Source organism: Pantanalinema rosaneae CENA516 (genome assembly GCF_050753385.1).
Lineage (GTDB): Bacteria > Cyanobacteriota > Cyanobacteriia > Leptolyngbyales > Leptolyngbyaceae > Pantanalinema > Pantanalinema rosaneae.
In genome coordinates this window covers 1-57671 of sequence record NZ_JBLZFZ010000016.1, presented here as the reverse complement: position 1 = coordinate 57671, position 57671 = coordinate 1, and the positions used below count along the sequence as shown (strand labels likewise).

The 57671-nt window shown below is 50.6% G+C and carries 47 protein-coding genes (1 of these 47 running past the window's edge); 27 read left to right on the top strand and 20 right to left on the bottom strand.

Annotated elements, in window-relative coordinates:
- The 4 genes from ACN4EK_RS11670 to ACN4EK_RS11655 all read left to right on the top strand — a co-directional run.
- A protein-coding gene (locus ACN4EK_RS11670) for a hypothetical protein (RefSeq protein WP_431658050.1) crosses the window boundary here: on the top strand, positions 1-21 show its 3' end. 141 nt of this gene lie to the left of the window's left edge; only the last 21 of its 162 coding nucleotides appear in the window; the start codon falls outside the window, past its left edge; it ends in the stop codon at positions 19-21.
- 181 nt (positions 22-202) lie between these two features.
- Positions 203-862 (top strand): sigma-70 family RNA polymerase sigma factor, encoded by a 660-nt coding sequence (locus tag ACN4EK_RS11665; RefSeq protein ID WP_431658049.1) that lies wholly within the window; start codon positions 203-205, stop codon positions 860-862.
- A gap of 176 nt (positions 863-1038) precedes the next feature.
- Positions 1039-1620, top strand: a complete 582-nt coding sequence (locus ACN4EK_RS11660; protein WP_431658048.1) for an anti-sigma factor family protein — start codon at positions 1039-1041, stop codon at positions 1618-1620.
- A gap of 329 nt (positions 1621-1949) precedes the next feature.
- Positions 1950-2225 carry a hypothetical protein gene (locus ACN4EK_RS11655; protein WP_431658047.1) on the top strand — a complete coding sequence of 92 codons (276 nt, stop codon included), beginning with the start codon at positions 1950-1952 and terminating at the stop codon, positions 2223-2225.
- A gap of 25 nt (positions 2226-2250) precedes the next feature.
- Here the strand turns inward: ACN4EK_RS11655 and ACN4EK_RS11650 are convergent, their stop codons facing one another.
- Entirely contained in the window at positions 2251-2709 is a 459-nt protein-coding gene (locus tag ACN4EK_RS11650) for a gamma-glutamylcyclotransferase family protein (RefSeq protein ID WP_431658046.1), read from the bottom strand.
- Between the two features lie 142 nt (positions 2710-2851).
- Between ACN4EK_RS11650 and ACN4EK_RS11645 the strand changes: the two genes are divergently transcribed.
- The 8 genes from ACN4EK_RS11645 (at position 2852) to proB (ending at position 11084) form a co-directional block, all read left to right on the top strand.
- Positions 2852-3787: an NAD-dependent epimerase/dehydratase family protein gene (locus tag ACN4EK_RS11645; RefSeq protein ID WP_431658045.1), complete on the top strand. Its 936-nt coding sequence runs from the start codon at positions 2852-2854 to the stop codon at positions 3785-3787.
- Positions 3788-3796: 9 nt separating this feature from the next.
- A complete protein-coding gene (locus ACN4EK_RS11640) occupies positions 3797-4960 on the top strand; it encodes a F420-0:Gamma-glutamyl ligase (protein ID WP_431658044.1) in 1164 nt (387 codons plus the stop codon).
- A gap of 155 nt (positions 4961-5115) precedes the next feature.
- Positions 5116-6471 (top strand): N-acetyltransferase, encoded by a 1356-nt coding sequence (locus ACN4EK_RS11635; RefSeq protein WP_431658042.1) that lies wholly within the window; start codon positions 5116-5118, stop codon positions 6469-6471.
- Between the two features lie 5 nt (positions 6472-6476).
- Positions 6477-6950 carry a Holliday junction resolvase RuvX gene (ruvX, locus tag ACN4EK_RS11630; protein WP_431658041.1) on the top strand — a complete coding sequence of 158 codons (474 nt, stop codon included), beginning with the start codon at positions 6477-6479 and terminating at the stop codon, positions 6948-6950.
- A 120-nt stretch (positions 6951-7070) separates the two neighbouring features.
- Positions 7071-7640, top strand: coding sequence for a DUF3727 domain-containing protein (locus ACN4EK_RS11625; protein ID WP_431658039.1), 570 nt, complete (start codon positions 7071-7073; stop codon positions 7638-7640).
- A gap of 19 nt (positions 7641-7659) precedes the next feature.
- Positions 7660-8739: an endolytic transglycosylase MltG gene (gene mltG, locus ACN4EK_RS11620; RefSeq protein WP_431658038.1), complete on the top strand. Its 1080-nt coding sequence runs from the start codon at positions 7660-7662 to the stop codon at positions 8737-8739.
- Positions 8740-9096: 357 nt separating this feature from the next.
- The gene (locus ACN4EK_RS11615) at positions 9097-9618 is read left to right on the top strand and encodes a YqeG family HAD IIIA-type phosphatase (protein ID WP_431658037.1); all 522 of its coding nucleotides are present in this window, start codon (positions 9097-9099) and stop codon (positions 9616-9618) included.
- Between the two features lie 353 nt (positions 9619-9971).
- Positions 9972-11084 (top strand): glutamate 5-kinase, encoded by a 1113-nt coding sequence (gene proB / locus ACN4EK_RS11610; protein WP_431658036.1) that lies wholly within the window; start codon positions 9972-9974, stop codon positions 11082-11084.
- Here the strand turns inward: proB and ACN4EK_RS11605 are convergent.
- Positions 11075-11860, bottom strand: a complete 786-nt coding sequence (locus ACN4EK_RS11605; protein WP_431658035.1) for a response regulator transcription factor — start codon at positions 11858-11860, stop codon at positions 11075-11077. The two genes, proB and ACN4EK_RS11605, sit on opposite strands and share 10 nt — an antisense overlap.
- 279 nt (positions 11861-12139) lie before the next feature.
- Here ACN4EK_RS11605 and ACN4EK_RS11600 point away from each other — a divergent pair, with 279 nt between their 5' ends.
- Complete coding sequence (locus ACN4EK_RS11600) at positions 12140-12388, top strand: DUF6761 family protein (protein WP_431658034.1); 249 nt, start codon at positions 12140-12142, stop codon at positions 12386-12388.
- 127 nt (positions 12389-12515) lie between these two features.
- Here ACN4EK_RS11600 and grxD read toward each other — a convergent pair whose 3' ends face one another.
- From grxD to ACN4EK_RS11585, 3 genes are all read right to left on the bottom strand, one after another.
- Positions 12516-12839 carry a Grx4 family monothiol glutaredoxin gene (grxD, locus tag ACN4EK_RS11595; RefSeq protein ID WP_431658033.1) on the bottom strand — a complete coding sequence of 108 codons (324 nt, stop codon included), beginning with the start codon at positions 12837-12839 and terminating at the stop codon, positions 12516-12518.
- A gap of 67 nt (positions 12840-12906) precedes the next feature.
- Entirely contained in the window at positions 12907-13164 is a 258-nt protein-coding gene (locus ACN4EK_RS11590) for a BolA family protein (protein ID WP_431658032.1), read from the bottom strand.
- 200 nt (positions 13165-13364) lie between these two features.
- Positions 13365-13955, bottom strand: a complete 591-nt coding sequence (locus ACN4EK_RS11585) for a hypothetical protein (RefSeq protein WP_431658031.1) — start codon at positions 13953-13955, stop codon at positions 13365-13367.
- A gap of 269 nt (positions 13956-14224) precedes the next feature.
- On the opposite strand from ACN4EK_RS11585, the gene ACN4EK_RS11580 reads away from it, so the two are divergent.
- On the top strand, positions 14225-16309 hold the full coding sequence (locus tag ACN4EK_RS11580) for a S8 family serine peptidase (protein WP_431658030.1): 2085 nt from the start codon (positions 14225-14227) through the stop codon (positions 16307-16309).
- Between the two features lie 48 nt (positions 16310-16357).
- Here the strand turns inward: ACN4EK_RS11580 and ACN4EK_RS11575 are convergent, their stop codons facing one another.
- The 5 genes from ACN4EK_RS11575 to ACN4EK_RS11555 form a co-directional block, all read right to left on the bottom strand.
- A complete protein-coding gene (locus tag ACN4EK_RS11575) occupies positions 16358-17164 on the bottom strand; it encodes a lysophospholipid acyltransferase family protein (protein ID WP_431658029.1) in 807 nt (268 codons plus the stop codon).
- Positions 17165-17297: 133 nt separating this feature from the next.
- Positions 17298-17822: a tRNA adenosine(34) deaminase TadA gene (tadA, locus tag ACN4EK_RS11570; protein ID WP_431658028.1), complete on the bottom strand. Its 525-nt coding sequence runs from the start codon at positions 17820-17822 to the stop codon at positions 17298-17300.
- 31 nt (positions 17823-17853) lie between these two features.
- Positions 17854-18186: a glutaredoxin 3 gene (gene grxC / locus ACN4EK_RS11565; RefSeq protein ID WP_431658027.1), complete on the bottom strand. Its 333-nt coding sequence runs from the start codon at positions 18184-18186 to the stop codon at positions 17854-17856.
- Positions 18186-18737: an NUDIX domain-containing protein gene (locus tag ACN4EK_RS11560; RefSeq protein WP_431658026.1), complete on the bottom strand. Its 552-nt coding sequence runs from the start codon at positions 18735-18737 to the stop codon at positions 18186-18188. Before ACN4EK_RS11560 ends, grxC begins: the two co-directional genes overlap by 1 nt.
- The gene (locus ACN4EK_RS11555) at positions 18709-18984 is read right to left on the bottom strand and encodes a hypothetical protein (RefSeq protein ID WP_431658025.1); all 276 of its coding nucleotides are present in this window, start codon (positions 18982-18984) and stop codon (positions 18709-18711) included. The genes ACN4EK_RS11560 and ACN4EK_RS11555 overlap by 29 nt, the downstream gene beginning before the upstream one ends.
- Before the next feature lie 185 nt (positions 18985-19169).
- Here ACN4EK_RS11555 and glpX point away from each other — a divergent pair, with 185 nt between their 5' ends.
- The gene (glpX, locus tag ACN4EK_RS11550) at positions 19170-20210 is read left to right on the top strand and encodes a class II fructose-bisphosphatase (RefSeq protein WP_431658024.1); all 1041 of its coding nucleotides are present in this window, start codon (positions 19170-19172) and stop codon (positions 20208-20210) included.
- Between the two features lie 174 nt (positions 20211-20384).
- Positions 20385-21680 (top strand): glutamyl-tRNA reductase, encoded by a 1296-nt coding sequence (locus ACN4EK_RS11545; RefSeq protein WP_431658023.1) that lies wholly within the window; start codon positions 20385-20387, stop codon positions 21678-21680.
- 76 nt (positions 21681-21756) lie between these two features.
- Here ACN4EK_RS11545 and ACN4EK_RS11540 read toward each other — a convergent pair whose 3' ends face one another.
- A complete protein-coding gene (locus tag ACN4EK_RS11540) occupies positions 21757-22311 on the bottom strand; it encodes a cell division protein SepF (RefSeq protein WP_431658022.1) in 555 nt (184 codons plus the stop codon).
- Between the two features lie 281 nt (positions 22312-22592).
- On the opposite strand from ACN4EK_RS11540, the gene ispG reads away from it, so the two are divergent.
- Both ispG and ctpC read left to right on the top strand, forming a co-directional pair.
- Positions 22593-23816 (top strand): (E)-4-hydroxy-3-methylbut-2-enyl-diphosphate synthase, encoded by a 1224-nt coding sequence (gene ispG / locus ACN4EK_RS11535; RefSeq protein ID WP_431658021.1) that lies wholly within the window; start codon positions 22593-22595, stop codon positions 23814-23816.
- Positions 23817-23998: 182 nt separating this feature from the next.
- Positions 23999-25390: a carboxyl-terminal processing protease CtpC gene (gene ctpC, locus ACN4EK_RS11530; protein WP_431658019.1), complete on the top strand. Its 1392-nt coding sequence runs from the start codon at positions 23999-24001 to the stop codon at positions 25388-25390.
- Positions 25391-25418: 28 nt separating this feature from the next.
- Here the strand turns inward: ctpC and ACN4EK_RS11525 are convergent, their stop codons facing one another.
- The gene (locus ACN4EK_RS11525) at positions 25419-25607 is read right to left on the bottom strand and encodes a hypothetical protein (protein WP_431658018.1); all 189 of its coding nucleotides are present in this window, start codon (positions 25605-25607) and stop codon (positions 25419-25421) included.
- 311 nt (positions 25608-25918) lie between these two features.
- On the opposite strand from ACN4EK_RS11525, the gene ACN4EK_RS11520 reads away from it, so the two are divergent.
- The 6 genes from ACN4EK_RS11520 to ACN4EK_RS11495 all read left to right on the top strand — a co-directional run bounded on the left by ACN4EK_RS11520 (position 25919) and on the right by ACN4EK_RS11495 (position 32718).
- The gene (locus ACN4EK_RS11520; RefSeq protein WP_431658017.1) at positions 25919-27319 is read left to right on the top strand and encodes a type IV pilus twitching motility protein PilT; all 1401 of its coding nucleotides are present in this window, start codon (positions 25919-25921) and stop codon (positions 27317-27319) included.
- 20 nt (positions 27320-27339) lie between these two features.
- The gene (locus ACN4EK_RS11515; protein WP_431658015.1) at positions 27340-28113 is read left to right on the top strand and encodes a circadian clock KaiB family protein; all 774 of its coding nucleotides are present in this window, start codon (positions 27340-27342) and stop codon (positions 28111-28113) included.
- Positions 28103-29248, top strand: coding sequence for a 7,8-didemethyl-8-hydroxy-5-deazariboflavin synthase subunit CofH (gene cofH, locus ACN4EK_RS11510; protein WP_431658014.1), 1146 nt, complete (start codon positions 28103-28105; stop codon positions 29246-29248). The genes ACN4EK_RS11515 and cofH overlap by 11 nt, the downstream gene beginning before the upstream one ends.
- A gap of 142 nt (positions 29249-29390) precedes the next feature.
- Positions 29391-31127 (top strand): DUF3352 domain-containing protein, encoded by a 1737-nt coding sequence (locus ACN4EK_RS11505; protein WP_431658013.1) that lies wholly within the window; start codon positions 29391-29393, stop codon positions 31125-31127.
- A 121-nt stretch (positions 31128-31248) separates the two neighbouring features.
- Complete coding sequence (gene ccsB / locus ACN4EK_RS11500; RefSeq protein ID WP_431658012.1) at positions 31249-32274, top strand: c-type cytochrome biogenesis protein CcsB; 1026 nt, start codon at positions 31249-31251, stop codon at positions 32272-32274.
- Positions 32275-32289: 15 nt separating this feature from the next.
- Positions 32290-32718 carry a KGK domain-containing protein gene (locus tag ACN4EK_RS11495; RefSeq protein WP_431658011.1) on the top strand — a complete coding sequence of 143 codons (429 nt, stop codon included), beginning with the start codon at positions 32290-32292 and terminating at the stop codon, positions 32716-32718.
- A gap of 51 nt (positions 32719-32769) precedes the next feature.
- Here the strand turns inward: ACN4EK_RS11495 and ACN4EK_RS11490 are convergent, their stop codons facing one another.
- Positions 32770-33180 carry a type II toxin-antitoxin system VapC family toxin gene (locus tag ACN4EK_RS11490; RefSeq protein WP_431658010.1) on the bottom strand — a complete coding sequence of 137 codons (411 nt, stop codon included), beginning with the start codon at positions 33178-33180 and terminating at the stop codon, positions 32770-32772.
- Complete coding sequence (locus ACN4EK_RS11485; RefSeq protein WP_431658009.1) at positions 33177-33455, bottom strand: hypothetical protein; 279 nt, start codon at positions 33453-33455, stop codon at positions 33177-33179. Before ACN4EK_RS11485 ends, ACN4EK_RS11490 begins: the two co-directional genes overlap by 4 nt.
- Before the next feature lie 154 nt (positions 33456-33609).
- Between ACN4EK_RS11485 and ACN4EK_RS11480 the strand changes: the two genes are divergently transcribed.
- Entirely contained in the window at positions 33610-34755 is a 1146-nt protein-coding gene (locus ACN4EK_RS11480) for an SEFIR domain-containing protein (protein WP_431658008.1), read from the top strand.
- 117 nt (positions 34756-34872) lie between these two features.
- On the opposite strand, the gene ACN4EK_RS11475 is transcribed toward ACN4EK_RS11480, so the two are convergent.
- Positions 34873-35910 (bottom strand): IS5 family transposase, encoded by a 1038-nt coding sequence (locus ACN4EK_RS11475; RefSeq protein ID WP_431655305.1) that lies wholly within the window; start codon positions 35908-35910, stop codon positions 34873-34875.
- A 58-nt stretch (positions 35911-35968) separates the two neighbouring features.
- Here ACN4EK_RS11475 and ACN4EK_RS11470 point away from each other — a divergent pair, with 58 nt between their 5' ends.
- Both ACN4EK_RS11470 and ACN4EK_RS11465 read left to right on the top strand, forming a co-directional pair.
- Positions 35969-36559, top strand: coding sequence for a GUN4 domain-containing protein (locus ACN4EK_RS11470; protein WP_431658103.1), 591 nt, complete (start codon positions 35969-35971; stop codon positions 36557-36559).
- 178 nt (positions 36560-36737) lie between these two features.
- Positions 36738-38108: an SUMF1/EgtB/PvdO family nonheme iron enzyme gene (locus ACN4EK_RS11465; RefSeq protein ID WP_431658007.1), complete on the top strand. Its 1371-nt coding sequence runs from the start codon at positions 36738-36740 to the stop codon at positions 38106-38108.
- A 462-nt stretch (positions 38109-38570) separates the two neighbouring features.
- Here ACN4EK_RS11465 and ACN4EK_RS11460 read toward each other — a convergent pair whose 3' ends face one another.
- The 5 genes from ACN4EK_RS11460 to ACN4EK_RS11440 form a co-directional block, all read right to left on the bottom strand.
- Positions 38571-39041 (bottom strand): hypothetical protein, encoded by a 471-nt coding sequence (locus ACN4EK_RS11460; protein WP_431658006.1) that lies wholly within the window; start codon positions 39039-39041, stop codon positions 38571-38573.
- Positions 39042-39180: 139 nt separating this feature from the next.
- Complete coding sequence (locus ACN4EK_RS11455; RefSeq protein ID WP_431658005.1) at positions 39181-39711, bottom strand: RpnC/YadD family protein; 531 nt, start codon at positions 39709-39711, stop codon at positions 39181-39183.
- Positions 39712-39750: 39 nt separating this feature from the next.
- Positions 39751-41352: an Lpg1974 family pore-forming outer membrane protein gene (locus tag ACN4EK_RS11450; protein ID WP_431658004.1), complete on the bottom strand. Its 1602-nt coding sequence runs from the start codon at positions 41350-41352 to the stop codon at positions 39751-39753.
- Positions 41353-41497: 145 nt separating this feature from the next.
- Positions 41498-56461, bottom strand: coding sequence for a DUF4347 domain-containing protein (locus ACN4EK_RS11445; RefSeq protein WP_431658003.1), 14964 nt, complete (start codon positions 56459-56461; stop codon positions 41498-41500).
- A 184-nt stretch (positions 56462-56645) separates the two neighbouring features.
- Complete coding sequence (locus tag ACN4EK_RS11440) at positions 56646-57458, bottom strand: peptidyl-prolyl cis-trans isomerase (RefSeq protein ID WP_431658002.1); 813 nt, start codon at positions 57456-57458, stop codon at positions 56646-56648.
- Positions 57459-57671 lie beyond the last annotated feature (213 nt).

Below are 57671 nucleotides of genomic sequence, written 5' to 3'. Positions count from 1 at the left end.
AAACACTTAGCCGATCGCTAAAGTCAACCCAGGTTTCCCCACGTCATGCCATAGGTAGTGCGTCATCAGCAATGACTACAAACTATTGCAACTACCTACTGACATAGGTCATTCATTCGCAGAAAGGTCTACCATAGTCACGGGAACATTTACGGATTGAGCGGAGTCACTAAACCAGGAATGTTTAGAGCAAATTCCGCCCATGAGCTACTCTCTTCCTGTATCCTGGTCAACGGTTGAAGCGACAGCCGCCCAAGTGCCAGTGCAAGCCGAAAAACTCTCTAACTACGATCTGATTTTGCAATGCCAAACTGGGCATCGTCCGGATAGAGCCGCGTTTGCGGAACTCGTGCGGCGATATCAGTCCCATGTTGAGCGTGTGCTGTACCACCTCGCACCGGATTGGCAAGACCGAGCAGACTTGACACAGGAAGTATGGATTCGGGTTTACCGGAATATCCATCGCCTGAATGAGCCTGGGAAGTTCCGGGGATGGTTGAGCCGAATTGCGACTAACCTGTTCTATGACGAACTGCGGAAGCGCAAACGGAATGCTCATCCCTTGTCTCTCGATGCGCCCCTCTCGGTGGACGATGGAGAAATGGATTGGGAGATCGCCTCCGATACCCCTGGTCCGGATGAAGATTTAACCACTCGCGAGTTCTACGACCAACTCCGTGATGCGATCGCGGATCTGCCCGAAGTATTTCGCACGACGATTGTCTTGCGAGAGATTCAAGGCATGGCGTATGAAGAAATTGCTGAAATTACGGGGGTATCGCTGGGAACAGTGAAATCCCGGATTGCGAGAGCCCGTCTTCGACTTCAGTCTCAGTTACAAAACTATCTAGATGGGCAATAATGCTCAAGCAGTGGTTTGTGAGGGTGCTTTGGTAAATCGAAATGCTAGCTACAATTTCACTCTGTAGTTTGACGCATGATCAATCTGATCTGAAGAAAGATTGTTTTTAGATAACAGATTGTTTATTCTTCTCATCAAACGCTGGGTGTACTCCGTAAACGTTAAGTGATGTTGCGATGACGTCTGACTTTAACTCACACAATTCTGACCGTCAGCCCTTCTCGGCTGAATCTGCTCATCAGCCTCAACGGTCGATCGACGTAGTCCAGCGCGATCGCTTCGAGATGCTGAGTGCTTACCTGGATGGCGAAGTCACTGCCGAAGAGCGCAGGCAGGTAGAGGAGTGGCTTGCCAACGATCCCACAGTGCAGCGACTGCATAGCCGATTACTCAACTTGCGTAGTGCCTTCCAGTCCATGCCTGTGCCTTCCTCTGAACAATCGGTTCAAAAGACAGTGGATGCCGTATTTGCCAAGGTTGATCGTCGCCCCCGGTTGTCGGTGATTTGGGGTGGCGCGGCGATCGCAGCGATTTTAGTCGGTGCTGTTACTACGGTGTTTATGGGCGATCGTGGTCCTCTCCCCCAACTGGCTCAGTCCACGCGGCAAGAGGCTCCAGTGGCATCAGACAATTCTGAACCCTTATTGATTGCTCTGGATAAACCCCTCGTAGCAATTCCTAAGACTCCCGTATCTACCCCAGTGGAATCAGCGCCAACTACCCGGTTAGCGCCAGATACCAACGATAATGTGCGTTAACCTCACAATTACCTCTCACGGCAGATGATGAGTAGCAATAGGGTGATCAGGATAGGCAAGTAGAACGTAACCTGATCGCCTTAGCTGCATTCAATTTGGGCGATCGCGCTCCCTGAGATAGAACGTACTAATTGGATCCAGTCTGGAAAAGGTGATTAAGAACACTTGATGAAGATGGCTGAGGTCTACCTTTTAATAGAAAAGAGCTTCATCAGGTAGACAGACGGAAGAACTGACCAGAAATTACATCCTAGTGAGGACGCTCTGCTGATCTAGATTTTCCCCTAATATTCTGAGGGCAGGGCCAGACATTCTAGTGGTAGTTGGTTATGGATCCTGACAGGGAAAATTGGTTAGAAGCTGCCCTTTACATTGCTAAAACTGAAGAAATTCAGAAAAGAGCGGCTGCAATTGACAGCAAGTTAAAAGCAGCCCTTGACGATTTTGAGGCAGAAGCAACTCCGCTAGAGCCAGAAAGCTCTTCACAAGATTCTCAGAAGATCGTCATAGAAGATGCTGACGTTTCCGATCCTTCTACCTCTGACCTGGAGGTAACGCCGGTAGAGCCACCATACGAGCAAGTTTTGATTTTAATCTGGCAGTGATCTTAGCCGTTGCTATGGCGCTAAATTAACCAGACTGCACTTGAAGCGGAGTAGCCTGTTCTTGCCAGCGATCGCGTCGATACAGCACTCCACCTAAACGATCGACCTGATCGTTCGTCATCAGATATGCCCAGGCAGTGCCGATCGCTTGCTGCTCTAAATTCATAATGGGGATCGATCGCCGCTGGTACTGCAACTTTGCCGCTGGATAATTGGGAACTAGCTGCTGCAAGGCGATCGGATCATGCTGTTCAAACTGATCCAGAATCACTAATGCTGTTGGATCGGTAAACGAAAATAGCATTCCGTGAATGGAACGATCGCCCTCTAGCGTCAAAGCGGGATACCCAAAGGGCAACTGATACAAGCAACCCTGAACGATCGCCGGTTGGCTGGCAACCACATACGCCTCGCACACCCGATAATTTCGTTCTCCAGGTTGCAAGGTTCCATAGACAAATAGGTGAATCAATGAGTCGTCCACGGCTACCGTTCATTGAGTGAATTGATATCTTCTCAGTATAAAAAGCTGAAACGCCGAGAAACTGCTAACTGATGTACCGAATCGCGTCCAAAGGCAACCTTCATCCTAAGATAGAAGGTTGTTGTCAGAGGGGACGCTGGGTATGCGGATTTTAATCATGGGAGGCACCCGATTCATTGGGGTTTACCTGACCAAACTGCTGGTCAAGCAGGGACACGAAGTAGTGCTATTTAACCGGGGCAACAAACCGGCTCCGATCGCAGGCATTCAACAAATTCATGGCGATCGTACCAATGCCGATGAGTTAAAAGCCAAGCTGAGTGGACAGTATTTTGATGCCATTTTTGACAACAACGGGCGAGAACTGAGTGATACCCGTCCCTTAGTCGAAGCCTTCTGGGGACGACTGGAACACTTTATCTATATGAGTTCGGCTGGGGTGTATCTCAAATCGGATCAAATGCCCCATGTGGAAGGGGATGCGATCGATCCCAAGAGTCGGCACAAAGGGAAACATGACACCGAAGCCTACCTGACCGAACATGATCTGCCCTTCACCGCCATTCGTCCCACTTACATCTATGGGCCGCAGAACTACAACGATTTAGAAGCCTGGTTTTTCGATCGGATTGTCCGCGATCGTCCGATTCCCATTCCCGGCAATGGCTTACACTTCACCCAGTTCGGGCATGTACAGGACTTAGCCCAAGCTATGACCAACGTTTTAGGCAATGCCAAAGCCCAGGGGCAAATTTATAATGTGTCCGGCGATCGCTATGTCACCTTTGATGGGTTAGCCCGAGCCTGTGCCCAGGCGGCTGGCAAAGATCCGGCAAGTCTGCAAATTGTCCATTATGATCCCAAGCAATTTGACTTCGGCAAACGCAAAGCCTTCCCGCTGCGTCCCCAACATTTCTTTGCCTCAATCCAAAAAGCCATGCGCGATCTGCATTGGCAGCCAGAATATGATTTGGTTTCCGGTCTGCAAGACTCTTTCCAGAACGATTATTTGGCATCAGGACGGAACAAGGCAGAGATTGACTTTTCGACAGACGACACTATTTTGCAAGGGGCATAGAGGTTAGCAGTGGAAACGATCGGCATTATTTTAGGAGTCCTGATTCTCCTGGTGCTTCTGTACCTGCTGGGCTTGGAGATCCAATATCGTCGTCGCCCCGGCAATAAATTAATCATGACCGTTGGAGACTGGCGGATGGCAGTCAAACGTCCCCAGCACTATCAACTGGTGGGCGACCTGGAGTTGATTAACCGCACCAAGCACCTGGAAATCATGGTGCCGGAGGTCAAAGCCGAGGTGACGCTCCTATCGGGCGGTAGCTTGGAGCAGGTGACCTGTAGCGCTCGCATTATCCCTTGCCATCCCGATGAATCAGCCAGAGCCGATGGCTACTGGTTTGCTTACATTGTCAAAATTGGTAAGCGGACACGGGTGAAAGTAATGATCGATATTGAGGGCTATGACCTGAGCAAATTAAAAACGGCTTGGATCCGCGTCCACTACCTCACCTATGGGCCCCAGGGACGGATTCCCAAAGTGCGGCATGTGATTGTGCCGTTCCACTACCCCCGTCCCACCGAATCAATGAACTGGCGATCGGCAGAGGGAGCCGATGTTCTCCCGATCAAAACCCATCTGCTCACCCCACTCGATACCCCCGTCGAGATTGTTAAGCGCTATGTGTTACCCCATGCCAAACCGGGGGATATCGTGACGATCGGGGAAACGCCGATCGCCATCATGCAAGACCGCTTCCACCATGCCAGTACCGTTAAGCCAGGTTGGGTGGCAACGCGTCTGTGTTACCTGTTTCTGCCTACCTCCAGCTTGGCAACCGCCTGTGGCATGCAATCCCTGATTGATATCGTCGGGCCGGTGCGAGTGCTATTTGCCTTTTTGGTGGGGGCACTCGCCCGATTGATTGGCAAACGTGGCGTTTTCTATCAATTGGCAGGGGAGCAAGCCCGTCTAATTGATGATGTTACCGGCACGTTACCTCCCTATGATCAATTTATTGTCCTGGGACCTGCCGATCCGCAGCAGGTTGTAGACGAGATCAAACGAGAAACTGGATTATCGGCGGCGATCGTGGATGTAAATGACCTCAGAGCCGTCAAGGTGCTAGCCGCTACAGCCGATGTTGCCTTACCACTCTTGCAACAAGCATTGCTGAAGAACCCAGCCGGGAATGCCGATGAGCAAACTCCGGTTGTCCTCATCCGACCCACGTAGCACTCACTATAATGTTCCGGTTGGCTCAATGTCGGCGTGAGGTTTGGTGAAATCACGAACTGTCCGGACGGGTTCAGCGAATAAAGCGTTTAGAATGTAGGGATAAAAGATTGCAATTTAACAATTTACCCGGCTGGTTGCAGCCATTGCTGACAATGACTCAAGCCCTCCCTAAACAGACCGTTCTAATCCGTCCGGCACACTATCGCGACTTGGACGCGCTCGATCGCTTGTCTGGAGAAGCACCTGAGGTCGATTGTCTGACTTACTCCATCGCCCCTGACCACCCCCTCAAACCCACACAGCGGCGATCGGGACTGCTAAAAATTCTCGGCTTCCTGTTCTATCCCATCCAAAATCTTTACTGCGCCTATGTGCCAGGTCAGGATGACACCCTCCAAGGCATGATCCGGGTTTCACCGTTTAACCGCACCCGGAGTACCTGGCGGGTAGATCGGGTCGTGGTCAGTGAACAAACCCCCCAGCCAACTCCAACCCGATCGGAAGCCACCGTCATCGCCTCTGACACCTCCCATCGGTCAGAAGAAACAGCCCCTAAACTCAGCCGTTCCTATATTGGCTCCCAATTGTTGCGGTACTGTTTCGAGCATGTGCGCGAATCCCGAACCTGGCTACTAGAGGTTAATGTCAACGATAAGGAGTTGCTGGCACTCTATCGGCAAAATGGGTTTCAACCCCTGGCACACATGACCTATTGGGAGATTGCTGCCGATACCTTGCGAGAATTGGCAGACCGGGAGCCGGATCTCCCGAACCGCCTTCTGCCTGTGAGTAATGCCGATGCCCAATTGCTCTATCAACTCGATACAGCCGCCATGCCTCCGCTAGTGCGGCAGGTGTTCGATCGCCATATTGCGGATTTTAAAACCAGTGTGTTTGGCTCCTTAATGCAGGGGATCAAGCATTGGTTGAGCCATTTAGAAGTGGTGAGTGGCTATGTGTTTGAACCCCAACGGAAGGCCGCGATCGGGTATTTTCAACTGCGGTTATGTCGGGACGGCGACCAACCTCACCAGGCACAATTGACGGTGCATCCTGCCTATACCTGGCTCTATCCCGAACTGATGGCAGAAATGGCACAGATTGCCCAGGAATTTCCCCAGCAATCCCTACAACTCGCCTCCTCCGATTATCAGCCCGAGCGGGAAGAGTATTTAGAACGGCTAGGAGCTAACCGGATTGCCCATACCCTGATGATGTCGCGATCGGTGTGGCATAAGGTCAAAGAATCCAAATCCGCCATGGAAGCGTTGCAACTGTCCGAGGTATTGCAAGGCTTTCAGCCAGCCCGCAAGCCTGTTCCCGGACGGATCACCTTACTGCGATCGGTAAACCTACCTCCCGAAATTGCGAATGCTGGAGACATCAACTCGGGCAATCGGCAAGTACCGGGAACCGGAAAACCCGCGCCGCGATCGCACAAGTTGCTGCCGGATCTCTCCTCCAATACGGACTTCTCGGAACCGCCCCAAGAAGGACCTTGTTGCTAACTCAAATGGCATCACCATTCATTTCAGCCTTAGGGCTAGATGTCGGCAAGAAGCGGATTGGCGTGGCAGGCTGTGACGGGACTGGATTAATTGCCACCGGGCTTACCACGATCGAGTACCGCTCTTTCCAGCAAGTTCTGAGTCAGTTACAGGAGATTGTACGGGAACGACAGGTGCAAACCTTAGTGGTTGGGCTGCCTTACTCGATGGACGGTTCCCTGGGATACCAGGCACGCCAGGTGCAAAAGTTTGCCACTGGCATGGCTAAAGCCCTCGATCTCCCCCTGGAGTATATTGATGAGCGGTTGACCTCATTTCAAGCCGAACAATTGCTTCAGGCGCAACGCCTTTCGCCTCGGGAGCATAAAGGCTTAATCGATCGCAAAGCAGCGGCGATTATTCTGCAACAATGGCTGGATGAACGCCGCCAGCAGGCAAAATCATCCAGTTTTCACCCCCCAGCATCAGACTCGATCTAACTCAGTCTTGGCAGAAGACTAGATAGGCAACCAATGACGTGCGATGATTTGGGAGGTTTAGCGTATCCGTAAAATTTTTCAGTATTAGGATCATGAATGCGACGTTAGGAGAGCGTGGGAATGGCTGAAGACACGTTTGGTATGGCTGAAGAATCAATGGTATTAACCGATGAAGCAGGACGCACGATCGCCTGTACGGTTGAGCGCTACCTGGAGATTGAAGAACAACAATATGCCCTGTTGCTACCCCTGGATGCGCCGATCGAAATCTTCACCTGGGAGGAAGATGCCGATGATGAGGATGCCATTCCCGTTGAAGATGAAGATTTGATTGATACCCTCTTTCCCATTGCCAAAGCGGTACTTGAAGAACAGAATCTCACCCTGAAGCGGACGGCGGTCGTGCTCACGGTGGAAGGGGAATTGCCAGAGTTTGACCAGGAGGACGAGGAATTGACAGAAGTGCTGTCTGAAGAGGGCGAGGCGATCGAAGAATTGCAATTTTTAGCCAGCTTCTATCATGAAGAGCAGGAGTATGCAATTTATGCGCCCCTTGATCCCTGCTTTATTCTGGCTCGGATGGATGATCAGCACCAACCACATCTCCTCTCGGATGCAGAACTGGAAACCCTGCAACCTATGTTAGAAATGATTGAAGATCAATTATTCGACGAGTTTGAGTCCGCGTAACCTCCAGACCTCCCCTGATATGGCGCAGCGCCCTTCCAAATGGTTGATTTTCCTGACAGTGGTCTTCGCCGGTCTGGGGGTTGCTGCATGGCAAAGTTGGGCTTGGTGGACAACTGCGATCGCGCCGATGTCTGCTAATCCCAATACTCAACCATTGATTGTCACCATTCCATCTGGAACCTCCGCTCAAGAAATAGGGCAAACCCTGGTTGCTCAAGGAGCCATTCGTTCAGTCACTGCCTGGAATCTATGGACCCGTTGGCTCAGTAGGAACAACGAAGCAGGTGGATTTCAGGCAGGTACCTATCAGGTATCTCCAACTCAATCACTCCCCGAGATTGCGGCTAAAATCTGGGACGGAGATGTGATGCAACGCAGCTTCACCATTCCCGAAGGGTGGTCGATTAAGCAAATGGCCGCCTACTTTGAGCAACAGCAGTTCTTTTCTGCCAACGATTTTCTGGCGGCGGTAAATCGATTCCCCATCCGTGAATATTCCTGGATACCAACCCCTCCGGCTGAGGCTATGTATGCCCTAGAGGGCTATCTGTATCCAGATACCTATCAAATTGCCGCCGGTGGTGCAGTCACGCCGGATGCCATTATTCGGCAAATGCTCGATCGCTTCCAACAGGTTGCTATTCCGCTCTATCAACAATCCCGGAAGCAAACCTCATTAAATTTCCAGCAATGGGTGACGTTGTCTAGCATCGTCGAGAAGGAAGCAGTTGTCCCCACCGAGCGGGAATTAATTGCTGGCGTGTTTTGGAATCGGCTACAAAAAGGCATGACGCTCGGATCGGATCCCACCGTTGAGTACGCCTTGGGCATTCGGCAAACTCCCGATCGCACCCTCACCTGGACAGAAGTCAAAACCCCGTCTCCCTACAATACCTATGTCAATGCTGGGCTGCCGCCCACCGCGATCGCCAGCCCTGGACTGCCTAGCCTCAAAGCCACCCTACAGCCCGCCAGCACCGATTATCTCTACTTTGTCGCACGTTATGACGGGACGCATGTGTTTAGCCGCACAATGGCAGAACATCTAGCCGCTCAAGATACCATCCATGACCAGCGAGAACGCCAGCAGCCGAATTAGCCTGTACTCTGTTAGTCGATCGCCAAGTTTGGGTAAGACTTAATTAACTACGATCAATTGGCAATCGCTAGATTCTATGAATTGGCAAAGTTAGACCGCATATTTACCCTGTGGTCTACGGATAATTTTGGAGTCGTCCTTCTAGGATTAGATATCGCCCGACGGTTTGACATGCAACCACAATCCTATCTTGGGTTTGTGTAACCTCCGCCTGATGGCAATCTGCCCATGAATGGCAAAATTCCCTATGCTTGAAGCGAATTCCTCCTGTAGAGTGAACTAAGATCAGTATTTGTACTCACTAATCTTGCCTGTAGCGGCAGTTTATCCTCACTATCATCTGACACCATATTGGCTATGTCCTGGGGCAAACTTTTACAACCAAATCTGATTCTATCGGGCAGTATTCTGAAACTCACCCCCGAACTCCTCCATCAGCATCATTTGCAGGGTTTAGTCCTGGATGTCGATGAAACATTAGTCCCGTTTCGGATGGCAGATGTCTCTGAGGAGCTCCTACCCTGGGTCGAGTCAATTCGCCAAATTGCCCCACTATGGCTAGTAAGCAATAACATCAGCGAAGCGCGAATTCGCCGGATTGCCAAAACGCTCAGTCTACCTTACATTGCGGGAGCCGGAAAACCCTCGCGGCGTAAACTCCGACGAGCCGTAGAGGCGATGGATCTCCCTGTAGAGCAGGTTGGCATGGTAGGCGATCGCTTGTTTACAGATGTCCTGGCAGGCAACCGCTTAGGCATGTTCACCATCTTAGTGGAACCTATGGTGGATCCAAATGCCACCATGCGCCGTTCCTCCTTACACTCTTTGGAAGTCTGGATATCCCAAGCCCTGGGAGCATCCTTTGTACCCCACAAATAAACGTAAAAATTATGAAACAGGTTGACACAAAACATGATGATTTTTTATAAAATAAAATATGAAGAAATCTTTATGAATAATTCAGGTGGATGATGTAAAGCAATGCATACAAAACCTGACAAATGACGACAGAACAAAACATAAAGAAAAGATTACGAATACCGGACATCCGGAATATTCCTGTCATGCTGTATGAAGTTCAAATGGGGTCAGCCCATAAAGACCCTAACCATAAATCGCTATAAATACTAAAGCGAAGCGCTGAACCTTAATTGATAAAGGTATCGGCGCTTCGCTGTGTCTATGGCAACTTGGATTGCCCGACGTATCGCCCTGGCTCCCTGCATCCTCGTATGTCCCAAACTCTGGTGATTAAAATTGGTACCTCTAGCCTGACCCAACCGGACACAGGACATTTAGCCCTCTCCACGATCGCGGCACTCGTGGAAGTGATTAGTCAGCTTCGGGAGCAGGGCAACCGCATTGTGTTAGTCTCCTCCGGTGCGGTGGGGGTTGGCTGTGCCCGCTTGGGTTTAACCGAACGCCCCCGCACGATCGCCCTGAAACAAGCCGTTGCCGCTGTCGGCCAGGGCCGCTTAATCCGCGTCTATGATGATTTATTTACTGTATTGCGTCAGCCGATCGCCCAGGTGCTATTAACTCGCAGCGATTTAGTCCAACGCAGTAGCTATCTCAATGTTGAACGCACCTTTCAGGAATTGTTAAATTTAGGGGTTGTGCCGATCGTCAACGAAAACGATACGGTCGCCGTGGATGAGTTGAAGTTTGGCGACAATGATACCCTGTCTGCCTTAGTCGCCAGCCTGGTACGGGCAGATTGGCTGTTTTTGCTGACGGATGTCGATCGGCTCTATTCCGCCGATCCCCGCCGAGATCCCACGGCTGAACCGATTACGTTAGTCAGCCAGATTAGCCAACTAAAAGCCCAGGTACAAATTGGTGGACAGGGTTCCCAGTGGGGCACAGGTGGCATGATGACCAAAATCTCCGCTGCCCAAATTGCCACGGGGGCGGGAGTCCGAACAGTGATTACGGAAGGACGTTCTCCCCATAACATTCCAAAGATTTTGCAAGGAGCCGATCTTGGGACTCAGTTTGAACCCCAACCCCGCCCGATTAGTGCCCGTAAACGCTGGATCGCTCACGGGTTAGTTCCAGTTGGCAAGCTGTATCTGGATGATGGTGCCGTCAAGGCAGTACGAAATGCTGGAAGGTCATTGCTCCCGGCGGGCATTATTCAGGTGGAAGGTGAGTTTGATAGCCAGGATGCCGTTATTCTTTGCGATCGTACAGGGCAAGAGATTGCGCGAGGCATTGTCAACTACAACAGCAGCGAATTACAGAAAATCCAGGGATGCCAGAGTGACGCGATCGCAACGGTGCTGGGCTACCCCGGGGCAGAAACCGTGATTCACCGGGATAACTTGGCACTCAGTCAGGAGTGATTGGCTCGTTCTCCCACCGCTAACCGAGCCAAGGGTCGAGCTAAGGTTTTTTGGTGAGATGGATAATCATTCGCTGGCTCATGGGGCTGGACTAATGCCTCCAGATTCAGGCGATAGCCCACATTCCGCACCGTTTGAATCAGGCTGGGCTGCCGGGGATCGGTTTCAATCTTCTTGCGCAGCGATAGGACATGGGTATCCACGGTTCGGGGATTATCAATCTCATCCGGCCAGGCTCGACGCAGTAACTCCGATCGACTAAGCGGTGAGCCACTCGCCTGTGCCAAAACATACAATAAACTAAACTCTTGGGGCGTTAATTCTACGAGTTCTCCCCGATACCGGACGCGCCGATGCACTAAGTCAATCCTCAGATCTCCATATTCCAGGGATGCAGGGGGCAGCATGGGCTTCCGTCGTCGCGTCAGGGCTTCTACCCGCGCTAGAAACTCTCGCATCCCAAAGGGCTTGGTCAGATAGTCATCGGCGCCAGCTTTCAGTCCAGCAACGATTTCCGCTTCCGTGTTTCGTACAGACAGCATCAGGATCAGACACTGTTGCTGTTGTTGTAACCATCGACAAAATTCAATCCCATCACCGTCGGGTAACTCAGAATCAAGAATGACCAGAGTGGGTTGACGTTGTTGGAATACTTCAACCGCTTGGCGGAGGTCAGCCGATTGATAGACTGTATAGCCAGCTTGTTGCAAATGCCATCCCAACAACGATCGGAGATGGGGGTTTCCCTCAGCAATTTGAATACAAAGAACTCCCACAGAGGCACACGTCCTTCCGATGTGTGAGTTAACCATAACAGAGGCTTTCATTTGTATTTGTAATCGCTGCTACCCCCAGGGTAGGGATGACCACCCGTATGGAGGAACAAGAACTCGACGGATTAACGTTAAAATGAAAACAAGCGCTCCTGGTTTGAGAAGCCATTCTCCAAACGGGAAACTCAATTCCCATCTGGAATAGCGCAGAAGCTGCCAATTGATTCCTTAGTTAAATTCTGCTATCCAACTTCTGCCCTTACTGTCTCCCAATCGCAAACCATGTTGCAGGACACACTGACCATTCGCCATTACCAGCAGTTAACCGACTCCCTGGTCGAACTATGGAATCGGGGTTATCGCTATGATGATTTACGGATGTACGTTGATGGCTATCTAGCCGCCCTTCGGCACACTAACGTACTGGAACCCTATCTGATCCATCGTCTGGAAGATGAGGTGACGCGTTATATCTACGATCCGTCGAATTTTGAAAACCCTAACCCCGCGTCCGAGCGAGACTACTACTAACTGAGCAATAACGGTTGACACCCCAATCTCCTGTAGCCCTTTGTGGGCAACAGACTACAGGAGAGGGGATAGTACGGCGTGAAGAACGAAAGAGAAGTCGTGATCGCAGGAGATGCGATCGCTCACTTTAAGAGGCTAGAGCTACTTCCACCATTTGTTGCAGTTCGCCATTCTGATAAAGCTCAATCATGATATCAGACCCCCCAACGAACTCACCATTGATATAGACCTGGGGAATGGTTGGCCAGTTTGAGTATTCCTTTACCCCCTGACGAATTTCGGGATCAGCCAGGACATCCACGGTTTCGTAGGGGACACCTAAGGTGTTGAGAATTTGCACGACATTATTGGAAAAGCCGCACTGGGGCATGAGTTTACTGCCTTTCATGAACACCAGAATTTTATTCTGCTGAATCAGGCTGGAAATCCGAGTGTGAGCGTCTGTAGTCATAGTTTGATGCGTAATGGTGTAATAGCGGGTCACGGTCAAGAATCAAAGAGTCTATGCGCCCAGAGGATCATTGGCTTGTGGCGGTTGCCCAAGTCGTGGGGGTATAAGTCTTGAGTGCCAGTGCATGAATCGCTTCCGTAGACATTGCCTGCTGCACAGCTTTATAAACCATTTGATGCTGTTGGACTCGTCCTTTCCCTTCAAACAGGGACGAAACCACAGTGACCTGGTAGTGATCACCACCACCGGTCAGATCCTGAACCTGGACTTGGGCATCGGGTAGCTCAGATCTAATCATCGCTTCTACCTGATCCGGATTAATCATCCACCCTCCTTAACGTATGCTGAGCATCCTAAACAAACGGTTGGCAGCAGATTCAGCCTCAGTAGGTCATCGGCAATGCCTACCGATCGCCAGCCTCCTGCCCTTAGTCTAATCGTTAACCGCACTCGACAAACCGCTCACAGTGAACCATATATCCTCCGCAAGGATGAAATGGTAATGTGGGCAAACTTAGCTGTTAACTAAGGTGTGGCTGAAGATTGCTCGGCTCGGGGAAATGGAGTATCGACAAAGCCCAATTCAAATAACTGTTGGTAGGCCTTTTTGCCCAAATCACGGGTAGGCTGTTGGCTGCGGACGATTTGCACTAACAATGGCACCGCCAATTCCGGTTGCTTTTGAGCCCGATGGACTAAAGCCAGTTGATAGGTTGCCTCATCCCGCATCTGTGCCGTTTCCAAGGCTTTCCGCCGCTGGCTATCTGCCACCCGATTATCGATCGCGGAAAAGCTCCCGGCTAAATCCTGGTAGAAGTTGGACAATTGATTGAACACTTGCCGAGCTTCTTGGAGCTTCTTGATTGCCGCCGTATAGTTTTGGGCAGACACCGCCCCATTCGCTTCTTGCATTAACCGTTGACCACCCTGAACGCTAAGGAAACCACTCTCTTGAGTGACTGGACGCACCACATTGGGATCATTTGGATCGATCGGTTGAGCTTGATCAGGCCCCGTTGGCAATGCCTGTGCTTGAACGTTCATTGGTCTAAACACGATCGTAGCAGTCAGCAGGGACAACGAGGCTAAGCCTGTAATGTAGAAGGGACGAAGCATACCAAGGGGTTCCATGAGGGCAGATTTTGACAAGAGTTGCGCAAAGAAAAATAGATCTAATCTTTTCTTTATAGATCTAAACCCTCGTATCTTACCACCCTGATTCCTGTATCCACCGCTGCCGATCCGCCAAAGCTAAGACATAGTAAGCTTCCAAATAATTTGGAGTCTTGAGTATCCCGATGAGCGCACAATTGTGTGACTTGATTTTATTTTTTTGGGCTAGCGTGGAATAACTTAAATCCTAGCGATTCACCCAAGGTAGCTCTATGACTGGACAAGCCCCACTGAACCCCACGCCTGAGCCAGCCCCTGGTACAACAATGCCAGAGTCCAGTGTAGGTCGTGTCCTTCAGCGAGGAGGCGAAGAGTTATTACTACAAAAGGTAGAAGACCGATTTGTGGTCAGTACCACTGACTCCGATGCCTTAGCGAATTTAGTGCAGCAGTTGCCAGCGGAACTACAGCCCACCTCTGGACTAGAACAGTTAACCGAGATCGTAGTTGATCCAGCCCAACGGGATCAGGTGATGCAACAGGTCAGGCAATCTGAGCAGATCGACTATGCCACCCATGTTTACCAACTCCAAAATAGTCCTGATTCTCGCATCTATTTGACCAATCAAATTACGATTCAATTTGCTCCGACCGTTCCTCCATCCGCGATCGGGCAAATTGCGTTGGAGTTCGGCTTACAACAGGTCAAACCAATTGAAGGGCTTGCCAATGCCTTTGTCTTCCAAAGTACGGCGGCAGCGACTGAAAATCCCGTGAAAATTGCCAACCGCCTTATCCAGCGATCGGAAGTGATGGTAGCAGAACCGAATATTGTCATCCCGACTCAGTCTTACTACCGCCCTAAAGATCCGCTCTATCCCAAACAGTGGCATTTAAACCACTCCGGCGGCACTGGACTCGCTGCCAACTCCCATATTTTTGCTGAGAAAGCCTGGGACATTACGCGCGGTGTGCGATCGATCATCGTGGCGGTCATGGATGATTCCGTCGATCTGAATCATCCCGATTTTCAAGGGGTCGGTAAAATCGTGGCACCCCGCGACTTTAAGGACAATGATTTTCTACCTTTGCCCGGTGAACCTGAAGATAATCACGGTACAGCCTGTGCGGGTGTGGCAGTAGCGGAAGAGAACGGCAATGGCAGTGTCGGAGTCGCTCCAGGCTGCGCCCTGATGCCAATTCGGACTACCGGATATCTGGGTGACGAAGATATGGAACGGTTGTTCAACTGGGCGATCGACAAAGGAGCCGCCGTGATTTCCTGTAGCTGGGGAGCGGCTGCTAACTACTTCCCGTTGTCGTTAAGAGTCAGTGCCTCTCTGACCCGGGCAGCCACAAAGGGACGCAACGGTAAAGGCTGTGTGATTGTGTTTGCGTCTGGCAATTCTAACCGTCCGATCAATGGCACTGTCAATGAACAGGGATGGCCCAATAATGAACTGCGCGGTTCTACCCAGTGGTTAAATGGATTCGCCATTCATCCCGATGTGATTGCGGTCGCGGCATCAACCAGTTTGAACCGAAAAGCGGCTTACAGTAACTGGGGGGCAGAAATTTCTGTCTGCGCTCCGAGTAATAATGCGCCCTCAATGGTGCCGCCCGATGCGTATGACACCTATGCAGGCTTGGGAATCGTGACCGCTGATCGCACCGGGTATGAAGGGTATGACCCAGGTAATTTCACTTCCGACTTTGGCGGCACTTCCAGCGCCTGCCCGGTGGTTGCCGGAGTCGCCGCCTTAGTTCTGTCTGCCAATCCCGATCTGACTGCCACCGATGTGCGGCAAATTTTGCAACAAACCGCCGACAAGATTGTGGATCAAAACCCTGATCCGCAACTGAAGTTACGCAAGGGCACCTATGAGACAAGTGGACGATCGGAATGGTTTGGCTACGGTAAAGTCAACGCCTTTAAAGCCGTCCAGGCGGCAGTTCAGCGTCAAGCCGCCGCGATTGCAGGTTCTCGCCAAATTCGCCAAGCCAATTCCACCCAGGTGGCGATTCCGGATTACAACCTTCAAGGGGTCACCAGTACGATTCAAATTACCGAAACCAGCCTGGTACGAGATGTTCAGGTTACTGTCGCGATCGATCACAGCTTCATGAGCGATCTCGAAATTAGTTTAACCAGTCCATCGGGACAAACCATATTGCTGCAAGGACGAACGCTGGGGGTGAGAACAACTCTGCAAGCCACCTACTCCCCGCAAACGACTCCCTTGCTGAAACGATTCTTTAACCAACCCGCTCAGGGGCAGTGGAAATTAACCGTGGTCGATTATGCCCAAGGCGATACTGGCAGCCTGAAAACCTGGGAACTCCTGCTCAAAGTATGAGCTTAAACTGGGCGCGATCAACTCCTCGGCATCGGCGTTCTGCCCTGTTCATGTTGCCCTGAGGTCTGTCAATGCCCGTTGGAGATCCGCCGTAAGCTGTTTCGCCTGTTGCTTAGGAGAGCCAGTATTGTAATCTGCCACTTTTAAGGGAGAAGCAATCTGGATACGCACCTGAGAGCGCCAGGGAACTAGAGGATCACTGTAATGGATGCTAATTGGGACGATCGTGATGCCCAAATGCGATCGGCTGGCTTCCGCCTGAAGCGCTAAACGGGCTAATCCCGGCTTTAACGGTTGCACCTGCTCATCGCGATAGATATCGCCTTCGGGAAAAATCACTAATACTTCGCCTGCCTGAAGTAAGTCAACGCCATACCGCAGGCTCGCGATCGCTGGACGCTTGGGATCGATCGGAAATCCCCCCATGCGGCGAATAAACCAACCCTGTAAGCCCGTCATCTCATCCGCAGACACCATAAATCGCAGGTGCCGTCCTGTGATATCATGACCAGCGACATACGGAATCATGAAAGCATCCCAACGGGAGCGATGCGTGGGAGCCAGAATCACCGGACCGGCTGGCGGTAAATGCTCTTGACCAGAAACTTCAATCTGCTGGAAGTAAAACGGCAGTAAGGCATAGCGGCCAACTGGATAGGCGATCGAGATCAGCCAGGGTGAAACTTGCGAGGTATTGGGCAAAACCGGGGGGCAATCTGGTTTGCTAAGGGAACACGGGGTAGAGAACGGATCCACCACTGTTAGGGGTGGGGTTGAGTAGCGATCGTCCGGGCAGGGAGAATGCACCTGGATGTCGGCAGAATAATCGACAGTCGATGATTTCAGGGGGGTCATTAGATCGAGCAAATGCATGGTGCAAGCTAGGGGGTAGATGCCAGTGAGCGGTGTTACTTCTACCCTAAATGCCTCTTAATCTGCTGTTCCTGCGACTAGGGACACTTTCATCTGTGGCATGAGACTAAGATCATCAGGCTTGCCGCGATCGCTCCTTGCGCCGATTGGCAAACCAGGCTTGTAAGAGTTGGCGACAGGGCGCTTCCAAGATACCACTTATCGTAGAAAAATGATGGTTGGAAGCTGAACTATCCGGGAGATTTAACACACTCCGGATTGCCCCCGCTTTTAGATCATCGGCTCCATACACCAATCGTCCTAAGCGTGCGAGCACTAACGCCCCGGCACACATGGGACAAGGCTCTAGAGTGACGTACAGCGTACATTGTTCCAGATGCCAGCTACCCAATCTCTGTCCGGCAGTTCGTAATGCCAGAATTTCGGCATGAGCCGTAGGATCGTGATCCCGTTCACGCCGATTTTCGGCTTCCGCGATCGCCTGATTATCTGCACCGACAATGACTGCACCAACCGGAATTTCTCCTGCTAGACCAGCCTGGGTCGCTAAGGCGATCGCCCGTTGCATCCAGTCATAGTGAACCAGGTATTCTGGCGCATCGATCAAGGGCAACGGTAGCATCATTGAGCCATAAACCATCCAGGGTTAGAATCAGCCGCAAGCCAACAAATTAACTGTTTACAGGTGATGGTTGATTCGGTGCGGTTGCCAAAAGTGGATCTAAGGCATGGTGGCTGTCTAAACGATAGAGATCGTCACAACCGCCAATATGTTCCTGATTAATAAAGATTTGGGGAACGCTGCGGCGACCATTCGCCCGTTCTGCCATCTGTGCCCGAGCCGCCTCATCGCCATCAATCTTATATTCGGTATAGTTAACCCCTTTCCACCAGAGCAGCAGTTTGGCACGAATACAAAACGGACAGGTTTGCCAGGTATAAATTTCAACATTGGCGTTCACCCGTTCAGGATGCCGATTCAATAACGTGTTGAGTGGATTCATCACCAGTTCCTCAAATCGTGAACAACTGCCTGTAAGGCGCGATCGAGCGGATTCCCTAAGTCTAGTATCTGCTCCACCTCGGACAATGCCAGCCATCGATAGGTGGAATTATATTCAGTCTGGCTTAACTGGATTTGGGTTTGCTCCAACTGGGTTAATGTCACCCTATAAGTCAGATTAACAGTATGGGAACCATGCTGCTGCGGCTCTTGTTGCCGCATAGCAAAACAGGTGGAATAGGTGCCAATGAACTGAAATCGATCGACCGTCAAATTCCCTAACTGGGCTTCTTCTGCCGCCTTCCTTTGGGCAGTGGCGATCGGACTTTCACCCGCTACCATTCTGCCACCGATCAGCCACCAGGAGGCGCGGGGATACTGACAACGTTGGGCTAACAATAGTTGTCCTTCCCTGACAAATGCCAGATCGACACAGGTAATCACCAAATAATCCAGGGCGCTACTATATAGCGACTCGGGCATGCGATCGTGGCTCGTTTTAGGATTGAGCCGCCCCCTTTCCTCAAAGTGGGGAACTTGAAATCGAGACATTGTTACCGAGGGGAAAAGACACTAGCAGCAAGATTAAGAAACCAGTCAACGCCATCACCACCGCCACCGCCGTTAAGCGCCACCGGAGATACCAAGCTGAACGCGGCGATTGCTTCCCAGTCCCGTTAGATTTCTGGGGCTGAGGCGGCAGCAACCATAGAAGCAGACTCGCGATCGTCATCAAGCTCCCTAAAATGGTAGCCGTCCCTGCGATCCAGGCAAGTCCCAACCAAAGCACTATCATCATCACTCGTCGCTATTTTTTCGGAACCAGGAAATAAGTTCCCAGACCCTGATCAACTCTCTTAGCAGTAAAACTTAACACGAGTTGTTTACTGAATCAGCTTCTAGCGTGAGTACGCCTTTTGATAGACTTGTAGACTGAAGCGCAATAAGACTAGCGCGAAATCAGCAGTTGGGAGGGTTTACTTCGTGGAGAGCACACTCGGTTTAGAGATCATTGAAGTTGTTGAACAGGCTGCGATCGCGTCCGCTCGGTGGATGGGCAAAGGTGACAAGAATACTGCTGATCATGTTGCTGTAGAAGCCATGCGGGAACGCATGAACAAAATCTACATGCGCGGCAAGATTGTCATCGGGGAAGGAGAGCGGGATGAAGCACCCATGCTCTACATTGGCGAAGAAGTGGGGATTTGCACCCGCGAAGATGCCAAGAACTATTGCAACCCCGACGAGTTGGTCGAAATTGATATCGCTGTTGATCCCTGCGAAGGTACCAACTTGGTGGCATACGGTCAACCCGGATCAATGGCAGTGCTAGCCATTTCTGAAAAAGGTGGTTTATTCGCCGCTCCAGACTTTTACATGAAAAAGCTGGCCGCACCTCCCGCCGCAAAAGGGCATGTAGACATTAATAAGTCAGCCACCGAAAACTTAAAGATCTTGTCAGAGTGTCTCAATCGCTCGATCGAGGAACTCGTTGTTGTCGTGATGAAACGCGATCGCCACAATGATTTGATCAAGGAAATTCGGGAAGCCGGAGCGCGGGTACAACTGATTAGCGATGGTGACGTGGGGGCTGCCCTGAATTGTGGCTTCTCGGGAACCAACATCCATGCCTTGATGGGCATCGGTGCCGCTCCAGAAGGTGTGATCTCAGCCGCCGCTATGCGGGCGTTAGGTGGTCACTTCCAGGGACAACTGATCTATGATCCGGAGGATGTTAAGACTCCTGAGAGCGCGAAGTGGACTCGCGAAGGCAACATTGCCCGCCTCAACGAAATGGGTATCACTGAACCCGATCGGGTTTACACTGCCGACGAACTAGCAGGGGGTGAAAATGTGTTGTTTGCTGCCACTGGGATCACCACTGGCAATTTATTGCAAGGCGTTCGCTTCTTCCACGGGGGGGTAAGAACTCAAACCTTGGTCATTTCTAGCCAGTCGAAGACCGCTCGCTTTGTCGATACCATCCACATGGTTGAGCAGCCTAAAGTGATTCAACTGCACTAAGGATTGGCATGATGAATCAATAGGGATTGCCAGGTTAGTGACTAGTGAGGCATCACGTTTGCCACCATCGCTAGTCACTAATTGCTAAAACCCCTCTGGTTGATTGATCACCAACCGACGAGCTACGAAGTTCCTCCTAACGCCGATCCAAACCCATAACAGAGCGACTTTAAGATGAACATTGTCATTGTGGGGCTAAGTCACAAAACCGCCCCAGTCGAAGTACGGGAGAAGTTAAGCATTCCTGAAACCCAATGTGAAAAGGCGATCGCGCAATTGTGCGCCTATCCTCACATTGAAGAAGTAGCCATTTTAAGTACCTGTAATCGGCTGGAAATCTACATTGTCACCAGCGAAACCGAACAGGGAATTCGAGAAGTTATTCAGTTTTTATCGGATCACAGTAAATTACCGATCGCCAGCCTGCGACCCTTTTTATTCATGCTGTTACACCAGGATGCTGTTATGCATCTGATGCGGGTCGCCGCCGGACTGGATAGCCTCGTCCTGGGTGAAGGTCAAATCCTGGCTCAGGTGAAGCAATGCCATAAGCTGGGTCAACAATACCAAGGCGTTGGTCGTATCCTGAATCAACTGCTGAAGCAAGCCCTCACCGCCGGAAAACGAGTGCGGACTGAAACCAGCATTGGCACTGGAGCCGTCTCGATCAGTTCGGCGGCGGTAGAACTGGCACAAATGAAGGTACAAAACCTGGCGGCCTGTCGGGTGGCGATCGTCGGGGCTGGCAAAATGTCTCGCCTGCTGGTGCAACACCTGGTATCCAAAGGCGCGGTGAATATTTCTATACTCAATCGATCGTTGAACCGAGCGCAGGAATTAGCCAAACAATTTCCTACGGCTGAATTACATCTGCATCCGCTAGAGGACATGATGCAGGTGATTGCCCATGCTGATTTGGTCTTTACCAGTACCGCCTCGACTGAACCCTTACTTAATCGGGGAAACTTGGAGCCTGTGCTCATTTCGGGACAGCACTTGATGCTGTTTGACATTTCGGTGCCCCGCAACGTCGATGCCGATGTCAACGCCCTGCCCCATGTGCATGTGTTCAACGTAGATGACCTGAAAGCGGTGGTGGCACAAAACCACGAAGCCCGTCGCCAAATGGCAATGGAAGCCGAATCGCTGCTAGAAGAGGAAGTAGAGACGTTTGAAACCTGGTGGCGATCGCTGGAAACTGTTTCTACGATCAGCAGCCTGCGCGAAAAGGTAGAGACAATTCGCGTCCAGGAATTAGAGAAGGCACTATCCCGGCTCGGCACAGAGTTTGCTGAGAAACATCAGGAAGTGATTGAAGCTCTAACCCGGGGCATTGTGAATAAAATTCTGCATGATCCGATGGTACAACTCCGGACTCAACAGGACATTGAAGCCCGTCGCCGCGCCATGCAAACCTTAAGCGTACTATTCAATTTGGATACGGCGGCATCCAACAAACAGTACGGCTAAGCCACAAAAATAGGGGGATCCGGTTGATCCCCCTGCCTCTGCTACGTTGGTCGCTACTGCCGCCGCAGAGAATCGCTTACTGTGCCCGATAATGCCCTTCGGGGGGATGGGCGATCGCGGGAGAGATCGTGGGTGAAATGGACGGTGGTGCCGCCGGAATCGGAGTCCGGATCGGTGGCGCGGCGACGACAGGCGAGTACGAAGAGATTTGCACCACGCTGGGAGTAAACAGGAAAATATTTTCTCCTAACCGCTCCTGATGCCCATCGATCGCGTAGACTCCACCGGCGACAAAATCAACACTGCGCTGTGCCTGATCGGGATCCATCAGGATCAAATTCACAATCACCGACTTCCGTTCCCGCAGTAGGGTGACCACCTGGGGCATTTCTTCAAATGATCGGGGTTGCAGCAGTACCATTTCCGAGCGCCCGCCATTCCGGTTGGGCATACCAATCACGTTACTGGGAGGCACGTTGGCTGTCGCCGATCGCTCCCGATTCAGCATCATTTCATCCTGCAAGGCATCATCCGCCGAATAATCCGCCTCATCATACTCATACTCGTAGTCCACACCATCAAACTGTTCCCCAAAGCCCAAAGTATCCCAAACGCGACGGAAGATATTCATAGCGACCTCAAATCCCAGACTAGATCACCCGTTCTTAATTCACCCGTTGCATTAATTTTAGTCGCAAAGTTAAAGTTTGGTGTCAAATGTATCCCAGCGACCTAACGGACTCATCCGGAGTCAGAAAACTGCACAGGAAAATTCAGACGATCGCCAAAATTTAACCCTTCTATGGCAATCTGAAGGTATTAACAATTCGTAGCCAGCAGTTCACTGATTTGCCGCAATTGCCCCTCGAATTGTTCATCGCCAATTGTTGCTACAGAGATTCACCATCACGTATGCAAACGCTGCCCAGTCCCCCCTCTCCTACCACCCCTCGGTACTCTACCGATTCGTCAATCCCACGGCGCAAAACTCGTCCGGTGCCCGTGGGCAGTATCACGATCGGCGGGGGGCATCCCGTTGCCGTCCAGTCCATGATCAACGAAGATACGCTGGACATTGCCGGGTCGGTGGCAGCCATTCGCCGTTTACACGAAATTGGCTGTGAAATTGTGCGGGTTACGGTTCCCAGCATGGCACACGCCAAAGCGATGGCAGAAATCCGCGATCGGCTTCACAAAACCTATCAACCCGTTCCCCTCGTCGCTGATGTCCATCACAATGGCATGAAAATTGCCCTGGAAGTCGCGAACTATGTAGACAATGTGCGGATTAATCCGGGGCTATATGTATTTGAAAAACCCAATCCGAGTCGAACCGAATATACACAGACCGAATTTGATGACATTGGCGAAAAAATTCGGGAAACCTTAGAACCCCTGGTGGTGCTACTCCGCGATCGAGGTAAATCCATGCGGATCGGAGTCAATCACGGTTCTCTCGCTGAACGGATGCTATTTACCTACGGTGACACCCCAGAGGGCATGGTGGAATCGGCATTAGAATTCATTCGGATGTGCGAATCGTTTAATTTCTATGACCTGGAAATCTCACTCAAAGCCTCCAGAGTCCCCATCATGCTGGCTGCCAACCGCCTGATGGTGCAGCGCATGGACGAACTGGGCATGGACTATCCCTTACACCTGGGGGTGACGGAAGCAGGAGATGGCGAATATGGGCGGATTAAGTCCACAGCGGGCATCGGCACCCTATTAGCCGAGGGCATTGGCGATACTATTCGGGTGTCCCTGACGGAAGCCCCAGAGAAAGAAATTCCGGTGTGCTATAGCATTTTGCAAGCCTTAGGACTGCGACGCACCATGGTGGAATACGTCGCCTGTCCCTCCTGCGGTCGCACCCTATTTAACCTGGAAGAAGTGTTACATAAGGTGCGGGAGGCGACTAACCATCTCACGGGTCTGAATATTGCAGTCATGGGCTGTATTGTGAATGGCCCTGGCGAAATGGCAGATGCCGATTATGGCTATGTTGGCAAGCAGGCAGGGTATATTTCCCTATATCGGGGGCGGGAAGAGATCAAGCGAGTTCCTGAAGCCGAAGGAGTGCAAGAGCTAATCAACTTGATTAAGTCCGATGGACTGTGGATTGACCCTAAGTAACCCTTTGAAAACCTTAGATGAACTAGAATCAAGCAAATGGACATTTTGTAACGTCCTTTTTCAGGATTAATCCTGAGGCGGTGGTAGAGTCCTGAAAGGAATAATGAACATCTGATTGCCCACTGCTGCCTGTGCTAGATTGGGCATAACCTACCTCCACAGTCATTCCCAGCATTCACAATATGGTCATAAAAAAACGCGGGCTTGTTCTTGGGGCAGCAGCCGTTGCTGTCACTTCTGTGACCGTCACAGCAGCCGGACTCCATTTGTATAAAGGGCAGGCCTTTTTGCGTGAGAGTTCTGAAGAGGTCACTGCCAGTGATGGTTCGTTGCAGCCGATGTCAATGCTGTCACTGCAAGCGCTATTTCGCCAGAGCCCTAAAGAACTGGTAGACGAGGTTTGGCAGATCGTCGATCGCAACTACGTTGATGCCACCTTCAACCAAAAAGACTGGAAGGCACTCCGGAAACAGTATCTCAACCGCACCTACACAAACCGGGAGGATGCCTATAAAGCCATCCGGGAGATGCTGAAGCAACTCGAAGATCCCTACACTCGCTTCATGGATCCGAGTGAGTTCAAGAGTATGCAGATTGATACCTCAGGCGAACTGACTGGGGTGGGCATTCAACTGGCAGCAGACGAGAAAACCAAAAAGCTGACGGTGATTGCGCCGATCGAAGATTCTCCTGCTTTTTCTGCTGGCATTCTCGCGAAGGATATCATCACCAGTATTGACGGTATTAGTACCGAGGGGATGGATGTCAACAAAGCCGTCACCCTGATTCGGGGGCCGGTCAATACCCAAGTGCGGCTATCCATCCTGCGCGGCAATCGACCAATGGATTTCACGATCAAACGGGCGCGGATCGAAATTCATCCGGTTCGTTCCAGCTATCGCCAGACTCCTCAGGGGGGAATTGGCTATATTCGTCTGGTGCAATTTAGTGCTAATGCCCCAACGGATATGCGAAAGGCGATCGAAAGCCTGGAAAAACAGCAGGTAGCGGGCTATATTCTCGATCTGCGTTCTAATCCCGGTGGTCTGTTAGATACCAGCATTGATATTGCCCGGATGTGGTTAAAGAGCGGCGCGATCGTCTCTACTGTAAATCGTCAGGGCGAGCAAAGCCGGTCACAATCAGCCAGTCGAGCGCTCACCGATAAACCACTGGTTGTCCTGGTGGATGGAGGATCGGCAAGTGCCAGCGAAATCCTGTCCGGGGCATTGCAAGACAATAAACGGGCAGTTTTGGTGGGGACAAAAACCTTTGGTAAAGGGCTCGTCCAATCAGTTCGCGGTCTACCGGATGGCTCTGGGTTAGCCGTCACGATCGCCAAATACCTCACGCCTAGCGGACGAGATATTAACAAACATGGCATCGATCCGGATATAGAGGTCAAACTGAGTGAGGAACAGCGTAAAGCCTTAAGTGGCGATCGGGATCAGATTGGCACAGCATCGGATCCACAATATGCCAAAGCCCTGGAAGTCCTGAATCAGCAGATTGCTAAAGGTCAGCAGGCACCCACGGCACAGGTAAAAAATCAGCCCGTTGTGATTCAGGAATAGTGAATTCTACTGCCCCAGGCGAGCGGGTTTAGGCAGGCTGACATTTCCCTGCCCGGATTAAACCCACTCGACGGGCGATTGCCTCACCCTCAGACGCGTAAGGGCCCCACTGTTCCTCGGCTGGGGCAGTAGGTCGATTGGCTAAGTCATGGTGCGGCTGAATGGTGCATTGTCCACTGGGTTGCTTCACGATATACCAGGCTTCTACTTGGCTCATGGCAATTGTTCCTTGGGTGATTTTCGTAATTTTCAATGAACTTTGCTTGACAGACGTTAGATCGAAGCGTGAGCAAGGCTGATAGAACCAGAAGAGTTTGGGGAAAACTCTACACTGTAAAGACATCTGCTATCTTTAGTGAAAATAAGCTGGGTAATTGTAGTTTAGCTTTAGGGATTTGGTAGCTGATTGGCTCCATTCATCTCAACCTCTTCTTAGGCTAATTTACGGTTGCTACTTGATGACTGGCGCAGGTCTTTTGCAGACACCCTATCGTTCTTGCCTCTAAACGCTTCCGTGGAGAAATAACCATGACAGAATCGCAGCGTCCGCCTGGCTCCCCCCCACCTCCGCCTCGTGTTCCTCCAGCACCTCCACCGCCTAAGTATACGGCTACCAATAGCGGCGCAACGGTAGCGGCAACCCAGCAGATGACCTCGCCTCTGTCTGCCTCGGCATCCCCACCCACGATGATCTCGTCCCATGCACCCGGCGCAGGGGGAGCACCTACCACGATCTCGTCTCCAGCGGCTCCTCCTCCCGCTGCCCATACCATGGTTTCCTCCCCTCCACCGATGGCTCCCCCCGCACCGGGTCATCGCCCTGCGGCACCACCTACCCCACCCCGCCGAGGTGGAGGCCCAACGAATGGGTCACCGACCCTGGCAGAACTGGTTCGCATAGCTTACGACAAGGGATATTCTGATGTTCACCTGGGGGTGGGCGAAGTTCCCCGGTATCGCAATCGCGGGGAAATCGATCCAACGGATTGGCCAGAAACCGATCGCGACACCTTTTTTAGCTGGTTACGGGAAATTCTCACGGACGAAGAAATCCGCAAATTTGAAGATACGCTGGACTTTGACGGAGCAACCCAGTATGAGTTTGCGCGGGTACGGATCAATATCTTTGATTCCCTGCGCGGACCGGCGATGGTCTTGCGGTTGATTCCGCTCAAAATTCTGACGATCGAACAACTCAACTTACCGCCTGTCTTTAAGGATATTTGTCACTATCACAAGGGACTAATTCTGGTGACGGGGCCGACGGGTTCCGGTAAATCCACAACGATGGCAGCCATGATTGACTACATCAATAAGGAAATGCCGAAACACATTATTACGATCGAGGATCCCATTGAATTCGTCCATAGAAGTCATAAGTCATTGATCAAACACCGGGAAGTGGGCATCCACACCCGCAAGTTTGACAACGCTTTGAAGGCCGCCTTGCGGGAAGACCCAGACTTGATTCTGGTGGGTGAAATGCGGGATAAGGAAACCGTCAATACCGCGCTAAAAGCCGCCCAAACCGGACACTTGGTGATGGGAACCCTGCATACCAATAGTGCGGTGAAGACGATCGAGCGGGTGTTGCAATTGTATGAACCAGAGCAACAGGCTCCCATGCGGATCTCGCTGGCAGAATCCCTCGTGGCAGTAATCGCCCAAGGGTTATGCCGGACTACCGATGGTAAGCGAGCCGCCTTCCATGACATTATGATCAATACAGATGCCATCAAAGATTTTATTCGTCGAGGAGAAATTGAGGAAATCGAACAGATTATTCCCAGATGTACCTTTGACGGCATGTGTACGATGAACCAGTCCCTGTATAAGCTGTACGAAGCCGGACGGATTACGGAAGAGACAGCCTTAGAAATGTCGCCGAAGCCAAACGAAATGGCTCAAGCACTGCGCGGACGGGTTTAACAACTGTTAGGGAACGACCGTTGAATTCAATCGTCCATAGCTCTCCCAGGGTGTTTAAAGGAATCGCCCTGTTTACCCCTGGGGGAGATTTAGTGTACTGCATCGATCCGTACAAACAGGCGCGATGGCATATTCATTTATGCGGGGTATTTCAGCAGTTATTAGATCTGCCAGAACCGCCTCATTTTCTGGTACCTTGCTACACCGCAACGATCGATCGCTGGCTTGACCCCCATACCCAACAACTGCAAACGGTGGCAGAAGCCGCGCTACCAGTCTTGCGCTATCAGAGTTTACTGAATGCCGTGTTTAAGACGGATGGCATGATCTGGCAAGCCACACCACTCTGGAAAGAATTTTGTGATCCGATCGTATTGGCGACCTATCGCCAGCAATTCCCACAATTATGGGAAAATCACGACCTCTTGGTGCAATACCAAGCGACCGCACCGGATATTCCCGCCAATGCCTCTCCCCGAACCAACCTGGGGTATCCCACTCACTTGCAGGGAGAAGCCCAGGGGCATGTCTTAAGACTATTTGTGTCGGGTTATAGTATGGCAACCGAGCGCACTCTCCAAAAGCTGCATCAGTTGCTAGAAGAATCGTTGGGACAGCCCTACACCTTAAAAGTCATTGATGTCTCTCAGCATCCAGATCAGGCAGAACTCGATCAAGTCTTTGCCACACCAACCTTGATGCGGGTTTGGCCGCAACCCGTTCGTCGCATTGTGGGCAATTTGGAAAACACCGATCAATTATTAGGACTATTACAAGTAGCCGATGAATCATGACGCGTCAATAACCGATATTCTCGATCGCGCTCTCGCCGGTGAAGACCTCTCTCCCACCGAGGGACTGGGTTTGTTACAGGTACAATCACCGGATGCGATCGCTCAGGTTCAACAGGCGGCTGACCAACTCCGGCAGCAATTAGTCGGAGACACCGTGACCTATGTGGTGAATCGCAATATTAACTTTACGAATATCTGTGAGCAGCATTGTAGTTTCTGCGCCTTCCGGCGGGATGATGGCGATGATGGCGCGTTCTGGCTGGATTTAGATCAGGTTCTAGAAAAAGCTGCCGATGCAGTACAACGGGGAGCCACGGAACTCTGTATGCAGGGCGGACTGAATCCGCAGGCAAAATATCAGGGCACGTCCCTTGCCTACTATCAGCGCATCATTACCGCGATTAAAACGAAGTATCCCGCCCTGCACCTCCATGCCTTTTCCCCTCAGGAAGTACAGTTTATTGCCCGAGAAGATGGATATACCTATGCCGATGTGATTGTCGCCCTGCGGGATACTGGCGTAGATTCGTTACCGGGCACTGCCGCCGAAGTTTTGGACGATCGAGTTCGGCAGGTGCTTTGTCCCGAAAAACTGGATACGGCAACCTGGTTAGAGATTATTGGTCTGGCGCACCAACACGGACTCCCGACCACTAGCACGATGTTATCTGGACATATTGAAACTCCAGAGCAGCAAATTCATCATTTACACCACTTGCGATCGCGGCAACAACGGACGATCGCGAACGGATATCCTGCCCGGATCACAGAATTTATTTTGCTGCCCTTTGTCGGTCAGGAAGCCCCCAAACCCTTGCGGCGCAGAGTCGGACGCGACCAACCCGTTTTAGCCGATGCCTTATTACTAACTGCCGTGGCGCGATTATTTCTGGGACGGTGGATTCCCAATCATCAACCCAGTTGGGTGAAATTGAGCTTAACGGGAGCAACTGAAGCACTCACCTGGGGTTGCAATGACCTGGGTGGCACATTAATGGAAGAACACATCACCAGCATGGCCGGGGCGCAGGGTGGCACTTGTCTGGAAGTTGCTGATTTGCAACAAGCGATCGCGTCGTTAGGTCGCCCATACCAACAACGGGATACCCTCTACCGAGTCTTTGCGCAACGATAACTTGTTCCTAACATCTGCCATCAACGCAATAGCTACAGTAGGTTAGAGACTTTCCGGATCTCTCTAGCTCCATTTGGCATTAGGTTTGCTAGAGTGACAGGGGCGTTGCCTGTGTATCAAGCGAGAATGAGCCTAAATTCCTATGGTTGAGACAAAGAAGAAGTTTCCCCTCCTGCTAACCGTTGGGACAGCCGCGGTATTGATTGGCGGCGGTGGAGTTGCCTACTGGTTTTTGAGTCAGCCGAAGGCAAGCCCAGAGGATTTGCCTGTGGGAGCAGAAGTGATTCCGCAGGATGCCCTGATGACGATCGCCGTGACCACTGACCAGGGACAATGGCAGCAATTACGGGAATTTGGCACTACGCAAAGTCAGGCAGCATTCGACAAAAATTTGGCACAGGTGCGCGATCGGGTGCTCACCGCCAACGGCTTTAATTATCAGCAGGATATTCAGCCGTGGATTGGCAATGAAGTCTCGGTAGCCTTTTTAGCGCCCTACCTGCCTCCTGCCTCCACTACTCCGGGCGCACCTCCTCCCGTTCCGCAACAACAAGCGGTGATGGCGGTGTTACCGATTCGGGATGGGTTAAAAGCCAAGCAATTATTGGAAAAGCCGCGTCCTCAGACGGGTCAATTAGTCACCCGTAACTATAAAGGGGTGGAGATTAAAGAGTCTCCGGCGACCGCCGCCCAAAAAATTTCCGTAGCGGCATTGGATGGCAAATACTTGCTGGTGACGACTGACCCGAAAGCGACGGATAAAGCGATCGATACCTACCAGGGCGGTCCCAATTTAGCCGCCACTCCCGGCTATAACCAGGCATTGGGACGCATTTCGACGGAGCAACCCTTTGGTAAGGTGTATGTCAATTTGCCGATCGCAGCAATGGTGACCGCCAACAATGCTGGCAGACCCCTGACCCAGGAAAATTTAGCCCAGATGCAGCAAAACCAGGGACTCGCCGCTACCGCCGATCTGGAGTCAGACGGGATTCAGTTTAAGAGTGTGTCCTGGTTGCGACCGGATAGCGAACGGAAATATAACGGCAAAAACAATGCTCGCATCATGCCCGATCGTCTGCCTGCCGATACCTTAATGATGGTGTCGGGGGGAAGTCTGAAGCAGTTCTGGCAGCAGTATGTCGAGGGAGCCGCCACCAGTCCCGTGTCGCCGATTCCACCGGATGGACTGCGGAGTGCGATTAAAAGCACTGTTGATATGGATTGGGATCAGGATTTTGTCAACTGGATGGATGGAGAGTTTTCCCTGTCGCTCGTATCCGCACCGCCGGGAAGTCCGCCCAACCTGCCCTTTAGTTTGCTATTCATGGTGCAGGCGAGCGATCGCCGAGCCGCTGAGACAGCGTTGAAAAGGCTGGATGATGCCATGACGAATAAGTACAAGGTCAAGGTAGAAGCGGCACAAGTGGCTGGACAGAACGTGACTAACTGGACGTTACCCCTGGGTGGCTCAACGGTGACCCACGGCTGGTTGGATAACAATGTGGCATTTCTGTCCTTAGGTGCCCCGATCGCCAGTGGCATCATTCCTAAACCGGCTGTGCCCCTGGCAGGCAGTGATGCATTTAAACAAGCGATGCCAGAAGGACTAAATGCCCGCAACGGACAGTTTTATATGAACGTTGATCAAGCCGTGAATGCCAAGCGCCTACCGATTTTGCAATTACCCCCCGGCAACCGAGAACTCGTAGCTGCGATTAAGTCGATCGGGGTGACTGCCGCGATCACGGATAGTCGGACTAGCCGCTATGATGCCTTCGTGAGCTTGCAAAAGGCGGGTAAACCTGCGCCGCTGCCGAGTCCCACGATTCCCCCGGCGACACCTACACCGGAACCTGTGGTTGTGCCATCACCGTAAGGGAGATGGGGCAGGTGAGGAGGATGGGGGAGATGGGGAATCATCTTGCCTCTGCCGGAACATCGTAGGATAGAGAGGAAGTGTCACGTCAGGTGGCGGATGTCGGTCGGGAGAACATGGCATGAATCTGGTCACACTCCAGAATATTTTAGATAACACATCCTTTGCGGTTCTATTCTGCACCATGCTGGTGTACTGGGTTGGGGCAGCCTTTCCGCAGCTTCCGGTACTGGCAGGCATTGGCACTGCTGGCATGACGATCGCGAACCTGTGTATTGCTACCCTATTGGGGGCGCGGTGGCTGGAGGCGGGTTACTTCCCGCTCAGTAATTTGTATGAATCGCTGTTCTTCCTCACCTGGGGAATTACCACCGTACATCTGTTGGCAGAACGGATGAGCCGCAGTCGCTTGGTAGGGGTGGTCACGGCTCCGGTGGCGATGGCGATTACGGCGTTTGCAGCGCTATCCCTACCCGATAATATGCAAACCGCAGAACCACTCGTTCCCGCCTTGAAGTCGAATTGGCTGATGATGCATGTCAGTGTGATGATGCTGAGTTATGCGGCACTAATGGTCGGTTCGCTGATGGCGATCGCGTTTCTGGTAGTGACGCGAGGACAAAATATTGAATTACGGGGCAGTTCGGTGGGAACCGGCAGCTATCGCGATCGCAAGTACCAACTGCGACGGGCAGGGGAATTAGTCAGTCCAGCGATCGCAGAACCGACACCAGCTATTTCAGAGTCCAGTGGTGGCACAGCCGTTCTGGAATTGGCTCCTCCCAGTGTTGCTACCAGTACAACGGTAACTTTATCTCCCCAACGCCTGAGTTTGGCGGATACCCTCGATAACATCAGCTACCGGATCATTGGCTTAGGGTTTCCGTTACTGACGATCGGAATTATTGCTGGAGCCGTGTGGGCGAATGAAGCCTGGGGGTCGTACTGGAGTTGGGATCCGAAGGAAACCTGGGCGTTGATCACCTGGCTAACGTTCGCGGCTTACCTCCATGCGCGGATCACGAAGGGCTGGCAAGGACGACGACCCGCGATTCTGGCTGCCACCGGATTTCTGGTGGTCTGGGTTTGCTACCTGGGGGTTAACCTGTTAGGCAAAGGCTTACATAGTTACGGATGGTTTTTCTAAATTCCGGCACCAATCATGGATCAATTTGAACCGTTAGATAGTGATGAAGTCCTTTATGTGCCCCTGGGACGGGTATTGATGATGAATCCGACTTTTAAGGTGGGAGAATTCATTGATGCGTTGGCGCAGGCAATCAGCGATCGCGAACCCGATTGGACGGATGATAATGAGGGCTGGTTTGGCGAAGGGCTAGACTGTGAAGCGTTGCGATTTCAGCGTCAGGGTTGGCAACGGGGCAGAGTGCGGATTCGGTTAGAGTTCTGCCCGAATGAACCGCGTCCTTCCCGGTTACTGGATGCCCCCCGGCGAGAACGAGAACCCCGGCGGTTGGAACGGTTGGAACCGAAAGGGGATAGTACCTATCGATCGGATGATCCCTATCGACCCGAAAAGCCTGATCCGCGATTTGATGATATTTACGGTTCACCGGACGACAATTATTAGTCCGACTCCGGTTCCATGAAAGCGATCGATCTGTGTGGTCGATCGCGACCCTTAACGTAGGAGCGCGATCAAGCCAGCTTGTTCAAAGTGGCGATCGTAGGCAAGAGCCTCCTGAATTTTCTGCTGTTGCATAAGACAAAATGAAGCACAGTCAGTCAAACTCCAAGCTTGGTCAGGGCGTTGGCTGTAAAGTGTGAGGGCAGTGGAGAAAAGTTCACTGGTTTGTGGCAGGATCTCGATCGCAGGACTCTGCTGTACAGTTTGAATGAAGGCAACTACTGTCTGTCTCAGAAAAGTACCTCGTTTAGAAAAATGATTGAGGACTTCCGTTAACACCATTTCACTGGTACAAATTTGGGCTTGTGCCAGCGAGACACTCAGGTTAACTGCTCTTTGATGCAGAGTGTCTTGTGGATCAAGTAATGCAATCCAATACCCAGTATCGGCAAAGACCGTTTTCATTCCTCAACTTTGGGTGAACCGTAAAGGTAATGGTCGTGATGAATGGAGCCATCGTGGGGCAGTTTGTCCCATTCTTCGGCAGGGACTTGGGCTTGAATGGCTTCAACCTGCCTTAAAAACTCTAGGATGCCATTAGTTTGGGGGATTGAGGCAGTAGATTCCTGAGCTTTTAACTGCTGCCGTTGCTTAAGAAACAGGCAGAAATCAAGCACTTCCTCGACCATTGACTCAGGAGCGTTTTCAATTTCATTCAGTAATTGCTCTTTTGCACTCATGGGAACACCTCCTAGTTCTTTGTGCATTGTAAGGGTGGTTTGGCAAGCTTGATTCTCCTACCGCTATAGCCTCCATTGTGGGCATTTCCGGTGAGTTATGGAAGGGAGACTATAATCGATCGCAGAAGATTTCAATCCTTAGACGGAGAACCCCGTGTCTGAAGAAAGAAAAGCCCCCACAAAGGTTTTCATTAGCTATAGCTGGGACTCAGATGAACACAAAAACAGGGTGTTGTCGTTAGCTAATACCCTACGTGATCCGTGGGGAATCGAGGCTTATATTGATCAGTATGTTAGAGCTAAGTATCCCTATACTCCAGAGAAAGGATGGGATATTTGGATGGAAACAATGATTGAATGGGCTGAGTTTGTTCTTATTGTTTGTACTGAGACGTATAAGCGGCGGTTTAGGGGAGATGAGGAACTAGGGATTGGTCGAGGTGTTACCTGGGAAGGAACAATTATTAGGCAAACTCTTTATAACGAGCAATTATTAAATACTAAGTTTATTCCTATTGTATTTTCCCCTCAAGATTTAATTCATGTGCCTATCGTTCTGAATGGAAATGATAAATACATTATCGAAGATCAGAGAAGCTTGAGAGAACTAGGTTATCGCCTTCGAAAAGAAGCAACCCTTATAATACCGGAGGTTGCAACAGGCGAGTTACCAGTAGCTCCCGAACCGATATTTCTGCATTCTCCAGCTTTGGAAGTAGAACCTCCACCAGTTCTTTTAAACGTCGCTGAGACTTTACCGAAGGTTCCTTTCAAGGATTTACAGACCTGTGATCCGGGTAAAATTCTTTTTATTAAAAATGTTAAAGATCCAGAGAGATGGGCTTATTCATTGGATCGAATGCAGCAACCAGAAAGTAGAGTTTTTGAGTTAATGTGGCGATCGGGTAGTCATGGGGTTGCACTGCCTAAAACAAAAGACTTAATGATTTTGCATCAAGGGGCAAAAGTTACCCATGTTGTTGAATTTTTAGATGATGAAGTCCGTCAAACAGACTCAAGCTTTTTCCGATGGGTAAGAGCGGTTTGGATAGCTAAAGATGACTGGAGCCAGCTTCCCCACCAACAAGAGATTTTAGGATTTAATCCTAATTACTCAGATGGCAATACTCATTCCTTCACCAGCCCTAACTTTTCCACGTTCCGAGCAGCTTGGAGTAGCTTAGAGGACTTTCAGAAGCATATTTTTCAACAGTTAACGCAGCCTAAAGCATTCCAAAAGCGTCAGCGGGCAATGGAAGTAGCAAGGAAAAGACAACAGCTGGGAACCTCGATTAATTGAGGTTTTACAAATTTCAAGTCTCATTCCAGTCTCAAAGTCGATTATCAGTCCTCTATGCCGTCAAATCTGCTGTGGATTCTCCGCTCCACTTGCTGCCATGCCGGATGTTGGATAGATCTATCCGTCAGCTTCAACCGGGCGTGTTTGCCAGAAGACCAAACGCAGGAAGTTGTAAGTCAAATTCTTCAACCCTAACTGCACCTTAGCCCGCTCCAGTCCAATCGAGCGTACCAGTTTGCCACCCATTTGCATCACCCAAGCCCCAAAGACATGCTCGACCTTGGCCCGGGTTTGAGAGCGCTCTCGGTTGGCGGCTTTTTGTTCCTCGCTTAAGGGGCGATTGCGATAGGCGCGTTCATGGATGTGACTGATGAAGGTTAAGACCACGAGCAACCCTTCGAGGGCGACGGAACGATAGGCACTGTCCGCCCACACCTCATCGCCTTCATTGTCAGCATCGAGCACTGCCGTGAAGGCTTGACTATCGTGCACGGCGGCATCGGTCACGGCATAGCGACGAATAAAGCCATGGTTGGCATCAATACTCAGGTGATCCTTATAGCCGAAGTAACTCTTGCCGTTTTTCTTCGTCCAGGTCGCATCGCCATCTTTTTGTGCCCCCTGATGCGGATTCTCTTGCCATTGGGGTGGCCTTTTTCCAGCCTCCAGATGGGCTTTTTCATCCTGGTCAAAGTGCTGTTTTGGCACCGGGATCAAGGTCGCATCAATAATTTGCCCCCCTTGGGCTTGATAGCCTTGCGCGCTTAAGTATTCTCCAAAGGACTCAAACAACGGCTCTACTAATTGATGCGCTTGCAACTGCTGACGAAATAACCACACTGTGGTCGCATCCGGCACCGAATCTTCAATTCCTAACCCCAAAAATCGCATGAACGAGAGTCGGTCTTTGACTTGATATTCCAACGCTTCGTCACTGATGTTGTACAACTGCTGTAACACTAACAGCTTAAACATCAAAATCACATCCATAGGCTTGCGTCCAGCGTTGCTTTTGCGCGGTTTGTCATGGATCACGGCAAGTTGTGCCCGAAACGATTCCCACGGAATTAACCGGTCTAAATCTTCTAAAGTGCTTTTCTTGGCGGCTAATTCTTGCTGGCGCTGTTCTAAATCCCAGAACCCTTGTTGTCCCATTGCTGTCCTTGGATGGCCTGACTGCTGCTATCTTATCTCTCTGATCTCAGAATGAGACATCCTTTTTTCGATTTTTCGAGGTGCCCAGCTAGAGCAGATAAAGGAAACAGATAACCTCACCTCTGAAAAAGGCATAGATTACACTCGACTACGAGATCTGTTGAAGACGGGACAGTGGAAAGCAGCGGACAGAGAAACAGCAGAACGCATGTTAGAGGTTCTGGGTTGGCAGGAGCAAGATCGATTGCAACTTGAAGATATGCAAGACTTTCCTTGTACTGACCTCCGCACCATCGATCAGTTATGGGTAAAGTACAGTAATGGAAAATTTGGTTTTAGTGTCCAGAGAAAAATTTGGCAGCAGTATCGGAAACCAAAGGAATATTTCGACCTGGTCAGGTTTGGCGAAGCAGTTGGATGGAATTCAAGAAATGAGTGGCTCGATTACATCGAACTAACTTTTAACCTTTCAGCTCCAGAAGGACATTTACCCGGAAAAATTACTCGTATAAGTTGGATACTTAATGAGCCTAGCAAGGTTGCCTTTCCACCGTTTGCGCGTAAGGCAGTTAGTAGTGTAGCAGTATCTTTTGGTACATTAGGTGTGATGGAACATCTCTTCTCTCGCCTCGAAGCTTGCCAAATTTAGCAGTTGAAAAATTGTGGCAATCCATTATCTAAACAACCAATACTAGTCTTATTTGATTTAGAGGTAACACCTACGGCTAACGCTGTCAATGCTCATTACAGGCGTTTCCATCAACTTATATGAGCAGACTATAATCGATCGCAAGCCTCATTAAGTATTGCCGGAGGAGCGGGTAGCGGTGAGAAGCATCAGGAGTGGGAAACGATTTGATGTCGCACTATCTTTCCCTGGTGAGTACCGTGGTTTTATCCAGGTAGTTGCAGAAACTTTAATCCAGCACCTTCACCAACAGCAAGTCTTCTACGATAAATGGTACGAACCAGAACTGGCTCGTCCAAATCTGGACACATATCTGCAAGCGATTTATCACGATGATGCAGAACTGATTGTAGTCTTCCTCTGCGCTGCCTATGAGCAGAAGGAATGGTGTGGTTTAGAGTGGCGAGCGATTCGCAATTTGATCAAACAAAAGCAAGATGAAGCAATTATGCTTATCCGGTTTGATCAAACTGTGATTCCTGGATTGTTTTCTATTGATGGCTATATTGATGCTACAAATCGCAAGCCTGAAGAGATAGCAACTCTCATTCTTCAACGGCTCAACCTAAACCACCAACCCTTACCTTCATCATCTTCCATTAAACCATCGCATACAAAAGCAAAGACTAATCATAAACTAACTGTTCCGCCACAACTCCATACCTTCAGTTTCCAGTTTATTGAAATAAAAAATAAAAAAGCTAGCCCATTTTTGTTAGGCAATAAATTTGATATTTACAAACAACGAAGGCAAGCAAAATATTTTATCGAAGAGCTTGGAGGTGGAATCGAACTAGAAATGGTTGCCATTCCCCAAGGAAAGCTTTTGATAGGAGAAACCACCAAAAGTGAAAAGGCATCAAACTCATCAACAGAATCTCGCAGAGAAGCTTTTGTTAATTCTTTCTTTATGAGTAAATACACAGTTACTCAAGCTCAGTGGAAAGCAGTTTCATGTTTACCACCAGTCGATCGTCCTTTGGCTCCATCCCCTTCCAAGCTCCAGAAACCAGATCATCCGGTTGAAAGCATCTCCTGGCATGAGGCTGTCGAATTTTGTCAACGGCTTTCGCGTAAGTCTGGCAGAAAGTACCGACTACCAACAGAGCTAGAGTGGGAATATGCCTGTCGAGCAGGTACTACAACTAAATTCCATTTCGGTGACTTGATTGACGCTGAGTTCGCTAATTTCCTCAATGAAAATAGTTCCCGTAGAAGCCCTTGCAAAGGAACAACACCAGTCAATCATTTTGAATTTCCTAACTCATTTGGGTTATACGATATGCACGGAAATGTCTATGAGTGGTGCTTAAATCGATGGCAGCAAAAAATTAATAGACTTACCAATCTAGATAATTTTGAAGAAAACTCAAATGAAAGCAGCCTCCGCGTAGTTCGTGGAGGCTCTTGGAGAGATCAGCCCTCAGGCTGTCAGTCAGCGTATCGAAGTAAACGAGCATCAGAATATAAATCAGATTTCATTGGATTTCGAGTTATTTGTTCCATTTAAGCCAATAACACAGTAATACTTCAGAAATTATATTTAAGGAGGTTCTATGGAGGCAGTTCTTATTTTGATAATAGTTGTTGTATTCCTTGCAGGTATTGACTCAATAAGCAAGAAATCCAAGAGAAAGCTGAACAAAATGTTCAATTTTTTCAGAGCTTCTGAGACAACTTATGTATCCTCACATAAGAGAACCACTTCAGTAAAGGGGCATTATAGAAGAAAACGGAGAAAGAAATAATGACTATTCTGATCTTAATCAAGGATCTATTTAAGAGGATAGATATTTTAAGAATCACAGTTGCTTTCCAAATCGCCCCCCTAGCCCCCCAATTCTGGGGGGAACTAGATTGAAAGTCCCCCAGAATTGGGGGATTTAGGGGGCAAGTGCAATATTTTTAATTCTCCTCACATATCCTTTAATTCAGACAATCAATATAGTAGATTTCATTAAAAGATTTCTTACTATTTTGAAAATGAAGGCAACGGCGCAATAAGAAGTGCGATCGTAATCAGAAAGGTAATTAAGTAAGGTAAGTTTGACCAGGATTTAAGCGTATTGGGAAGACGTTCCAGAAATTTAGTTGCTCGATCGAGCTTGAGACAATTTCCTTTTAAATTCTCGATCCAGGCATCATCCTCACTGGTAACATAACCACTGATCATCCGAGCCAGTCGGTTAAAGTTATCTCGAAACCTTTGTTCCAAATCCAGATAGTAAAGATCCAAAATACCAAATAAGGCAAACGCCACAAATGCCAATAGAAACAAAGAACGATTGGTTGTGGTAAACCCAAATCCCACGATCGCTGCCCAAACTGTTAAGCCAACCTTTTTGATTTCTAGTGAGTTGTTTGCCATCCGAGCGATCGTGCTCTGCAACATCTCGCTTTGTTTAATCCAGTAGTCTCGGTTGGCATTGGTTGGGTTTGGCATAGAGTTTGACATGGCTGGCGCAATCACCGCTTCACGATCGAGCTACCTGATTTTACTGGGAGCGCAAGTTTCGGCGCTTATATTTTCCCGTTACACCGTACCTAAAAAGCATGATCGTTAGGATGAGCGATCGCACAGATTATGTTTGTGGATGTTGAGAAGCGATGTCCTGCAACTGCTCAACTTGTTCAATCGATAGTCCCGTGACCCGAGCGATCGCCTCTAATGCCATACCTTCCCGAATCATGTTTAAGGCAATCTGTTGAGCCTTAGATTGCTCACCTTCCTGTCGGATTTCCTGATAGGTTACAGACTCTTGCATCATATCCCTCCGCAGTACTTGCCCAACGACCTCTTTCTCCAATACTAGCCCAGCCAGTATGTATGCAGAGGCAGTAATGTTACTTTGAGTTTGCCGATTTGCAATCCGATCAATCGCTTGAGCCACTTGCCGCAGCACTTGTGTACGATCGCTAGTCTGACTCAGAACTGCAAACGGTAGTAAACCCGGCGATCGTAAAAAGACCTCAGTCAGTTGTTCCCTATCATGAAATCGATGCGTTACGTTGGCACTAACGCATCCTACGAGAGAGAGGGCGATCGCCTGTACGGGTTTAGCATTCGGCAGATCATCTCTGACCGATCGCGCAGACGATTGACCAAATGCCAAACCCCGACAATTTGTGGGAATAAATTTTTCGGAAATAACCTAGAACTCGAACGATAAGCCGCCTTTGACAAAGAAGCCGTGGAGGTTGAGATCACCTTTTTCGCGAGTAAACACCCCCGGACTCGCCGCATCCGAAAAGCGAATACTTTCCGTCACATTAAACATCTGCTGCACTTCATACCCCGCACTGATATTCAGCTTGGCACTCTTACCCAACGCCGCTTCCCAATCGACCCCTAACGCCGCTTCCAGAACGGGAACTAACTGCCCACCCCGGTCATAGTCAATATTTGCCACCGTATCCGCACCATCATTATCGGTTTCATTGAAACTAGACGAGAGTTCACCCACCATCAGCGAACCTGCCCCCCGACCAAACAAGCTAAATCCTGCCCCCAGTAGGAGTCTGCCTTCAATGCCCAGGCGGGGACCGACACCACTAAATTCATTTTTGAGTTTGATCTTGCCGTTCGTGTAATCGACTCCATCCAATTCAGTGGTCATGGTGCGATCGACGGCGGCTGCCTGCACCCCACCAAAGACCCGCACCCCAAGCTGTCGCCCAATTTGGAACGTGTGCCCAATTTCGACATTGGTTGAACTGTAATCTAAATCGGCTTTAGCATTAGCCGTTTCCGCCGTATCGTTTTGGAATGGATGGGATTGGGTAGAAAATAAAAAGCCATCAGTTGGAGCTTCAGCTTTACTACTGCCTTCAGTTTCAAACTGAGTAAAGGTCGCGCCGAAATCCCAGGCACTCCCACCGGGACGGAAGGTTGCCCCAAACCGGATCGCGGTGGCATCCTCCAGTTCCACCTGTTTTACCTCGCCACTAGTTGCCAGAGTATTCGGGGCTGCTGGATCGACGATCGCATAATCCATCAGATCACTCAAACGCGGCTGCAAGAAAACTGGCCCCGCGAATACCTTTAGTTCCGATCGAGAGTTATTCTCCGGCGTTTTCACCGTCACCTGCTCCGGATTAGCAGTCGGTATCTGCCGTTTTAACTCGTCAATTTGCTGCTCCAATTGTTGCTGCCGTTGTTGCAGTTGGAGCAGTCGCTGTTGCAAATCATCCTCGATCGTGCCCTGGGCGACTCGACCCAAACTCCGAGTCCCAAATTGCATTCCGGTTGATGAACGAGGTTGAGCCGATTCGATCGTCCCTAGCTGACTGGCACTGGTAGAAGCCGCCATAGGCTGACTGGTATTTTCTGGTTGCCGCATCATCTCCATCGATTGAGGAGCGATCTCGGCCGTTGGCTTCGCCGTAGCTTCCGGCTGAGTTACAGACCCAGGAACGGGAGCAACGACTTCCTCAACATCCACGACTACAGGGGCATTAGCGCTTGCCACCGACTGGGCAGCGATCGCCTCTGAAGGTGATTCCGCCGCATAGGCAACTTTTTCAGTCTGGTCTGCGTCAGGAATAATAGCTGAGAATTCCAGAGTAGTCGGCTGCTCGATCGTGGGAGTCGCCACGACTTCAGACGGCTCTAGATCTGATTGAGGAGTCGCCAGATCTGCGTCTGCCTCTGGTAATCGATCCAACTCCGGCGCTTCTTGGGCATGGGCGATCGTGGCTGATGTACTTAAAACGGTTGCCAGGGTTACGGCTAAACCAAGACGATGCTCTTTCACAATTCATTCCTCACGGTGTCACTGTTATTGAATTGCACCCCGGCAAGAGAACGGAGATAGGGACGGTGGGAAGGTGGGGAAGTATGCCTGTTTAGTTTCCTTCCCCAAGGTTCACTTAATTATTCCTATTCCCCTGGTCAACAACTTATCCCGGAAAATTGGCATAGAACTGACCTTGCAAAGCCAAATTATTCTGTGCCTGAAGGATGTGTTGGATATACTGCTGCATCGCCGGACTGAGGGCATTACTCAACATCAACTGAGCCGTGGGATTGATGATATCCCGCCGATCGGCAGGGCTAGGATTGGTGTTGCGTATCCTGTTCTCCGCTCCGGAATCGTTGATTGTATCGGCATCATCTCCCCCAACCAGTAGGTCAGCACCCAAGTCACCAACCAGGATGTCGATCGCGCGTAAGCCAAACAGGATATCGTTACCATCGCCACCAGACATGAAATCTTCTGCCATGCGGGTAAAGCCGAAGTTAGCCCGACGGTAAGTGAAGTTGTACTGATGTGGGAGCGCGTGCATAAAGTTGTGCTGCTCTTCGCTGTAGTCCAGGTAATCCTGACTTAACGGAATACTAGTATTGATCTGCCCATTCAGCCAGGGAAGCGTCAGGGTAATGTTATCGCCCACCATTAAATCATTGCCACCTTCTCCCCACATATTGTCGTTTTGGGTAATCAGGCTGTGCGATTGGTTGCGATCGCTATACAGAATGCCATGATTATCAAGATGCAAATCCCGAATAAAGGTCTTGATGTCGTTAATCAGTAGATCCAGACTTCGTTGCAAGTTCAGGTCAGAGGAAGCCGCAGCCACCGTAATCAACGGTTGAATTAGGGTGCTGTAACCCCCTACCATCACATCGTGACCGTCACCACCACCGACATTATCATTGCCTAACTCCAAATCATAGTCGCGGAAGTTAGTCCGCCCCGCCCGATTTGCCCCTGCCAGGTTATAGCTCCAGAAGCTCCCCCGTTGATAGTTCAAAGTATTGAGGATGGGCGCGATCGTCATGCTGTCATCGGCATAGAGGAAGTCGTCACCATTGCCACCGCGAATCACATCATTCCCGATCGACAAGGTAAGGGATTTGGGCGAGAGAGAACTGGCAGGAATCAGTTGGTTCACCCCATAACTAATGGTCGCGATCGCAGATTGCAGTCCGACTAACAGCGACCCTAGCTCACTGGTACTATTCGGCATTTGCTGCACAAACGGCCCAAAGAACAGGTAATTGTCGCCAAACACACTATCGTTATCATCGTCACCATCCAGATCATCATTCCCAATCTCTAGCTTTTGGGGTGGCGCATTGACGGTCGCCAGTTCCAGATCATGTACGTCATAGATTAACTGGTAGAGTTGCCGTGTCAGGTGATCGAGCAGACCATCAATTCCCGGATTACCCGTCCGCAGCGGCATGACATTCGAGAAGTCATCACCCACCAGCAGATCGCGACCTGCACCACCGTTGATCGTATCTTGACCCGATAGCAGATCCAAGTGGTTGGCTAAATTCGGCACGATCGACATCAACGGTCGCAGCACCGAACCATCACTTGCCTGTAAGTCACCAATCACTGGAATGGGAGAGCTATCTCGGAAGGGTTGCGGAGCCAGGGTTAAGGTCGGTAGCAGTCCGTAGGTCATCTTCGGCACTAGATTGACCGACGGCATCACCACAACCCCATCCAAGCCCAAGTTAATATTGACTCCTGGCGATCGTTCAATCAGATGCAGCCCTCGGGTGACATTGGGAATTTCCGTATTGAATGCTGCCAGATTATTGCTGTCATCCCCAATCAATAAATCATCCCCGGCATCCCCCTTAATCTGGTCATCTCCGGCGTTACCCTGCATGTAGTCATTGCCTGAACCACCCCACATCATGTCATTCCCCCGTTGACCAAACATGGCATCATCACCGTCATCACCCAACATGACATCATTGCCATCCGCAAAGAGGGTAATGAGTTGCAGATCAGTGCGTTGGCTACCATCGGGATTAGTAGCTCCCGTTGCCAGTAGTAGATCGGCTGTTTGGAACATCTCTACTGATGGCGTAGCCGCATTCACACTCGCGGTAATACTGCCAACATCGGTGAGGATAACATCTCGATGCCAGGAACCATTCTGGTTAATCCGAGGCGTACCATCCGGGTTATAGGCACGAGTAATGATCCCCACATCTCCCAGCATGGTATCAGCACCAGCCCCACCATTCATATTGTCGTTACCGAGTTCACCATACATTTCATCATCGCCAGCATTGCCATACATCCAGTCATCACCTCGTTGACCATGCATGACATCATCGCCAGCCCCACCAAACATGGTGTCGTTGCCGCCAATGCGATCGCGATCGTCGTACCGCGTCACATCCCGAATTACATCAGCAAAGGGAGCCGGATAGCGTTGCCAGAGTTGATAGCCCAGGGGACGACGCAGAATTACGCCATTGTCACCTAACATGACATCGGCATCCGCCCCACCATCCATCACGTCACTGCCGTCAGCACCACCCGCAATATTGTGCCCTCCTAACATATCGTCTTCGCCCGTCTCCCCATACAGGAAATCATTGCCCTGTTGACCCATGATCAGATCATCACCCTGGTTGCCAAAGATGGTGTCACCCGCACCACCCTGATTCGCTCCAGTGTCGATCGAGAAGACATTTTGCCAGAGTGGCAGAGCACTGTAGACTTTGCCATGATCCCCTAACAACACATCATTGTTACTATTCCCATCCTGCACAGCCACAGACTTCAAGAGCTGGGTTCGATCCATTAACCAGGCTCCAGTTAACCCAGTCGCATAATTGCGCCAAATTAAATCAACCTTGCCATCGCCATTGAAGTCACCCACCTCTTCCAATTTCCAGTTAGGATCGGTCACTGGCAGCAGTCCGACCGCAGAAACCATCTGATTCCCATTCATCATCCAGACCCCATTTACACCAGTCTGCTGATTCCGCCAGACCAGATCGGGACGCTGATCACCGTTGACATCTGCCACGCCAACAATCTTCCAGGCTGTATTCGTCACTGCATCCAGTCCGAGAAATCCACTGACACTCCTGCCATTCATCAACCAAATCCCATTCTTGCCACTCTGCTCATGTCGCCAAATCAAGTCAGGTTGATTGTCCTGGTTCATATCTGCAATTCCAACGATCTTCCAGCCTGGATCCGCTTGAGCCAACGTCAATAATGTCGCCGAGAGGTGGGTCGTACCATTCATAAACCAGATGGCATTCTCTCCACTCTGGGAATTCCGCCAGACTAAATCAGCTTCTCCATCACCATTGAAGTCCCCTGTACCAACAAGATCCCAAACTCCACCGAGCGAGAGGGGAAGACCCAATTGGTTCAGCAGTGAAACTTCTTGCTTCAGAGTAGTTCCAGACATGAGCCAGAACGCAATTTGCCCAGTCACAGAATTTCGCCAGAGCAGATCCATCTGCCCATCATGGTTAAAGTCAGCCCGCCCTGCGATCGTCCAGTTGGTGTTGGTGACCTGATGAGCTGCACTGACAGTAGGTGGTAATGCTGCCGTCCCTAACAACGTGTTGCCATTCATGTGCCATAGTCCCACCGTACCGGTACGATCGTTCCGCCACACAATATCTGGCCGACCATCCCCATTCACATCACCCACGCCACCAATCTTCCACGACAAATCCGCAACGGACAAAATTCCTTGAGCCGTGAGGAAGTTAGTGCCATCCATCAACCAGATGCCATTGACCCCCGATCGCTGATGTCGCCACAGCAGATCGACCTTACCATCAGCATTAAAGTCTTTCACCCCAGCGATTCTCCAGTTCACATCCGTGATTGGAGCCACACCCGTAAACCCTACCGCTTGCACGAACTTCGTACCGTTCATTAACCAAACCCCAGTTGCACCAGTTTGGTTATGTCGCCAGAGCATATCAACCTTGCCATCCCCATTGAAATCTCCCGTCCCTACAATCTGCCATCTGACATCGGTTACTGGAGCCACACCATCAATGCCAACGGCTTGCACCAGGCTGAGACCGTTCATTAACCAAACTCCAGTTGCACCAGTTTGGTAATGCCGCCAGAGCATATCAACCTTGCCATCCCCGTTGAAATCTCCTGTGCCGCCCACTTGCCAATTCACATCCGTAACATCTTGCAATGGTCTGGCAGCGAGTAGTCGATCGCCCTGCATCAACCACATCATATTGCGGCCTGTCACTGAATTTCGCCAAAGTAGATCCGAGAACCCATCCTGGTTAAAATCATCCGTCGCCACCACCTGCCAGGAGGAGTCCATCGGATCAACACCCTGATCGCCATAAATGAGATCGCTGCCGGTTCCGCCCAGAACCGTATCGTTACCCAAACCAGCCACGATCAGATCATTACCACCCAGCGTGGGGTCGGTGGTGGTGAAGAAGTCTAGCGTGAACGGATTATTATCTGCCGCTACCAGGCTATCGCCAGCATAGGTATAGTCAAATTTGCCGTTATCTCCCAGGATGCGATCGTCACCGTCATCACCATTCAGGATGTCATCCCCAAAGCCTCCGGCAATTAGATCATCTTCTGCATTACCAGAGATATCATCATTACCACCGATTCCTGGCGCGATCGTTTGAATTAATCGAGGTTGTCCGTTGGTCAGTAGAACCTGTCCATTGTCTCCCAGCAGTTTGTCTTCTCCTGCCCCGCCGGTAATGGTGTCATTCCCCGCACCGCCAAAGGCAATATCTCTGCCATCCCCACCGCTAATCGTATCGTTCCCGCCAATCGCTGGATCGGTGCTGATAATCAGATCGAGTGTCGCCAGATTACCGTCCACATCGTAGTTAAGCTGACCATTATCCCCGAGCAAGATATCATCTCCCGCATCACCAGAAATGCGATCGTGGGCAGATCCACCCAAGAGAATGTCATCTCCGGCATCCCCCTGCATGGTGTCATTGCCGCCAATACTGGGATCAGTGGTTTCAATTAAGCGCACCACTCCACCCGTTAACCGAATGCGACCATGATCACCAAGGGCAACATCATTGCCTGCACCCCCTGTAATCGAATCATTTGCCGCCCCACCGATGATCGTGTCGTTGCCAGCCTCTCCCGCGATCGTGTCATTACCGCCAAAGGTTGGATCCGTGGTGGTAATGAGATCGAGCGTTGTGAGATTGCTATCTTCACCGTAATCTAAGAAACCGTTGTCCCCTAAGAGAATGTCATCATCAGCATTGCCATTAATGCTGTCATTCCCTGAACCTCCGAGGATACGATCGTTGCCCTCATTGCCTACGATCGTGTCGTTGCCTCCGGTTGCTGGAGCGGTGGTTTCAATCCGTTGCAACACCCCATTGATGAATTGCAGTTGTCCATTGTCCCCGATCGCAACATCATCGCCCAAATTGCCTGTAATGCTGTCATTTGCAGCTCCACCGATCGCGGTATCGTTCCCGTCACTCCCCACGATCGTGTCGTTGCCACCAATTTCAACATCGGTAGAGGCAATTCGATTGATTACGCCATTGACATAAATCAGTTCACCATTATCACCAAACAGAATGTCATTACCCGATTGACCATCAATGGTATCCGCCGCCGCACCGCCGAAAACTGTATCATTCCCTGTACCGCCGTCAATGGCATCATTCCCACCATCGGCGGGATTCGTTGTTCTAATCACATCTAAGGTGGCAAGATTGCCATCAGCCGCATAGTTCACTAAGCCGTTATCCCCCAGAATGATGTCATCATCGGCATTCCCTAGCAGCGTATCGTTCCCTGCCCCACCCAGAATGATGTCGTTTCCAGCATCGCCTGCGATCGAGTCATTGCCGCCAATCGAGGGGTCGGAGGTTTCTATCTGCGCCAACTGTCCCGTGATCAAGGTCAGTCGCCCATTGTCGCCCAGCAACTGATCATTGCCAGCACCGCCCGTAATACTGTCATTACCAGCGCCGCCGAGAACGATATCATCCCCTTCATTCCCGGTAATTGTGTCATTACCACCGATCGCAGGATGGCTGGTTTCCACTAAATCTAACGTGCTGGGATCACTATCCACCACATAGTTGAGATTGCCATTGTCTCCCAATATGCGATCGTTGCCAGTGCCACCACTCAGAGAGTCATTGCCTGCCCCACCTAAAATCAAATCATCGCCGTCATTCCCCGTTACAGTGTCATTGCCACCAATGTCTGGTTCAGTTGTGGTGATTTGGGTGACTGCGCCACTGGCGTTATAGGTGACTGTGCCGTGATCGCCCAGAATCCTGTCATCACCACTATTACCAGCCAGGGAGTCATTGCCGCCACCACCCAGGATATTGTCGTTACCAACATGCCCCGCGATCGTGTCGTTGCCATCTCCGGCTGCCGAATGACTGGTTGCCTGAATGACGGTTCCCGCCACTAAGGTGAGTGTTCCATTCGTATCATTGCTGTTAATCGTGATCGGAGTACCAGCGCTGTCAAATGTGAGAGTCCCATTGTCGCCAAATAGTGAATCAGATGGATTTCCTGGTGTATCCAGATTAGTAATCAGACGGGTGATCGGATCGATCGTGGCATTATCTCCAGCGATCACATCGTTGCCAGCCCCACCGAAGATAAAATCTGCCCCATCGGCTTCACTCGCGATCGCACTACCGCCAATAATATTGTCATCACCACCTTCACCAAAGATGACATCTTGACCACCTCGACCCTGAATCGAATCCTGCCCTTGCGACGATTGGGTTACATAGGTGACCACTTCATTCACGATCGCTTCATCGGTCGTGAAGGCAACGGTGAAGTCAGAGTCCCCGCGAATCTGGTCATTGCCGCCACCACCGAGAATGGTGTCGTTCCCGGAACCACCCCCTAAAATCAGAGGCAGTGTGACGGCGGTATTCGGTGAATTATCGGTATCCGTCACGTGCAATAGGTCATTACCAGCATTGCCATTCACAGCAACGATGCCACTGATTGCCCAGATATTGACCGTATCATTTCCGGCTCCAGCATTGACCGTGGTTGTGCCGCCGATCGTGCCGAGAATATCAAATTGATCGCTGCCAGAACCCAATTGAATATCGACTCGCTCGATCGTTTCGTACTGAATATCGATCTGCATTCCCAAGCCATGTACTTTCTGATCGGTCAGGCTCCCGGCTGTAGCACCAACGTTATCACTGGCATCGCCAGAATCATTGACAATCAACCGATCTTTGCCACCATCGCCTTTGACAATTAACGGACCCGTGAGGTTTTGATTGCCTTTAATGTTGTTGAGGGTGGGCCCACCAACAATAATGGTGTCGCTATCTTCATTGCCACTGACCAGCACCGAGATGTTAACCGGGCTGCTTTCCACCGTCACCTTGTCCTCACCACGCCGCGCATAGACCTCTAACGCTTCAATGCCGGAGTCCGAGCCATAGTTGTACTCAAACACCTGGGATTTGGTTGGTGGTGTACCGGCTGGACGATCGGGCGGGAAGTCAGCCCGCACTAATTGATCGGTCACAACAATATCATCGTTGTTATTGGAGCCAAAGGCGATCGCGACATCAGTATCCCAGGGATTCCCGGTATCGCGTAATGCCACATTCAGGGAGGGAATCGGGTTGATGCTGGGATCGGCAAAATGGCTGCGATACTCATCCGAACCACCTTGGCCATCGAGGAAAATGCGAGTATCCCCAGTTTGATAAATGTCGAAAACATCGCCACCCCGTCCACCTTTGAGATTCTCGATGCCAAAGCCATTGATATGCACCCAATTCACAGGAGACAGGGAACCCAGATTAACGGGCAGATTTTCCAGTTCTTCGGCGGTGCCGGGAGGAATCGGCGATATGACATCGATCGCGTTATAGCGTAACCGGAAGTAGAGATCAGTGGTGGTAATCACACGATTGGCTTGATTCGCAAAGTCCCAGGTGTCATTGCCACTGGCATCGGTGACGGTATCAATGCCCCAATTATTCCCAAATAGGTATTGATCATCTCCCGCACCACCATTTAACACGTCATTGCCTGCACCACCAATCAAGATGTCGTTGTGATCACCGCCAGACAGTTGATCATTCCCTATGCCACCATCTAACAGGTCATTACCAGCACCACTCTGAATAGTATCGTTGCCTTCCCGACCGTAGAGGAAATCATTTCCTCCGTTGCCATTGATGTTGTCATTGCCGATACCACCATCAATTTTGTCGCTACCACCTCCCCCAATCAGAACATCGTTACCAGAACCACCAGAGATTTCAGTAGTAATTGAGGTAATTCCACTCAGGTCGATCGTGTCATTACCTTCATCCCCATAGGCGACAATCTTGGTGATTCCTGTATAACGTTGAGCATTACTTTCACTAATGCCAAAGCCCCAGACCAGCACACTATTACCATCTTGCTTAGCGTAAATAGTTTCATCACCATCAGTGATATTTCCATTAATCCGATTGTGAGCAAACCGACCGACATTGAGATAAAGAGTTTCACCCCGTTTATCTGCCAAAATTGGTGGACGATTAAAGTTAATCGGGAATTCCGCTAACACGCCTCGACCTAAATCCATACTGGCATCAATCACAAACAGGATTTCGATGAACGCTCGGAAATACCATTCCAGCCGCGCACTAATATCGAAAATGGCAAAAGGATTGTCACCATTCAAGCTCATATTGGCAGACATTTCGCTGAAGCGGACTTTGCCATCCCGATCGGGGTCATTTAAGTTGAAATCAGCGATGAACTCAATGCCGCCTTCCACTCCGGCCCGCGCCACTGCCACATTTAATGACGCACCTGCCCCAATTCCACCATTTAAGGTGAGTTCGGGAATATCAATGCCATCTTTCAAATCAGCCAGGTAGAATCCCGCCAGCAGATCACCGAAGTTACGGGTATCTCGGAAAAACTCAAATCCGCGCGTGTCATAGCCAATGCCTAAATCAATGCCCGCCCCAAAGAAGCCACGCAGATCGGCAAATAGGGGACCAAAAATCGGGAAGGACTGGGTGTATTCAAAGTTAAAGCCAAAGTGGGGCAGGCGATATTCCACCAGATCGGCGGTTTGTCCCAGAATTAACCGAATAATGTTTTCGGGTTTGAGGATACCAAACTCAACCCCACCATCATCATTCGACTCCAGGCGATTCAGGAAGGTGGCACTGGCACCTGTCGCTTGGCGATCGGCACTCAGAGACGGTAGCGAGAAGGCACTACTGAGCGATTGAGTCCGTAAATCCAGCGATTGCCCCTGGCTATTCAGCAGGTTAGTGGAACTGAGTAGCCCGTTGAGTGAGATTCTGCCCCCCGCATCCGCCGCTTCTACCAGGGTGTCGATCAGGCTATACACTTCGGCGATCGCATCCAGAAATGTCTCAATTTCGGCATAGGTGGAACCGGGATTCAGATCGCTTGCCAGTTCCAGTAATTTCTTCAGATTGATCGTTTCACCTGCCAGATCCGAAATCACCGGAATTCGCTTGTATAGCAAGCCATCCTGGGGATCTAAGAACCAATCTAATGGCTCCAGAATCTTGCCAATCTTGCTGAGGAACGGTCCGGCAAAATCAGACACGAATGACCCCAGATCCAGATAGATATCTGTGAATTGGAAACTGGGAACTTCAAATTCAATCTTGCCTGTACTGCTGATTTTGGGCTGCCAATCGACCAATAAATTGGTATAGATATTGGGAATCGCTTTTTCGATATCCGTCTTAGGAGACAAGATATCGCCGTCGAAGTCAGCCCCCAGGGACAACCTGAGGTTGATCTGGGCATCTCCTGTCGCTTGAGCAAACACTAACTGGCTCAGCGATGTCGATGATGCCACCATCTCCGAGTAGGTGAGGAAACCATCCTGATTCGGATCTCGCAGATCCACATTGAAATTCAGGGCAAAGAAGGTAGAATTATCCGTCTCCTCTTCGGCAATCAAACCCAGGAAGCCCAACACGCCACCGACTCTGGCTCTCGCCGCCCCACCGCCACCGACTAAATCGGCACGAATCTGCACGCTCAGTTCATTATTCGTCGCGGTATCCAGATAGAAGCCTTTGGTTTTGTCTACACCAAATGCCAGATTCAGGTTCCAGCCCAAATTCAGGTTCACGCCAGCACTGGCATCCAAACTCAAGCCCAAACCGGATAACCCCGCTTCAAAGGCAAAGGTTTTGGGAATCGATCCCTGTAAGTTAAGGCGAAATTCAATTTGGTCGGCATCCTGCTCCACCACGATCGGGGAACCCAGGAATCCCAAAGTCGTAAAGGCATTCGTCAGCTCTTGCTGAATTAATGCCACCAAGCCCTCTGGCGCACCGTGATATGCCCGCAGCAGACTACTGAGCCGAGTTAATACCTCACTGCGGAAACTGGCAATAAACTGTCCGGCTTCCTTGAGTTTGCTACCAATTAACGGCAGTTCGATGCCATAAATTTCCCCATCTAAGGCATCTTGCAGCGTCAGGAACAGTTGATCCAAGCCATCGATCAGCACCTCGCGATCGCTCAACATTGCCAATGGGGAGGCTGAAGCAATCAGAGATGCCAAATTATCCGGCAGCGTCAGATCTACCGAACCCACCGTACCCGTCAAAAAGTCCGCCAGATCATTGATCGTGACCGCAATCTGATTAGCTGTCCCCCCTAACGGGAGGTTAGCCGAGGCACTACCCGTCACACTGGCGGTGGTACTGGCTAAGGCATCGATCAAAGTGCGACGACCACTACCATTGGTAGCGATCGTAAAGTTCCCCAGGAGCGCTGCCGTCCCATCAACAATGCCGATCGCTAAGGGGCCAATTTGCGCCGTAAAGTCTAAATCACTAGCCGCCGCCCCCGCATTAATAGTTAACTCGGTGCCACCACTGCCGACATACAGGAAAAAGGTATCCGCCGTAGGCGGAGTGCCCAAGGGCTGAGTCAAATCCATCCCCAGAGCCAGATTCAACAGGGCATTCATACCCAGATTGAGATTGCCAGTTGAACTGACCCCAATTAAATTGGTCAAACTCCCCAGGGGAGAGCCATCCAGTTGCGCCAATTTCAGCAGATCCAGGTCTAGCCCATAGGCGGTACTAAACATTTGCTGGAAGGGCAGATCTAAGCGCAGGGCAGGAGTTCCCGTGACCGTATCCAGGGTGAATAAAGTGGCATTGCTGGGTAAGCCCAACGTTTGCTGTAATAGGGTATTGAGGGCTTGAACCGATTTGACTGGAGTCACTTCCAGTTGATTGACAAAACTGGTTAAGCGATCGCCCAGATCCAGCAAATCAAGCACACTTTGATTCAGCAACGGTAAACGTTGATTTAATACCCCAGTCAATGTCGCCAGTTGATTGATGTAGTCGCTAACGGTGGTCTTCAGTCCCGCGATCGAGCGATTAAAGTCAATATTTTTGAACGGGTCATACCCACTTAAGCCATTCACCGCATAGGGACGCGCCACCCCCACCCAGTTCGGCAGATTCAAAGTCAGCGGACTGGCAGCCACCCCATTAATTCCCGCTTTGGGAGTCGCCAGCAGATTCAGGTTCACCGTTCCGCTCGTCGGTGTGGCATTGGTCACAATATCAACGGCGTTATCCTGTCCTGCCCCATTTTTGACCAGCCGATTGATCAGCGTTTGCAGGGTGACTCGCGAACCACCCGTGGTTGGATCTTTCAGGGTCAAACTCGTGGTTGCCGTAATGTTGCCACTCCCACTAATATCCAGATCTAAAAAGCCGTAGTTGGCGCTGGCATAGGGTTGGTTGGCATCAAACCGGGTCAGATTCAGGGTAGAGTTGCCGCTAAAACTGGCGTTATCCAAAAAGAATTCCGTTGCCCGTCCGCGTGCCTGAATCCGCTGGTCTGCCCGGAATCCCAGTTGGGTAATGGCAGTGTTCTCGGAACTATCCGAATTCAACGCTGCCGCTAATACTTCCAACCGAGTCACCGAGGAATCGATCGCCCGGAACACAAGGCGATTACCCGTCGAATTCGCGATCGCCCGCGCCGCTCGAATTGTGGTTAATCCCGCCGCATCTAAGGCAGTGTTAATATCCGCCATTAAGGCATCGATCGAGGTATTGGTTGGATCGGGATTGATCGCTACGACAGTGGGACTACTGCTGCCATTAACAAAGAATTGTAGCGTTGCCGTTCCCGTTAACTGCCCGTTGTAGGGAGTTGGGGCAGTTAGTAATCCCAGTTGGTTATACGCCGGATCAGTATAAGCTGCTGTGATTTCCAGGCGACGATCGGTGGGAGCCACGCCATTATTCTGTTTGGGTCGGACGGAAACAGCAATGCGATCGCCCGTCCATTCCGCCACCACATCACTGCCCTCAATCTCACCCGTGACCGGATTGATAGAACCAGCTTTGATTCCGGCATTGATCAGATCAGGTCGAGCCAGGAGCGCATTACGAATCGCCACTTGCACCGCTCTGACTAAGTTAGTTTGAGAGCCGTAGATACTGGCAGGAATCGTAACGACTAACGGTGTGTTCAGCGTTCCAATCGCCGTCGTACTCGTACCTTCAAAAATTTGCAGTGAAAAGGTTGCGGGAGCCGCTAGCTGGAAGTTGGTTGTTGTTAACGATGGGTTGGGTGCATTTAGAGGAGGAGCGACTTCCAGGTTAGAGTTAGGAATTAAGTTCACCCCAAAGGTGAAATCCATCAGGGCAGAGGCATTTAGATTCAGCCAGCCATTCAACCGTTGAGAAGTCGGATCTTGGGGGTCAGTCAGGACGATCGTGTTGCGAATGTTCGTCAGCCCTTGCAAGTCCGCGAAGTTAATTGGGGTAATGGTGCGCGTCACCCAACTATCCGCCACCGGACTGAGATCAAAGGTCAGATCTTTTCTACCTGCCGCTTCGGTATAGGTTAATTGCACCGTCGCCCCGATCGCGGCTAACCGAGCATTGATCAAAGCCGCTAATTCCTGGGCACTCCGGAACAACACCGTTTGACTGCCATAATTTAAGCCACTACCAACCAAATTCTTTAAGTTCGGATCAGCGATCTGGGTTAAGTCAGCCACATGTAAACGCACTGTTGTCCCTGGGGCAGCCTGGAACACAATCTGGCGGCGAGCCGCATCATACACTGCCGTCACATTAGCCGAGGTATTCACATTGCCCGTGACCGCTAGATTGATCGCTTGATTAATGTCAGCAATCAAATCATTCATACTGTTGTTACCGGGATTCCCAGGTATGGGCAAATCGGGTTGTACAACAATTTGATAAATCTGATCGTTAATCAGTAACGAGAAAATTGCGGTTTTGCCTAACCTGCCATTCGCCGCCACATCTAATGTTGATCCAGGGGAAGGTGTCAGGACATTTAAGCCGTCATACTCGGTTAAATAGCGCAGGACATTGGCATTAAAGACTTCACTAAAATTGATCGCTTGCCCAACCGTGGTACTGCCGGATAAGGGCAGGGTTTGGTTGAGCAGGGTGCTATTCCCCAATTGGTTAAACCAGGTGCCTAACTGTTGCAACATGCCTTGCAAATCGCTGGCGGACAGATTGCCAAAATCAGCAATTTGGCCAAAGTCGGCATTAGGAGTCAGATTGGGGAGCAGGTTGTTCAGAGGGTTGCTGATGAATGATTCGGCAGCCGTCGCACTGACGCTAATTGCCGGAGTGCCAGTGATAGTGAGTCCGGTTATGGGCTGAGGGTTGATGTTAATCGTGCCGTTTACCCCAGTTCCGATCGCATTCAAAACCACCTGACTAGCCAGGTTCGTCGGGTCTAGCTGGGCAGATGTCAGGGCAGCCCCCCCATTCACGATCGCCTGAATGCCAGCGGTTAAACTGAGGCTACTCCCGGTTCCGGCGGTAATTCCCAAAACGCCCAGAGTCCCTGTCCGACCCGTGAGATTCGCATCGACCTGACCGATCGCAGTCAAATTATTGACCTGCACCGAAAATTGATTGCCTGCTCCGATCCGCAGCACAAAGTCCAGATCTAACGTAGACGTAAAGCTACCTGTAGCACCGGGCAGCGACAAGCCTAAATTACTGGCTTGCTGACCCAGATCGATCGGGCTGGCGATCGCGGCACTGGGATTGAGAATATTGATATTCAGTTGCAACGTTGTAGGATCAGTATCGTCCGCCACCACTGACCAGGCAGAAAACCGAGTGTTAATAAAGCTGGCTAATCCCTGAGTGGTGAAGGTTTCCACTGCCGCCGTATTGGGATCATCCGGATCAGTGGCAAAATAGTCCGTCACCGTCTGTCCCAACTGATTGCGGATCACTTGCTCCAGGTTGACCGCTTCTCCCACCGTATCGATCGCGGTTGTCGGCTGATTGATCAACACCAGGGGTTGACTGAACTGACCGTAATTGCCCAACGCCCCTGCCCAGGTCGCGAAGCTGTTTAAACCACTGGTTATCGCCGCTTGTTGCCCACCGGAAATATCGGCAAACACCCCGCTATACGCCGTTAGTACAGGTGTTTGAAAGAGCAAATTGGCAGCAATTTCGCCGGTATTGACTTCAAAAATCCAGTCTCCCCCCGCCGCCGTCTGCCCGGTCAAGTTGGTGGAAGCCGCAATATCAGCCCCCGTCCATTGACTGAAGATATCGACAAATGCCTGCCCTAAATCTCCTGCTGCCACCTCACAGCCATACAGCAGAATATCGGCATCCTCCGTCAGCGCATTCGCCCAGGCTCGTAGGGAACTTTCGTAAATCCCAAGCGTCTGATGATTGAGATAACTATTGCCCAATTGCAAGCTACCGGAACTGCCATGCGACACAATATGGATTGCCGAAATGCCAGTCTGGGTTGCCAGGAAGTTGCTGATTTGGGTAATACCATCTTCATTCGCGTTGAGCAGTACCACCTGGGCGTTGGGATCTACTCCTGCCGCTAGTTGCTGATAGTCCGCAATCTGAGTATCAATAAAGACGATCGACTGGGGCACGATCGCCACCGACGACGCAGCGGAGGAGAACACATCGGCGGCAACCGTCAACGGATTCGTGGGGTCAGAGGTAGGAGAGAATCCGGTCAAGGGTGAAGGACGGTTAATGCGATCGAACGGCTGGGTCGCAAACAGGTTACTAGCAGGTGCAGCATTAGAGTTCATCATCCACGCTCCTTCAAGGCAGGCAAATTCAGCAAAGTTCACAGATTGATGGGTCACGACGGACTTCCACCGGACAACCATCTGGCGATGCACCCTGAAGGGAGGGAATTTAATTTAAGAGACGGGTATGAGCGGAACAGCTAAACCATCCTGCCCCGCCACAATTAGTTCACCATCCAATTTGTACCTAAGCCACCATAGACGGCTCCTGAGTTGCACTCGGTAACGGCGATTGATTCACCAATTGAACGGAGAGAGATAGAACTTTTTCTGCCAACCATTGCTGAAACAACCGAGCTTGTAACTCGCGCTTCAGTTCCCGATCCAGGGTAGCAGGCACATGTTGACCCACTTGAAACACACACCAACGTTGCTCAATTTGCTTCGGGCCAATCACTTCACCCGGTGTTGCCGTTGCAATCGCCGATCGCAGTTCCTGGGGTAATCTGCCCTGCCGCACCAGTCCCCGCAGAATTTGCGTCTGGGAGTCTGCCGGAGCATAGGCTTGTAATACCTGCTCTAGAGTCGTGTGTGCCGCCACTTGCTGACTAATTTGATTCGCGATCGTCGCATCAGGAGTGATGATACAGGCAAGTTCTACCTGATCAAAGGTCGATCGGTGTTGTTCAAAGTACGGTAATAGTGGCGACTCAGTGATTTTTTCCATTAACCGATTCACCTTCAGCCGAAACAACACCCGATTTTGCCAGGTCGCATGATCCAACCCCTGACTTGCCAACCATTGCTGAAAGCGATCGGCATCAGTCAATTCTTGTTTCAACCGAAAATCGATCATGGTCTGTTCCAGGTCAGACAAACTCACCTCCAGATCAGAACGACTCTGGATCTCCTGCAAAAGCACATGTTGATTGACCATCTCTCGAATCAGGGGCACTAGCGTTCCCGAGAGTTGCAGATACCCTAATGTTTGCCCAAGTGAAACAGGCTGTTCCCCAATCACCAAAAACGGAATGCGATCGAAATCTACGGCGGCTGTCATAAAAAGTAACAAAGAGGAAGGCAAATCCCGAAATTGAACAGTAAAAATACTGAACTTTTCCACCCACTCTTACGTCAACCGCCGCTAGAAACCCGGATGACTGATCTAAAGTTTTGATAAACCTACCGCCGCCAAATGTAAGCGTCCGATCGATTCACCCAACCCTTTCCTTTGATCTCCCCACCGCCCTATCTCTGTCTCTTATACACATCT

What these genes read in the sequence shown, in the direction of transcription:
- ACN4EK_RS11475 (WP_431655305.1), bottom strand. Translation starts at nt 35,910, where the DNA reads ATGGGACAACAAGGGTTCTGGGATTTAGAACAGCGCCAGCAAGAATTA.
- ACN4EK_RS11440 (WP_431658002.1), bottom strand. Translation starts at nt 57,458, where the DNA reads ATGACAGCCGCCGTAGATTTCGATCGCATTCCGTTTTTGGTGATTGGG.
- ACN4EK_RS11575 (WP_431658029.1), bottom strand. Translation starts at nt 17,164, where the DNA reads ATGACCCCCCTGAAATCATCGACTGTCGATTATTCTGCCGACATCCAG.
- ACN4EK_RS11520 (WP_431658017.1), top strand. Translation starts at nt 25,919, where the DNA reads ATGACAGAATCGCAGCGTCCGCCTGGCTCCCCCCCACCTCCGCCTCGT.
- ACN4EK_RS11655 (WP_431658047.1), top strand. Translation starts at nt 1,950, where the DNA reads ATGGATCCTGACAGGGAAAATTGGTTAGAAGCTGCCCTTTACATTGCT.
- mltG (WP_431658038.1), top strand. Translation starts at nt 7,660, where the DNA reads ATGGCGCAGCGCCCTTCCAAATGGTTGATTTTCCTGACAGTGGTCTTC.
- grxD (WP_431658033.1), bottom strand. Translation starts at nt 12,839, where the DNA reads ATGACTACAGACGCTCACACTCGGATTTCCAGCCTGATTCAGCAGAAT.
- ruvX (WP_431658041.1), top strand. Translation starts at nt 6,477, where the DNA reads ATGGCATCACCATTCATTTCAGCCTTAGGGCTAGATGTCGGCAAGAAG.
- ACN4EK_RS11490 (WP_431658010.1), bottom strand. Translation starts at nt 33,180, where the DNA reads ATGAAAACGGTCTTTGCCGATACTGGGTATTGGATTGCATTACTTGAT.
- ACN4EK_RS11525 (WP_431658018.1), bottom strand. Translation starts at nt 25,607, where the DNA reads ATGAGCCAAGTAGAAGCCTGGTATATCGTGAAGCAACCCAGTGGACAA.
- ACN4EK_RS11665 (WP_431658049.1), top strand. Translation starts at nt 203, where the DNA reads ATGAGCTACTCTCTTCCTGTATCCTGGTCAACGGTTGAAGCGACAGCC.
- ACN4EK_RS11585 (WP_431658031.1), bottom strand. Translation starts at nt 13,955, where the DNA reads ATGCTTCGTCCCTTCTACATTACAGGCTTAGCCTCGTTGTCCCTGCTG.
- ACN4EK_RS11560 (WP_431658026.1), bottom strand. Translation starts at nt 18,737, where the DNA reads ATGTCTCGATTTCAAGTTCCCCACTTTGAGGAAAGGGGGCGGCTCAAT.
- ACN4EK_RS11580 (WP_431658030.1), top strand. Translation starts at nt 14,225, where the DNA reads ATGACTGGACAAGCCCCACTGAACCCCACGCCTGAGCCAGCCCCTGGT.
- ACN4EK_RS11555 (WP_431658025.1), bottom strand. Translation starts at nt 18,984, where the DNA reads ATGATGATAGTGCTTTGGTTGGGACTTGCCTGGATCGCAGGGACGGCT.
- proB (WP_431658036.1), top strand. Translation starts at nt 9,972, where the DNA reads ATGTCCCAAACTCTGGTGATTAAAATTGGTACCTCTAGCCTGACCCAA.
- ACN4EK_RS11485 (WP_431658009.1), bottom strand. Translation starts at nt 33,455, where the DNA reads ATGAGTGCAAAAGAGCAATTACTGAATGAAATTGAAAACGCTCCTGAG.
- cofH (WP_431658014.1), top strand. Translation starts at nt 28,103, where the DNA reads ATGAATCATGACGCGTCAATAACCGATATTCTCGATCGCGCTCTCGCC.
- ACN4EK_RS11545 (WP_431658023.1), top strand. Translation starts at nt 20,385, where the DNA reads ATGAACATTGTCATTGTGGGGCTAAGTCACAAAACCGCCCCAGTCGAA.
- ACN4EK_RS11645 (WP_431658045.1), top strand. Translation starts at nt 2,852, where the DNA reads ATGCGGATTTTAATCATGGGAGGCACCCGATTCATTGGGGTTTACCTG.
- grxC (WP_431658027.1), bottom strand. Translation starts at nt 18,186, where the DNA reads ATGAATCCACTCAACACGTTATTGAATCGGCATCCTGAACGGGTGAAC.
- ACN4EK_RS11635 (WP_431658042.1), top strand. Translation starts at nt 5,116, where the DNA reads ATGACTCAAGCCCTCCCTAAACAGACCGTTCTAATCCGTCCGGCACAC.
- tadA (WP_431658028.1), bottom strand. Translation starts at nt 17,822, where the DNA reads ATGGTTTATGGCTCAATGATGCTACCGTTGCCCTTGATCGATGCGCCA.
- ccsB (WP_431658012.1), top strand. Translation starts at nt 31,249, where the DNA reads ATGAATCTGGTCACACTCCAGAATATTTTAGATAACACATCCTTTGCG.
- ispG (WP_431658021.1), top strand. Translation starts at nt 22,593, where the DNA reads ATGCAAACGCTGCCCAGTCCCCCCTCTCCTACCACCCCTCGGTACTCT.
- ACN4EK_RS11445 (WP_431658003.1), bottom strand. Translation starts at nt 56,461, where the DNA reads ATGATGAACTCTAATGCTGCACCTGCTAGTAACCTGTTTGCGACCCAG.
- ACN4EK_RS11600 (WP_431658034.1), top strand. Translation starts at nt 12,140, where the DNA reads ATGTTGCAGGACACACTGACCATTCGCCATTACCAGCAGTTAACCGAC.
- ACN4EK_RS11615 (WP_431658037.1), top strand. Translation starts at nt 9,097, where the DNA reads ATGTCCTGGGGCAAACTTTTACAACCAAATCTGATTCTATCGGGCAGT.
- ACN4EK_RS11590 (WP_431658032.1), bottom strand. Translation starts at nt 13,164, where the DNA reads ATGATTAATCCGGATCAGGTAGAAGCGATGATTAGATCTGAGCTACCC.
- ACN4EK_RS11495 (WP_431658011.1), top strand. Translation starts at nt 32,290, where the DNA reads ATGGATCAATTTGAACCGTTAGATAGTGATGAAGTCCTTTATGTGCCC.
- ACN4EK_RS11660 (WP_431658048.1), top strand. Translation starts at nt 1,039, where the DNA reads ATGACGTCTGACTTTAACTCACACAATTCTGACCGTCAGCCCTTCTCG.
- ctpC (WP_431658019.1), top strand. Translation starts at nt 23,999, where the DNA reads ATGGTCATAAAAAAACGCGGGCTTGTTCTTGGGGCAGCAGCCGTTGCT.
- ACN4EK_RS11460 (WP_431658006.1), bottom strand. Translation starts at nt 39,041, where the DNA reads ATGCCAAACCCAACCAATGCCAACCGAGACTACTGGATTAAACAAAGC.
- ACN4EK_RS11540 (WP_431658022.1), bottom strand. Translation starts at nt 22,311, where the DNA reads ATGAATATCTTCCGTCGCGTTTGGGATACTTTGGGCTTTGGGGAACAG.
- ACN4EK_RS11505 (WP_431658013.1), top strand. Translation starts at nt 29,391, where the DNA reads ATGGTTGAGACAAAGAAGAAGTTTCCCCTCCTGCTAACCGTTGGGACA.
- ACN4EK_RS11625 (WP_431658039.1), top strand. Translation starts at nt 7,071, where the DNA reads ATGGCTGAAGACACGTTTGGTATGGCTGAAGAATCAATGGTATTAACC.